Consider the following 57,671-nt stretch of genomic DNA (forward strand, 5'->3'; position numbering starts at 1 on the left):
CACTACGAGCCCGCGGTCCTCGCGGGCATGGCCGCGCACCGCGCGGAGGTCGAGGCCATCGTGACCAACCCGGAGCCGGCGACCGTCGAGAACACTCCGCTACGCGGCCCAGGTTGGCCAGTTCCGCGCGGTGGGCGTCCGTCGAGCCGAGCGACCTCCGGTGCGCGGCCAGGAGCGTCACCTCGGCGAGCTGCGCGGCGGGCAGGCCGATCCGCCGCCACGGGACGGCGACCAGGTCGGCGAGCGTGCCGAGCGCCGGACCCGCGCACTGCGAGACCTGCGCCGGAGGCAGCCCCGCCCAGAGCCCGGTCCCACGCTCCGTCGCGCGGGCCAGCAGCTCCCAGGCCCGTTCGTTCCAGCCGCCCGGACCGACGTCGGCCAGGTCGAGGCCCAGGGCGTCGGCGCCGGCGAGGACCACCGCCGGCACACCGACCCAGGTGCTGCCCAGGTGGACGACGGAGCGCGCGCCGGCGTCCCGCACGGCCGCGAGCACGGGCTCCAGGCCCTCGACGATCTCGGGCCCCGCCACTGCCCGCAGCCGCGAGAACCCGGAGAACGTCGGCAGCACGCCCGCGTGCACCTGGCCGAGCAGCGGCTCCGCGAGCTGCACGGTCACCTCTGCGCCAGGGACCTGGGCGACGATGTCGGCGACGAGCGTGCGCAGGCTCCCGGCGAGCGCGAGACCCAGGTCCACGCGGGCCCCGGTGTCCGCAAGGACGCGATCCCCGCGGGCCGACCAGAGCTGGGCCGCCAGCGTCCACGGCCCCAGCATCTCCACGGTCAGCGGGCCCGTGTGGCCGTGCGCCGCGATGGCGAGGGCTCCGAGGTCCTCGCGCCAGAACGTATCGGCCCGCCGCGCGTCGATCCCTGGCCTGTCGGTGAGCTTCCAGCCGTGCGGCCCCAGCTCGACGGGCATCTCGGCGAGCCGCACCGCCGTCCGCCCGAGGGGGTCGGCGCCCGGGCCACGCTGCTCCAGCTGCGTCAGGAACGGCAGCGCGTCGACGCCGGTCGGCAGCTCGGCGACCTCGCCGAGCGCCGTCTGCTGCGCCTCGAGCACATCGCGCTCGCCTCCGGGCCAGGGCCCGTGTCCGGTCACAGCGGTCATCAGCTCTCCTTGTTCAGATATGCAGGGCTCGCGGCGCCGGCTAGAGCGGGGCGGGAGCCCGCCAGGCTCGGGAGACGGTCGCCTGGCCCAGCACACGCGTGCCGCGGTACACGACCACCGACTGGCCCGGCGCGACACCCCGCAGGGGCGCCCCGGTCAGCTCGATCTCCATCGCCGGGGCCGGGTCCACCCCGTCCGCCGACGCCGGTCTCCCGCCTTCCGCGACGTCGTCACCATAAGCGCCACCGGCCGGGGCGGTTGACCGCACCCGCGCAGGGACGGGCGCGCCGTGCGCGCGGACCTGGACCTCGGCGGTGAACCAGCCGTCCGCGTCCGGGACGACGTCGGCGGGGGTCTCGGCAGCCTCGACCGACGACGCGGCCTCGGCGAGCGGCGCCGGGGCCAGGACGCCCTCGAACCACAGGGCCTTCTCCCCCGCGATCCGGTCCACGCTCAGCAGCTCGGCAGGTCCCACCACCACGGTGTTCGTCGCGGGCTGCACGTCGACGACGTACCGCGCCTTGCCGTCCGCGGCGGGCCGCCCGAGCCCGAGCCCCTTACGCTGCCCGACGGTGAACGAGTAGGCGCCGTCGTGCTCCCCCACGACCTCGCCGTCGGTGTCGACGACGGAGCCCGGACGCGAGCCCAGGCGGGACTGCAGGAAGCCGCGGGTGTCGCCGTCGGCGACGAAGCAGATGTCGTAGGAGTCGGGCTTGGCGGAGACCGACAGGCCGCGCTTCGCGGCCTCGGCGCGCACCTCGTCCTTGGACGCGAAGCCGCCCAGCGGGAACATCGCGCGGGCGAGCCGCTCAGGCCCGGCGACCGCCAGCACGTACGACTGGTCCTTGGCGTCGTTCGGCGAGCGGTGCAGCTCGCGCACGGTGCGCAGCCCGCCGTCGGGCAGGGCGACCTCGCGGGTCACGATCTGCGCGTAGTGGCCCGTCGCGACGGCGTCGAACCCGAGGGCCGTCGCCTTGTCGAGCAGTGCCTCGAACTTGATGTGCTCGTTGCAGCGCACGCACGGGTTGGGGGTGCGGCCGGCCTCGTACTCCGACAGGAAGTCGGCCACGACGGTGTCCTCGAACCGCTCGGACAGGTCCCACACGTAGTACGGGATGCCGAGCACGTCGGCCGCGCGGCGGGCGTCGCCGGCGTCCTCGATGGAGCAGCACCCGCGCGAACCGGTCCGGAACTGGTCCCGGTTCCGGGACAGCGCCATGTGCACGCCCACGACGTCGTGCCCCGCCTCGACCGCGAGCGCCGCGGCGACCGCGGAGTCCACGCCGCCCGACATGGCCGCGAGCACCCTCATCACATGCCTCCGATCGAACGGCCGGACACCAGTCCGGCGGCCTGTGCCCGGGCGACCACGTGGGGCAGCGCGGCGGCGAGCCGGTCGACGTCGGACTCGGTGGACGTGGCGCCGAGCGTGAACCGCAGGGCGCCGCGGGCCTCCGCCTCGGGGACGCCCATGGCGAGCAGCACGTGCGACGGCTGTGGCACTCCCGCCTGGCAGGCCGAACCGGTGGACGCCTGCACCCCTGCCGAGTCCAGCAGGTAGAGCAGGGAGTCGCCCTCGGCGCCGGGGAAGGTGAAGTGCGCGTTGCCGGGCAGCCGGTCGCCCGACGTCGGCTCGGGGCCGCGCAGCACCGCGGAGGGTGCCGCGACGCGGACACGGGCGACGAGGTCGTCGCGCAGGGCGGACAGCCGGGCGGCACGCTGCGGCAGGCACTCGACAGCGTGTCGCGCGGCGACGCCGAAGGCCGCTATCGATGCGGTGTCGAGCGTCCCGGAGCGCACGCCGCGCTCCTGGCCGCCTCCGTGCAGCACCGCGTCGAGGGCCAGGTCGCGCTTCGCGAGCAGCGCCCCGACGCCGACGGGGCCGCCCAGCTTGTGGCCGCTGACGGTCATGGCGTCCACGCCGGAGTCGATGAAGGACACCTCCGCCTGGCCCACGGCCTGAACGGCGTCGGTGTGCACCGGGATGCCGTACGGGCGGGCGGCGCGCACAACGTCGCGGATCGGCTGCAGCGTGCCCACCTCGTTGTTCGCCCACATGACGCTGATCAGTGCCGTCTCCTCGGCGTGGGCGGCGAGCTCGGCGCGCAGGGCGTCGAGGTCGAGCCGGCCCTCGCCGTCGACGGGCAGGAGCACTATCTCGGCGCCGGCGTGGCCGGCCAGCCAGAACGCCGGGTCGAGCACCGCGTGGTGCTCGACGGCGGAGACGAGGATCCGGCAGCGGCGCGTGTCCTGCGCACGGCGTCCCCAGAAGATGCCCTTGATCGCCAGGTTGTCCGACTCGGTGCCGCCCGACGTGAAGATGACCTCGCTCGGCCGGGCGCCCAGGGACTTCGCGAGCGTCTCGCGCGCCTCCTCGACGGCGCGCCGTGCCGTGCGCCCCGCGGAGTGCAGCGACGACGCGTTGCCGGTGCGCTGCGCCTCGGCCACGAACGCCGCGAGCGCCGCTGCCGACATGGGCGTGGTCGCGGCGTGGTCGAGGTATGCGCCGTCCGGCTCACGGGGCGGTTCGCCGTGCGCGCCGCTCGCCGTGAGCGGCGTGCGTGCGGGAACTGGAGGCGGGGTGGTCACGGTCATCAAGTCTACGAACGCCGCAGGGCCCGGATCGCATCCCGAGGTGTGACGCTGTGCGGACTCGTGCCTCGGACCGCCGAGGTAGAGCGTGCGTCCGGACACACGCTCTACCTCGGCGGTCAGGAGTAGGCGGTCAGCGCTTGCGGTAGACCTGGACGACCGTGGGGCGGGGACCGCGGAAGTCGCCGGCCTCCGGCGTGACGCCCTCGGCCACGTAGTCGGGGAAGAACGACTGGGGCGCCGCGTACGTCCCGTCCTCGCCCGGGTGCTGCACGTTGACGTAGACCATGCCGTCCCGCGAGTCGACGAGCGGGCCGCAGGTCTCAGCGCCGCGCGGCACCGAGAGGAACTGCTGCACGTGCCCGCGCTCGCGGCCCGCGACCGGCACCTTGAACAGGCCGTCGCACTTGGCGATGGCGTTGGAGCTCGGCGCACCGTCGGTCGAGATCCAGAGGTTGCCCTCGGCGTCGAACGCGAGGTTGTCCGGGCAGGAGATCGGCGAGACGCGCTCCTTCGGGTAACCCGAGAAGTACGTGCCCTCGACGGCGGGGTCGCCCGCGACGAGCAGCAGGTTCCACGTGAAGCGCGTGGAGGTCTGGTCGCCCGAGGGGATGATCTCGACGACGTGGCCGTCGCGGTTGCCGTTGTTGGTGACGCCGCCGACGACCTTGTGGGTGCGCGGGTTGGCCTCGGTGGCGCCCTCGACCGTGTTGGTCGGGGTGCGGCCGGAGTTGTTGGTGCACGCCACGTAGATGCGGCCCGTGACCGGGCTGATCTCGACGTCCTCCGGGCGGTCCATCTTGGTGGCGCCGACCTTGTCCGCGGCCATGCGCGTGTAGACGAGCACCTCCTCGACGGACATGCCGGGCACCTTGCTCCGGCCGTTCTGCACGAGGGGCAGCCACTCGCCGGTGCCGTCGAAGGCGCCGTCGGACGGGACCGCGCCCGAGCCGTCGATCTCGGCGGCCGGCGAGTCACCGGTGAACTTGGCGACGAACAGGTCGCCCTCCGAGAGCAGCGTCTTGTTGTGCTTGCGGGCCCAGCGGGAGTCGCCCTTGGCCACGCGGTCCTTGGAGACGAACTTGTAGACGTAGTCGAACGCCTGGTCGTCGCCCATGTACGCGACGGCGTGGCCGCGGTAGGACAGGGTGACGTTGGCACCTTCGTGCTTGAACCGGCCCATCGCGGTGTGCTTCACGGGCGCAGCGGACGGGTCGTGCGGGTCGAGCTCGACGATCCACCCGAAGCGGTTGGCCTCGTTCTCGAACCCGGCGCCGCCACCGAAGCGCGGGTCGTCGGCCTCCCAGCCGTAGCTGGTGGTCGAGCCGATGCCGTAGCGGGCGTCGGCGGCCGGGTTGACGCCGGCGGCCTTGAAGTAGCCGTTGAAGTTCTCCTCGCCCGACAGCACGGTGCCCCACGGCGTGGTGCCGCCTGCGCAGTTGTTCATCGTGCCGAGCACGCGCGTGCCCGTCGGGTCCGCGGACGTCTTGAGCAGGTCGGAGCCTGCGGCCGGCCCGTCGACGACGAACTCCGTGTCCAGGTGGATCCGGCGGTTGAACGGGCTGATCCGCTGGTAGGTCCAGGGCTTGCCCGGGGCCTTGCGGCGGACCTCGACGACCGCCATGCCGTGCGCGGCGCGCTCGATGGCACGGGCGTAGGCGTTCTTCGTCGTGGTGACGTTGCCTGCGGCGTCCTTCTCCCAGTACTTCTCCGTCGGCGGGAACATGATCGCCGCGTTGGTGTACTCCTGGTTCGACACGAGCAGGCCGCGGGTTCCGCGGCGCTCGTCGCCGACGTCGAACGGCAGGATGTCGAGGTAGTCGCAGTTGTAGCCGAACTGCTTGGCCTGCTGCTCCGGCGACTGGTTGTTCGGGTCGAACGTGCGCCCGCCCGGGAGGATCGGGTCACCCCAGCGGATGATCGGGTCCCAGGTGTAGCCATCGGGGACGACCAGCGCGTCGACGTCGACGGGCTGCGGGTCGATCGCGCCGAAGGCCAGGCCGCGGCCACCGTGGCCGGGGAAACGCCCCTCCGGGAGGGTCGCGGCGGCCGCGGACGGCGCGCCGACGCCCTGCGCACCGATCACCACGGCACCGGCGGCGACCGCCAGCGTGCCGAGCATCGCGCGGCGGGACAGCACCGAGCTCACGACGTCCTTGAAGTACTCGTTGGCGCTCTCGTTGGGAGCGGGGTGAAGGCACGCGTCGTTGCACTTGAGGCGGCACGTGACGGGGCTGCGCTTGCCGCGCGCGTGCGTCTGCACCGTCAGCAGCGTGCGGTGTTCAGGAGCGATCGTCATCGGAGGTTCTCCGGTCAGAGCTGGGGGGTAGGTCGTCGTCAACCTAGGAGCAGGCGGTGTCTCGCCCACCAAAGGTCCGGTACGTCCAGATGAACGGGACGTGTCCAGCAGGTGGGCTCACTTGAGGATGGCGCGGCTCGTGACGTCGCGCCACCCCTCGGCACGCAGCAGCTGCTCCGCGCCACGTGACCGCAGCCCGCGCTCGCACACCACGACCACCGGCCCGTCGAGGGGATGGTCCAGCAGCTCCGGCGGCAGGTTGCCGGCCGCCAGATCCTCCAGGCGGGCGAACACCGCACCGGGCACCGCACCCGGCCGCAGCCCGACGTCGAGCAGCAGCACCCCGGGCAGCTCGGGCAGCCAAGGGCTGTCGGACGTCGGCCCGGCGGGCTCGTGCTCCGGCTTCGCGGCCGACGTCGGCTCCGCGGACGCGACACCGCTCGGGGACGACGGCGGCGCGGCCAGCTCTATCGTGTCCCACGCCGAGGTGCGCGCGTCGTAGGCCAGCAGCCGGCCCAGCGCCGGATCTCCGGTGCTGGTCAGGACCTTGACGGCCTCGACCGCCATCGTCGAGCCCACCACGCCGCACGCAGGGCTCAGCACGCCCACCGTCGCGCACGACTCCCCCTCGGGCGGCTGCGGACCGAACACGTCGGGGTAGGTGATCGCCCTCCCGTCGGGTGCCGCCGACCAGAAGACGCTCACCTGCCCGTCCCAGCCCAGCACGGTGCCCCAGACGACGGGCAGGCCGAGGCTCGCCGCGGCGTCCGACACGGCGTAGCGCGTCTCGAACGTGTCAGAGCCGTCGACCACCAGGTGGTACCCGCCGAGGATCGTGGCGGCGTTGTCGCGGGTCAGCCGCTCGGAGTGCGCAACGACCTCCGCCGACGGCGCGAGCCCGCGCAGCGCGTCGGCGGCCGACGCCGTCTTGGCGCGTCCGACGTCGGCCACCGAGTGCAGTACCTGCCGCTGCAGGTTGGAGGCCTCGACGACGTCGTCGTCGACGATGCCGATGGTGCCCACCCCGGCCGCAGCGAGGTACTGCAGCACCGGGGACCCCAGTCCGCCGGCGCCCACCACCACCACGCGCGACGCGGCGAGGCGTTCCTGCGCGGCCAGCCCGAACCCGTCGAGCAGGAGGTGCCGCGCGACCCGGCGCCGTTCCGCGGGGGCGAGAGATCCCCTGCCGGGCTCGAGCTGCTCCATCCGCCCATTCCACCACGCCCCGTCGCCAACAACGATCGAGGTTGGGCCCATGGTTGCCCGCCTGCAACGATGAGCCACATGGTGCAGTCACGACGAGCAGAACCACAGCGGGCGCCGGGCGACCCGGCGCCCCGTCCGGTCGTCCGGCCCTTGATCCGGCCGACGGCCAGGCGCAGCCACGTCCCGCCGCTGGGCGTCTACGTCACGCCCGACGGCGGGATCGATGCGGCGGTCCTCGCGTCCCACGCCACCGCCGTCGACCTGTGCCTCATCGACGTGACCGACCCGGACCTGGACGAGCACGACCCCGCCCGGTACACCGAGCGCCGGGTCGAGATGGTGGGCCCGGTGTACGGCGTCTGGCACACGCACGTGCCCGACATCGCCCCCGGCCAGCGCTACGGCTTCCGCGTGTACGGGCCGTGGGAACCCGAGGCGGGGATGCGGCACAACCCGGCCAAGCTGCTCGTCGACCCGTACGCCCGCGGCTTCGCCGGCCGCCTGCGCTACGGTCCCGAGGTGGTGGGCTCCGTGTCCACGGAGCGCGAGCCGGGCTGGTGGCTCGGCGACCGCTACGGCGCGGCGGACGAGCGGGACTCGCTGGCGTACGTGCCGCACTCCGTCGTCGTCGCGCCGCTGCCGCCGCCCGCTCCCCTGTCGCGGCCGCGCGTGCCCTGGGCCGACACGGTGATCTACGAGGCGCACGTGCGTGGCCTGACCATGCTCCGCGAGGACATCCCGGCGGAGCTGCGCGGCACCTACGCGGGGGCCGCGCACCCGGCCGTCGTCGAGCACCTGCTGAGCCTTGGCGTCACGACGCTGGAGCTGCTGCCGATCCACAAGAGCCTCGCCGAGTCGCGTCTGGCGGCCCAGGACCAGCAGAACTACTGGGGCTACAACACCCTCGGCTTCTTCGCGCCCAACGCCGCCTACGCCACGCAGGCGGCGCAGGAACAGGGCGCTGAGGCGGTGCTCGACGAGGTGCGCGGCATGGTGCACCTGCTGCACGAGGCGGGTATCGAGGTGCTGCTCGACGTCGTCTACAACCACACGTGCGAGGGCGGCGACGACGACCTGCACGTGGCCTGGCGCGGCCTCGACAACCCCCTCTACTACCTGCACGACGGCGCCTCGCCCGCCGCCCTCGCCGACGTCACGGGCACAGGCAACTCGCTGGACTTCCGGCGGCCGCGCGTGATCCAGATGGCCCTGGACTCGCTGCGCTACTGGGCCGAGACCGTCGGCGTGGACGGGTACCGGTTCGACCTGGCGGTGACGCTCGGCCGGGGGACCGTAGGTTTCGACCCGGACCACCCGTTCCTGGTCGCCCTGCAGACCGACCCGGTGCTGTCCGGCCTCAAGCTCGTCGCGGAGCCCTGGGACGTCGGCCCCGGCGGCTGGCAGACCGGCTCGTTCCCGCCGCCCATGGCGGAGTGGAACGACCGGTTCCGCGACGCCGCGCGCGCCTTCTGGCTGGACGCGCCCAAGCAGGGCGTACGGGGGCAGGAGATGCTCGGACTGCGCGACCTGGCGACACGGCTGGCCGGGAGCGCCGACCTGTTCGGGCCGAGCGACCCGCCGCTGGTCCGCGGGCCCGTGGCGTCCGTGAACTACGTGACGGCGCACGACGGCTTCACGCTCGCCGACCTGGTGGCCTACAACTACAAGCACAACGAGGCCAACCGCGAGGACAACCGCGACGGCACGGACAACAACCTGTCGTGGAACCACGGGATCGAGGGGCACACGTCCACCGGCGACGACGCCACCACCGAACCGTGGCAGGCCATCGTGCCGCCGCGCCGCAGGTCGCAGCGGAACCTGCTGGGCACGCTCCTGCTCTCCGCCGGCACCCCCATGCTCACGGCCGGTGACGAGTTCGGCCGCAGCCAGGGCGGCAACAACAACGCGTACGTGCAGGACAACGAGGTCTCGTGGCTCCGCTGGGCGATGGACGACGCCGCGACCGACCTGCTCGAGACCACCCGGTACCTGCTACGGCTGCGACGGGAGCACCCTGCGCTGCGAGCCGACTCGTTCTTCCTGGGCTCGCCACGGCCGAACGAGTCCGACCCGGACCTGCTCTGGTTCGCCGCCGACGGTGTGCTGATGGAGCCCGCCACCTGGAACCAGACCTGCCGGCGTGTGCTGCAGATGCTGCGTCCGGGACCGGCGGCCGGTGACGCCGACGTGCTCCTGGTCATCAACGGCCACCTGGACGACGCCCACGTGACGCTGCCCCCGCGGGCCGACAGCGACAGCGCGCCCTGGCAGCTCGTCTGGGACTCCTCGTGGGACTTCCCCTTCGTCCCCGAGGACGAGGCGGGCCCGCGGACCTCGGTGACGCTGGACGCGCTCAGCCTCCAGGTGCTGCTCTCGCGGGGTGCGCCCCGCTAAGGTTCGCTCATGACTGACTCCGTCCACAACAACGACGTTGCCGCCCCGGTCGAGACCGACGTCATCGTCATCGGAGCGGGATTGTCGGGGCTGGTCACGGCGACCGAGCTGACGGCGGCGGGCAAGCGGGTCATCCTGCTCGACCAGGAGCCCGCCGCGTCGCTGGGCGGCCAGGCGTGGTGGTCGTTCGGCGGGCTGTTCCTCGTGGACTCCCCCGAGCAGCGCCGCCTCAAGGTGAAGGACTCGTTCGACCTCGCCTTCGCCGACTGGCTCGGCTCCGCCCAGTTCGCGCCGGGCGCCGAGCGCGGCGAGGGTCCGGACCGCTTCGGCTACAAGTGGGGCAAGGGGTTCGTCGAGTTCGCCGCCGGCGACATGCGGTCGTGGCTGCACGCCAAGGGCGTGCGCTGGTTCCCCGCGGTGCAGTGGGCGGAGCGGGGCGGATACCCTGCGGGCGGCCACGGCAACTCGGTGCCGCGCTTCCACGTCACCTGGGGCACCGGCCCCGCCGTCGTCGCGCCGTTCGTCGTCGCCGCGCGCGAGGCGAACCGGGCCGGGCTGCTGGACCTGCGCTTCCGGCACCGGGTCACGTCGCTGGTCACCACCGACGGCCGGGTCACGGGGGTGCGCGCCGAGATCCTTGCCGACGACGGCGTGGGCCGCGGCGAGCCCTCCAGCCGCACGGTGACCGGCGAGGTGGAGCTGACCGCGCGGGCCGTGGTCGTCGCGAGCGGCGGTATCGGTGCGAACCATGACCTGGCGCGCGCCCACTGGTCGGCGGACGCCGGCCGGCTGCCCACCCGGATGCTGTCGGGCGTCCCGGACTCCACCGACGGGCTCATGCTCGGCGTCGCTGCCGCCTCGGGCGCCACACTGGTGCACGAGGACCGCATGTGGCACTACCCCGAGGGCATAGCGAACCACTCTCCGGTCTGGTCCAAGCACGGCATCCGGATCCTGGCCGGTCCGTCCCCGCTGTGGCTCGACGCCGACGGCGGCCGCCTGCCCAGCCCGCTGTTCCCCGGCTTCGACGCCCTCGGCGCGCTGCAGCACGTGACCAACCGCGGGGACGACCACTCCTGGTTCGTGCTGAACAAGACGATCATGGAGAAGGAGTTCGCGCTGTCGGGCTCCGAGCAGAACCCTGACCTGACCGGCAAGTCCGTACCGCTGCTGCTCGAGCGCGTCCGCGGGAAGTCGGTGCCGGTGCGGACGTTCGCGGAGCAGTCGGAGGAGTTCCTCTGGGCGAGCACACCCGCAGAGCTCGCCGCGAAGATGAACGCCCTCACCGAGGCCACCGAAGGTTCGGCCGGGCACATCGACGCCGAGGAGCTGGCCGCCCTCATCACGGCCCGGGACGCGCAGGTCGCCTCGGGCCTCGGCAAGGACCCGCAGGTCGTGGCGACGTCGGCCGCACGGCACTTCATCGTGGACAAGGCCATCCGCGTGTCCCCGCCGCGGGCCATCACCGACCCCCAGGACGGGCCGCTGCTCGCCGTCCGCCTGACGGTGCTGACCCGCAAGACCCTTGGCGGCATCTGGTGCGACGAGACGGGCCGCGCCCTGACCTCGTCCGGGGACGTGCTGGAGGGGCTGTGGGCGGTCGGCGAGGCCGCGGGCTTCGGCGGCGGCGGCTCGCACGGGCACCGCGCGCTGGAGGGCACGTTCCTGGGCGGCTGCCTCTTCACGGGCCGGACGACGGGCCGGGCCCTGGCGGCGGCACTGTAGAACCCCGCCACCGGCTCCTGCTACTACTGGAGGAGCGCCTTGCCGTCCTCCAGGCGGAGCACCACCGCACCCGCCGCGCACCGCGCCACCAGCTCCGCCGGCCAGTCGCCCGTCAGCGGGACCACCTCGGCGTCCGAACCGACGCCGGTGCGGGGGACCCCGTCACCCGGACGCAGGCCGGTCACGCGCTGCCCGCCCGGGCGGCCGATCAGCTCGCGCACCGGGTCGGGGCGGTCGAAGAACCAGTGCGTCGGCGCGTTGGACTCGAGCTCGTCCGCGAGCCGTTCGAGGTCCCGGGCCGCGAGCCGCAGCACCGGGGCCACCCAGGCGGCGTTCTCGGTGACCATCGCCTCGGTGCGGCGCGGGTCGGTGAACCCGACCCGGGTCCCGTCCCGGAACGAGCCGGCCGCGAGCCCCAGGGCCAGGTCCCGCACCGGGGCGCCGGACACCGCCCCGAGCAGCTGGTTGGCCAGCACGTGCGGAACGTGCGACACGAGGGCGGCCGCCTCGTCGTGCAGGTCGTCGGTGAGCACGGCGGCCGTCCCGCCGAGCGGGCCGGTCACCAGCCGCAGCACCCGTTCCAGCCGGACGGGGTCGGTCGCGGCCACGCCGGCCTCGGCCGCCGCGCACGTCACCGCCCACGGGATGCCCTGCATCAGCTCCACCGAGGAGGCATCAAACCCGCTCCGCTCCGTCCCCGACATTGGGTGCGCGCCGACGTACCGGCCGGCCAGACCGGCGTCCGCCACCGCCTCCCGCACCGGCGCCTTCACCGAGCCGACGTCGGTCACTGTCGGGTCCCAGCCCGGCTCGCCCGCCAGCGCCTCGGCGAGCTCCCCCGCGACCGCGCGCATGGCGCGCAGCGGCGCGGCGAGCACCACGATCTCCGGGCGGTGCAGGGCGAGCCCCGCGACGTCGTCCACCACCGGGAGGCCCGCCGCGCGGGCCTCCTCGTTCGACGCCGGGTCGGTCGCGACGACCGGCACCCCCGCCGCCTGCAGCGCCTTGGCCAGGGAGCCGCCGATCAGTCCCAGGCCGACTATCCCCACCGGGCCGTGCTGAGCCCCGGAGCCGCTCACCACAGCAGCCCACGTTCACGCGCCTGGTCGGAGTCCTTCGCCGAGATCGAGCCGACCGGGACGTGGTCCGGGTCGAGCACGCCGTCGAGCGCCCGGAAGCCGGCGCCCGCCGGGAACAGGCCGAGCGTCTTGAGGGAGTCGCCGGCGGCGAGCAGGTCGCTCACCACCTCGCGGGCGCCCTGGTCCCACGGCGCCTCGTCGAACGTCACGACGAAGACGTACTTGCTCTCCTGTGCCTTGAGCGGCCGCGTGATCAGGCTCGACATGTTCACGCCCCGGTCCCCGAACGCCGCGGTGATCCGCGCGAGCACGCCTGGGCCGGTCACCGCAGGGGTGATGGCCAGCATCGTCTTCCAGGCCGTCGCGCCCGCCGCACGGGATCGCGCCAGGTGCGCGTCGGCCGCGCTACGCCGGGTCAGGACCAAGAACCGGGTGCGGCCGCCGCGGAAGTCCTCGACCGCCTTCGCGTACGTCTCCAGCCCGTAGAGCTCGCCGCAGATCGTGGGCCCGAGCGCGATGGTGCCCGGTCCGGCATCGCGGCATGCCGCCGCGTTGGACGACGCCGGCGCGGTCGCCAGGCCGGTGCTCGTGACGAAGCCGGCGCACTGCGCCAGGCCGTGCGGGTGCGCGGAGACCTCGGTCAGCTCGCCGTGACCAGGGCGCACGAACGCGTCGAACGACACGTCGAGCGCCACCTCGTCCACGGCCACGACGTCCGGGCTGGACAGCAGCGCGTCCAGCGAGGGCACCACGTAGCCCTCGACCGACGACTCGATGGCGACGACGCCGACGTCGGCCCGCCCGTCGGCCACGGCGTCGTGCACGCTCTTGACGGTGGCCAGCGGCTCGACGGTCACGTCGCCCGTCGAACCGCCTGCCGCGGCGTGCAGGCCCGCCCACTCCAGCGCCGCCTGGTGCGTGAACGTGCCCTCAGGGCCCAGGTACGCGGCCCGGGTGCCGCGGTCGGTGCCTGCCACCGTCATGCCCACCGTCATGCCCACCGTGGCGTCAGCGCGTCCGGCCCCGGCACGAACGACTCGCCGGGCAGGACCGCGAGGGTGCGGTGTGCGACGCCCCGCTCGGTGAGCGCGGCGACCAGGTCGCTCAGCACGTCCGACGTCGGGCAGGAGAACGACGTGAAGAACACGTGCGGCCCCGCCGACGACGGCTGGCTGCGCAGGTGGTCCAGGTCGAGGCCGGCGTCGGCGACGAGCGCGAGCGTCGGCTGCAGGGAACCGAGGTGGTCGTCGGCCGGCCCGAACGCGAGCCATACCTGCGCAGGGTCGGTGAACTCAGGCCAGTCGCCACGGGACTCCAGGAGCCCGTACCAGACGGGTCCGCCCTCGGCGAGCGCAGCACTGTCGGGCAGCTCGGCGAAGCCCGCCGGGACCCGGGACCGCTCGATCACCAGCGACCCGCCCTCACCCGCGAGGGCTATCCGCTCCTCGACCGTCGTGCGCGTCGGCACGAGGCGCGGGCTGGCGCCGAGGCTCCGCAGGACGCTCGCGCAGTCCCGCATCCCTGCCTCGTCGACCACCACCTGGCCCACGGTCGAGCCCGCGCCGACCCACACCCACTGGCCGGGCACGGCTACCGCACCCGTCACGATGAGCGACGGCGCACCCTCCAGGAGGGCACGCTCGAGGCCTGGCGCGGGGTGCTCCGGGTGTCCCAGGTGCACCACCGCCGCCAGTGCCTCGATGCCGGCCACCGTGGCGAGCGTGTCCGCCGTGGTGCCGAGGTCCAGCAGTTCGACCGGGTCGTTCCAGCCCGCCATCTGCGCGGCAAGCACCGCGTGCGCGGGAGACTCCCGCTCGCTACGTCCAAGCATGTGCGAAACCTACCGCCGGTGAGCCGTCCAAGCCCTACCGGAGGGCACTACCGGCTGGTCACAGGCGCTAGTCACAGACCACCGGGTTGTCCGGGTTGTACGTGTGGTTGAAGGAGTTCTCCTTGGCCAGCTTGTCGCCCAGGTAGACCTTGCGGGTGATGCCGATCGAGAAGCCGGCCTCGCCGCCCGGGTACGGCTTGCAGTCGGCCGACGAGTCGTGGATCACCGACGTGGGCACGATGTTCGTCTTGCCGGTGCTGCCCGGCTCGACCCGGTAGTGCTTCGTGCTCCAGATCCTGACCCAGAGCTCGCCGCCCGCCACATAGGACTGGAGCACCGCTCCGTAGGGCGTGTCGTTGGTGAACTTCATGTCCTTGGCGCCCACGTAGATCGTGGCCTCGCGCCCCGGTGGGTAGCGGGGGAACCAGAAGGAGTGCGCGTGGTGCTCCACGTCCTCGTAGCCGGCGAAGAACCCGGCGTTGAAGGTCGTCGTCGCCATCTGCGAGAGCCCGCCGCCCACCGCCTCGACGTGCTCGCCGTTCTCGACGACGCCCGCGTCGAAGTAGCCGTTCTCCAGCGTGATCGGCGCCAGGGCGTCGAGCAGGGAGAACGTCTCCCCCGGCTTCACGAGGTTGCCGGTGATCATCTCGGCGCCGCGCACCAGGTTCTGCGTGCGTACGGGTTCGTTCGTCAGCGGCGTGTGGAACTCCGAGATCACTTCCTTGACCCCGAGGGCCTTCAGGGAGTCGACCGTCTCCTTCGGGTCCTGCTCGACCAGCTCGACGGACGTCTCGCGGTCGTCGCTCGTCGCGGCGGTCCGCACGGCCTTGCCCGCGTGGGCGGGATCGAGGGTGGTACCCGTCTTGCCCCCGACGACCGTCGGCTTGCCGCCGGCGAACTCGAAGTGGGCGTCGGACGGGACCTCCAGCAGGTCGTCGGTACCGTCGACGACTGCCGCGACGGTCGCCTCCTGGTCGATGATGGTGACCAGCTTGCCGTCGCGCTGCTCGAACCGGAACAGCCCAGCCAGCACGGCTGGCGACAGGACCGGCGACTGCCCGCCGACGGACACCGTGACCGGCGCCGAGACGACCTTCTGCGCGATGGCGAGGCTCTCGTCGGTCTCCTGCTGCGTGATCGTCGGCTCGACCGGTTCGACCGGCAGGTCGTAGGGGCCCTCCTGGAGGATCCACCGCTCCTGGATGATGCGCGAGGTCTCGCTCGCGACGATCCGCGAGCCCTCCTTCGGATCCGTCTTGACCGCCTGTCCGTCGACGAAAGAGACGGTGCCGTCCACGGGCTCGACGGCGAGCGACTCCTCGAGACCGGCCACCGCGGCGTCGAACTTCTTCTGGTCGATGGCCAGGACGAGCGCCTCGTCCGAGCCGCCGAACATGTGCTCCCACATCCGCACCGGGCTCAGCGAGAACTCGGTGAGCTCGGCCGCCGTCGCCTCCGCGTCGATGGCGAGTCCGCTCGGCTCAGGGGAGAGCTGGGCCTTGCCCTCGCCCGCGGTGAGCTCGATCGGCTCCTTGGCCCGCGGGGCGAGCTGCTCGGTGATCGCGGCTGCGGCCTGGGTCTGCGTCATACCGCCGACGTCGACACCGGCCACCGTGGTCTCGCGCGGCGTCTTGTCGCTCACACCCCACGCAATGAAGGCGTAGACCGCGAACAGCAGGACGACGACCAGCACGGAGATCAGCGCGATCTTCGGGCCGCGGCTCGGGGCACCGTCTCCGGCGAGCCCGAAGAACTCACCCTGACCGGACGCGCCCGGGCCGCCCGGCCCGACAGGACCGAACGGTCCGCCGGGGCCGCCCGGCCCGGCGGGGCCCTGCGGCCCGCCTGGCTCCTGTGCGGAGGCGGACGGCGACGCCGCGTCCGGACGCACCGGTGCCCAGCGGGTGCCGGCCAGCGGACGGGACACGCGCTGGATAGCACCGGTCAGCGGCTTCAGGAAGGAGTTCTGCTCGGGTGCCGCCGGCGGGACCGCGCCAGGCGGAACAGCACCAGGAGGCGGCGCGACCGTCCCCGGCTGCGGGCTGGCCGAACGCGGCGGGAGCGACGGCGGAGCTGCCGCCGTGGCCGGAGCGGTGGCCGCCGGCGTGGCCGGGGTGGCTGCGGGCGGAGCGGCGGCACTCGCGGCTGCGCCGGCAGCGGCTCCTGCGGCAGCAGCAGCGCCTGCTGCTGCTCCGGCGGACGCCGCGCCGGGTGCCGCGGTGTGCGGGGCCTGCTCTGCGGGCGCTGCCTTGCCGGGCGCACCCGTCCTGGGCGCGGCCTCGTCAGCCGTCGCCGGGTCAGGTGTGGCGTCCCGGTCGGCCGAGCGCGCCGCGCCGGCTGACGAGTCCGCCGTGGAGGCGTCCACCGGAGCGGGACCGGTACGGGCGGGGTGTGCGGGAGCAGGAGCCGCGGGTGTCGCGGCAGCCGCGCCGGCGGGAGCCGGCCTGGTCGCCGCGGCGCCGGCCGCGGCCGCCGTCGCTCCTGCTGCGCCCGCCGCGCCGGCTGCGACGCCGAATGCCGCCGCCGCGGGCCGCGGGGCATCGGCGGCCGGTGTAGCGGGGACCGGTCCGACGGTCCCGGTCCTTGCCTCGTTAGATGCCCTGCCCCCGTCTGTCGCCGCGCGAGCCTGGCCCACGGACGCGGCGGGTTCGGCCGGCTCGGCAGGCGTCTGCGGCGGGACGGCCACACTGTCGGCGCTGTTCGCCCCGGGCGCCGTCTTGGGCGGACGGTCGAACGCGAAGACGCGTGGCGTGTAGCCGCTCCGCGGCGTCGCGGCCGCCTTCGTGGGCGGCGTCTCCAGCTTCTCCACGACTGTCTGCAGCACTGCTACCGGCACGGGGTCGACGGCGACCGGCGTGACCGGTGCGCTCTCGGTCGAGGACGCGCTCGAAGCGGATCCGCTCACCGGCGCGGGCTTGCTCGGAACGTCAGGCTTGCTCGGAGCCTTGGGCTCGACGGGTGCCGCGGCGGCAGGCTCGGCCGGAGCCTTGGACGCGCTGGGCGCCGCGACCTCGGGTCCGGTCGGAGTCTTGGGCTCGCTCGGAGTCCTGGGCTCGCTCGAGACCGCGACCTCGGGCTTGCTCGGAGCTGTGGGCTCGCTCGGAGCCGCGGCCTCAGGCTTGCTCGGAGCGTCAGGCTCGCGCGGAACCACACCCGCGGGCTTGTTCGGAGCCACCGGCTCGCTCGGAACGTCACGCGCAGGCGTGCCGGGAGCGACAGGCTCGCTCGCCGGTCCGGACGCGGGCTCACCAGGCTCCGCCGTGTTCGAGGACACGGGCGGGACCGGCGCGTCGGACGCGCCGGGAGCCTCAGGCCCGCTCGGCGTCACGGGCGGGGCGGGCACGTCGGGTCCGCTCGGGGTGCCGGCCGGCACCCCGGCGTCCGCTCCGGGACCCCTGGGGGCGCTCTCGGGTGCCGCAGGCGATGCTGCGGGCGGCACGGCGGGCGGGCGCGGGGCCTCGGGGGCCTCGGACTGCTCCGGAGGGGTCACGGGCTGGGCCTTCTCTGGGGATCTGGGGGCCGGCTGCGCGGTCGATCGACCGGCCGGTACTGAGGTTTGCGCTGCCCCGGGGTCGCTCGGCCGTATGGGGGGCTTGGCAGCCTGCCTCGGCACGCTGCCAGGGCGCGTCCGGGACAAGCGGGGAGGTGTCACCGGGGCGGGTTGCGTCCCGGTGTTCTCGTCTGACGTCGGCTCGAGCGGTTCGTCACGCTCGGTCGGCTGGCCCATCGGCACGCTCCGTGCAACTACCCGGGACGCGGGCTCTCCGCGTCCCTCAAGGGCGCACCTGGCCTGCGGCGAATCCGCTGGACGGGGCCGCCCTGCCGGGCATCCTATCCAGCGGGAATCCCGCCAGAGGCCGCGTACCGGACGCCCCGAGGTGGAGGTTGTGTATCAATCCTGACCACCATCCTGAACCAGCCTGCGAAGGACCGCAGGCGTCAGGCAGCAGGCCGATCCCGGCGTGCCGGAACATCAGCGAACCACGAGGACGGCAGGAACGCGACGACCGCGAGGACCGCCACCCCCGAGTAGGACCAGACCATGCCGAGCACCCCTGCCGGGACCACGACGTCGCCCCCGGAACCCGGAAGTGACAGGGCCTGCACCATGGCGACCCAGCCCACGCCGAATCCCAGCAGTGTGCCGTAACCGGCCCAGGCGCGCGCGAGCACGCCCGCCGCGGCGGTCAGAGCCAGCGCGAGAGCCAGCCCGAGGTACCACGACTCGTCGCCGAACCGGTGCACCACGGTCCCGAGGCCGCCCATGACCACGCCGAGCAGCACGGCGAGCAGGGTGCGCACGATCGTTCGTCCGAGGTGACGTCCGGGTGAGTTCACCCAGCCATTGTCCAGCATTCACCTGGGAGGAGACTGCGAATGTGCGACACTCCGGCGGGTGAATACGCTTCAGGCACAGACTCAGCTCATCGTTCGACAGCGCATCCGGCTCATGGTCAACCAGTACGAGGTGCACGGCGCGCGCCCCGACGGCTCCGAGGGCGAGCTCTACGCGTTCGCGCAGCAGAAGCGCATGGCCTTCCGCGAGCAGGTGACGCTCTACACCGACGACACCAAGCGGGAACCGGTGCTCGGCTTCAAGGCGCGCCAGATGATGGACCTCGGCGCCACCTACGACGTCGTCGACGGCGGCGGCAACCCGGTCGGCTCGTTCCGCAAGGACTTCGCCAAGTCGCTGCTCCGCACCACCTGGCACGTCGAGCAGCCCGGGTTCGGCACGGCCACCGGGTCCGAGCGCAGCATGGCGGTCGCCATCATCCGCCGCCTCGTCGAGGCGGCCTGGCTGCCGTACCACTTCGACTTCCTGGTCGACGGCCGGCCCGCGTTCACCGTGGAGAAGAAGTGGGGTCTGCGTGACCGCTACGTCGTCAGCATCCAGGACCCGAACATCGACCGTCGGCTCGTGACCGCCATGGCGATCGGTCTGGACGCCCTCCAGGAGCGCTGATCTGTCGGCGGTCACCCGGGTGACGAGAAACTGCTGACCAGATAGGTCTCCGTGGTCAGGATCGGTGCGAGCACGTTGTTGGACAGGGCGTACCACCCGGCGACCGGCCCTTCCGGCGGCGCCAGTGCGGTCGCATGCTGCACCTGCGAGGCATGCGCCCGCATGCCCTCGATCACCCGCCCGACCACCGGCCGGACGTCCAGCCGCGCGATCCGGCCCGCGCGAGTGATCGGCAGGACGTCAGGTGTTCGGTACCCCGGGGTGCCGAACACCTGACGTCCCGCCGACCGCGTGTCCAGGCCCTGCTTGGCGTACGGCGGCAGATCCTCGTCCGGGTCCGCGAACGCGAGTCCCTCGGCAGCGGCGAGCGTGATCGCCTCCGGCAGGGCCGCGAGCGTCGCCCGTGCCTCGCGCAGCTCGGCCGCGGGTACGACGGCCTGCCACAGCTCGACGTCCGCCCAGGACTCGTCCCACTGTCCGACGCCGAGGTGCGGCAGGCTCTCTCCCGCCGACGCGCCTCCGCCGTCGGGCCGCCAGGCCGGGTCCGCCGCGAGCTCGAGCGCGCGGACCGTCACCTGGTGCGCGCGTACGTGGTCAGGGTGCCCGTACCCGCCCCCGGGCTCGTAGGTGGCGACGACGGCGGGGCGCCGTGCGCGGACGAGGGCCGCGAGCCGGCCGGCGGACTCGTCGAGCGGGACCCGCGCGAACGCCGTCGGCGGGGAGTCCGGTGCCGGACCAGCGACGCCGGGCGCGACCCAGGTCATGCCGGAGTCCTCGTACCGCACCTCGGCCGGAGGTCCGGATGCGCGGACGTCCCCGGTGGCGGGCAGGCCGGAGAGCGGCAGGGTGTCCAGGAAGGCGTGCTCGACGGCGCCGTCGGCTCCCCCACCCAGCCGCCACAGCGCGGCGGCCAGCTCGGTCTCGCGGTAGGCGCCGAGCGCGGGTCCGTCGCCCTCGAGGCCGGCACGGCCCTCCGACGTCGTACCCGGGAGGGCGATCACCTCACCACGTTCCCCGCGCGTGCAGGTCACCACGCACACGGGCAGCCCGGCCTCCGCGAAGGTGGCGAGCAGGCCGCCGGTGGACAGCGTCTCGTCGTCGGGATGCGCGTGCACGGCCAGCACCCCGCCGGAGGTCGCCCCGCCGGAAAAAACACTGAGTGCTGGAGATCTGCCCTCTGAACGAACGTTCACGGGCGAATCTCCAGCACTCAGCGGGAGAGGTTGGTCAGGCTCGCTTGGCGCGGGCCGTCGCGCGGGCGCGGTCCGTCGCGTTGAGCAGCACCTTGCGGATGCGGACGACCTCAGGCGTCACCTCGACGCACTCGTCCTCCTGCGCGAACTCGAGGGACTCCTCGAGCGTGAGCTTGCGCGGCGGGATGAGGTTCTCGAAGTTGTCGGCGCTGGCGGAGCGCATGTTCGTCAGCTTCTTCTCCTTGGTGATGTTGACGTCCATGTCCTCGTTGCGCGAGTTCTCGCCGACGATCATGCCCTCGTACACCTCCTGCGTGGGCTCCACGAAGAAGGAGCCGCGCTCCTGCAGGTTGATCATGGCGAACGGCGTGACCTTGCCGGCGCGGTCGGAGACGAGCGAGCCGGTCATGCGCGACTCGATCGGACCGTGCCAGGGCTCGTAGCCGTCACCGATCGACGCGGCGATACCGGTACCGCGGGTGTCGGTGAGGAACTGCGTGCGGAAGCCGATGAGGCCACGCGCCGGGACCATGAACTCCATGCGGACCCAGCCGGTGCCGTGGTTCGTCATGGTCTCCATGCGGCCCTTGCGCTGCGCCAGGAGCTGCGTGACGGCGCCGAGGTACTCCTCGGGGACGTCGATGGTCATGCGCTCCATCGGCTCGTGGACCTTGCCGTCGATGATCTTGGTGACGACCTGCGGCTTGCCGACCGTGAGCTCGAAGCCCTCGCGACGCATCTGCTCGACGAGGATGGCCAGGGCCAGCTCGCCACGGCCCTGCACCTCCCAGGCGTCGGGACGCTCGGTCGGGAGGACCTTGAGCGAGACGTTACCGACGAGCTCGGCGTCGAGACGGTCCTTCACCTGGCGGGCGGTGACCTTGTGGCCCTTGCCGCCCTTGCCCGCGAGCGGGCCGGTGTTGATACCGATGGTCATCGAGATCGCCGGGTCGTCGACCGTGATGAGCGGCAGCGGCCGCGGGTCGTCGACGTCCGTCAGGGTCTCGCCGATCATGATGTCCGCGATGCCGGCAACGGCGACGATCTCGCCGGGGCCTGCCTTGTCGGTCGGCACGCGGTCGAGAGCCTTGGTCTCGAGCAGCTCGGTGATCTTCACGGTCTGGAGCGAGCCGTCGTGCCGGGCCCACGCGACGTTCTGGCCCTTGACCAGGGTGCCGTTGTGGATGCGCAGCAGCGCGAGACGGCCGAGGAACGGCGACGCGTCAAGGTTGGTGACGTGCGCCTGCAGCGGCATGTCCTCCTCGTACGTCGGGGCCGGGGTCTTCTCGAGGATGGTCGCGAACAGCGGCTCCAGGTCCTCGCTGGAGGGCAGGCCGCCGTCGGCGGGCTGCTCGGTGGAGGCGCGCCCTGCCTTCGCCGACGCGTACACGACGGGGACGTCGAGGATGGCGTCGAGGTCGAGGTCCTCGACCTCGTCGGACAGGTCGCTGGCCAGGCCGAGCAGCAGGTCGGTGGTCTCGGCGACGACCTCGGTGATGCGTGCGTCCGGGCGGTCGACCTTGTTCACCACGACGATGACGGGCAGCTTCGCGGCCAGCGCCTTGCGCAGGACGAACCGGGTCTGGGGCAGCGGGCCCTCGGACGCGTCGACGAGCAGCACGACGCCGTCGACCATCGACAGGCCGCGCTCGACCTCACCGCCGAAGTCGGCGTGGCCGGGGGTGTCGATCACGTTGATGGTGATGCCGTCGGGCTCACCGTTCGCCGCGGCCGCCGGGCCGGAGTACCGGATGGCGGTGTTCTTGGCGAGGATCGTGATGCCCTTCTCGCGCTCCAGGTCACCCGAGTCCATCACGCGGTCCTCGAGGTGCTGGCGGGCGCCGAAGGATCCGGACTGCCGCAGCATGGCGTCCACGAGCGTGGTCTTGCCATGGTCGACGTGGGCCACGATCGCGACGTTTCGAAGGTCGGAACGGGTCGCACGGACCGAGGTCGGCGCGGTTGCAGGCACGGTCACGAAGCACTCATTTCCAGAAGGGAGGTCAGGGGCGCGGACTCTGGCCCGAAGCGGACCGGTCTCGCAGCACCACCCATCCTACCCGCGAATCGAAATCACCAGGTGTCGACCGTGTCACTGTCCGGTGAATACACGCGCCTGGTCCGCGAAGTAGAGCGCCTGTCCGAGTCGCCCCTGATGTCGCCAGGGAGACTCGGACAGGCGCTCTACTTCGCGGACGTGCTTCGGGTCAGCCGCCGATCTCCAGGCTTGCGCCCGGGATGGCCGCCAGCAGGTCCCGCGTGTACTCCTGCTGCGGGTTGTCGAACACCTCGTCGGTGGTCGCGTGCTCCACGATGCTGCCGTCCTTCATCACAGCGACGAGGTCCGCGATCTGCCGCACGACCGCGAGGTCGTGCGTGATGAACAGGTACGACAGCCCCAGCTCGGCCTGCAGGTCGTTGAGCAGCGTCAGGATCTGCGCCTGGACCAGCACGTCGAGCGCCGAGACCGCCTCGTCGAGCACGAGCACCTCGGGCTTGAGCGCCAGCGCACGCGCGATCGCGATGCGCTGCCGCTGGCCGCCCGAGAGCTCGTTCGGGAACCGGCGCATGGTCGCCTGCGGCAGCGAGACCATGTCCAGCAGCTCGCGGACGCGGGCCTCGCGGGACTTGCGGTCGCCCACCCGGTGCAGAGCGAGCGGCTCCTCGATCGACCGGAACACCGAGTACGTCGGGTCCAGCGACCCGTACGGGTTCTGGAACACCGGCTGCACCCGACGGCGCAGCGCGAACTGCTCCTTCGCCGACATCTTGGCGACGTCCTTGCCGTCGAACATGACGGTGCCCGACGTCGGTTCGAGCAGCCCCAGCACCATGTTGGCCGCCGTGGACTTGCCGGAGCCCGACTCGCCCACCAGCGCGAGCGTGTGCCCCTTCGGCAGCGCGAAGTTGACGCTGTCGACCGCCGTGAAGTCGGTGTGGGAACCCGGCCGGGAACCACGAATGTGGAACACCTTGGTCAGGTCCTTCGCCACGACGACGTCGGGGGCCGATGCCTCCACCTCGTCCGCGTGCTCGGCGAGCAGGTCCTCCGCCTCCGCGCCACGCTCGTGCGCAGACTGGATGCGGCGCGAGGCCAGCGACGGGGCCGAGGCCACGAGCCGCTTGGTGTACTCGTGCTGCGGGTCCTTGAGGATCTGCACCGCGGGGCCGGACTCCACGATCTTGCCCTTGTACATCACGATGAGGTGCTCGGCTCGCTCCGCGGCCAGGCCCAGGTCGTGCGTGATGAACAGGACGGCGGTGCCGAGCTCTGCGGTCAGGCCCTCCAGGTGGTCCAGGATCTTCTTCTGGACCGTGACGTCGAGAGCGGACGTCGGCTCGTCGGCGATGAGCAGCTTCGGCCGTGAGGCGAGGCCGATCGCGATGAGCGCGCGCTGGCGCATGCCGCCGGAGAACTCGTGCGGGAACTGGCGGGCACGCCGAGCGGCGTCGGGCAGGCCTGCCTCGCCGAGCAGCTCTGCGACGCGCGCTGTGCGCTCCGCCTTGCTGCCCTGGAAGCCGTTGGCGACCAGCGCCTCGTCGATCTGCGTACCGATACGCCACACCGGGTTCAGGTTCGACATCGGGTCCTGGGGTACCAGGCCGATCTCACGCCCGCGCAGGTCCTCCGTCTGCTTGCGCTTCAGGCCGACGAGCTCGCGCCCGCCGAACGAGATGGACCCGCCGGTCACCTTGCCGGTGCCGGGCAGCAGGTCGATGATCGCGTGCGCGGTGGTCGACTTGCCGGAGCCCGACTCGCCGACGATCGCCACGGACTGCCCGGGGTAGACCGTGAGGTTCACGCCGCGCACGGCGTCGACGGTACCGGTCGCCGTGGTGAAGGAGATCTGCAGGTCGCGGATCTCCAGCAGCGGGGTGCTGTCGTCACGTTTCTCGGCGGGCACCGGGGCGTCCTCGGTGGATCCGTCGGTGAGGGTGATCGTGGTGGTCATCGCTTCCTCGCCTTCGGGTCGAGGGCGTCGCGCACCACGTCGCCCAGCATGATGAAGCCGAGCACCGTGAAGGCGAGCGCCGCGGCCGGGTAGAACATGATGTCCGGGTTGGTGCGGATCGAGGCACGCCCGTTCGACAGGTCACCGCCCCAGGAGACGGTGGACGGGTCGAGCCCGATACCGAGGAACGTCAGCGTGGCCTCGGCCACGATGAACGTACCGAGTGCGACCGTGGAGTACACGATGATCGGCGCGGCCGAGTTGGGCAGCACGTGCTTCCAGAGGATGGCGCCACGACTCATGCCGAGCGCCTTGGACGCCGTCACGAACTCGTTGTTCTTCACGCTCAGGACCGCGCCACGCGTGATCCGGGCGATGGTGGTCCAGCCGAAGGAGGCCAGCACCAGGGCCACCGCCAACGGGCTGCGGGTCGGCACGATGCTGAGGATCACGATCGCGGCGAGCACGAACGGCACGGCGAAGAAGATGTCCGTGATGCGCGACAGGATCGTGTCGGTCCAGCCGCCGTAGTAGCCGGCGATGGCGCCGATCGCGGTACCGAGGATCACGACGAAGGCCGTGGTGAGCAGGCCCACCAGCACCGACGCGCGAGCCCCGTACAGCGTCCGGGTGTAGATGTCGCAGCCGATCTTGTCGGTGCCGAAGAGGTGCTCGCTCGACGGCGGCAGCAACGAGTCCGCGAGGACGCATCCGGAGCGCGGCAGCAGATTCGTGAACGCACCGGGGGCGATCGAGACCACGACGACCACCAGGATCATCAGGGCAGAGATCCAGAACAGTGGGCGGTGGCTCATGTCCCGCCAGGCGTCGCGCCACATGCTCGACGGCGTCTCGTCGACCGAGACGGCGTCGACGACGCCCACCTTGACGTCCTCGGGTGCGGCCACGAAGTGGCCCTGGCCCGGACGCGGGGCCTTGTCGTAGCGGTTCTCAGGCATAACGGATCCTCGGGTCCAGGACGGCGTACAGCAGGTCCACGAGCAGGTTGGCGACGATATAGACGAGCACGATCACGGTCGACATCGTCACGATCGTGACCGCCTCGCCCTGCGAGATCGCCTTGAAGAGCGTGCCGCCGACACCGTTGATGTTGAAGATGCCCTCGGTGACGATCGAACCCGTCATCAGGTTGCCCAGGTCGACGCCGATGAAGGTGACGACGGGGATGAGCGAGTTGCGCAGCACGTGCCGGGTCGTCACCTTGTCGCGGGGCAGGCCCTTGGCGCGCGCCGTGCGGACGAAGTCGGCGGTGACGTTCTCGATCACCGACGTACGGGTCAGGCGCAGGATCTGGGCGAACGAGGTCGTCGCGAGCACCACGGCAGGCATCAGCAGACTGATGAAGTCGGGATCTCGGCCCGCGGTGACGGGCAGCCAGTCGAGGCGGACGCCGACGACGATCTGCAGGACGAGTCCGGTGACGAACGTCGGCAGCGCGATGAGCAGGAGGCTCAGCACCAGCACGGTGGAGTCGAAGAACTTGCCCTTGCGCATGCCGGCGAAGAGGCCGAAGCCGATGCCGAAGATCGTCTCGATGGCGAGCGCCATGATGGCGAGCTGGAAGGTGATGGGCAGGGCATCCGCGACCACCTCGGCCACCGGACGACCGGTGAAGGTGTTACCGAGGTCGAAGGTGAAGATGCCCTTCAGGTAGTACAGGTACTGCACGATGAACGGCTGGTCGAGGTGGAACTGGGCGCGGATCTGCTGCTGCACGGCTTCGGGCAGCCCACGCTCACCGCCCAGGCCGGCCACGGGGTCACCAGGGCGCAAGAACACCAGCGCGTAGAGCAGCAGGGTGGCGCCGAGAAACACAGGGATCACCTGCAGCAGCCGGCGTCCGAGATACCAGAGCATCGAAATTCTCCTTGAGCGGTTTCAGCGAACCATTGTTCCGGACAGCTCCCCGGACGGTGCGCCGCAGCACAGTGGAAGGCGGGGTACGCGTAGCACGTACCCCGCCTCACCTGGAGCGTAGCGTCACGCCGGAGGTCCGGACGTGATCAGGCTCACTCCGACTTGGTCACCTGGTACAGCAGCGGCTCGCTGTCCCAGCCGAACACGACGTCGTCGACCGCCTCGGACCAGCCACCCGTTGCGTTGTTGTACCACAGCGGGATACCCGGCAGGTCGTTGAAGAGGATCGTCTCGGCCTCCTTGTAGAGCTCGATCGCGGCCTCGGGGTCGGTGGCACCGTTCGCCTCGGTGAGCTTGTTGTCGAACTCCTCGCTCGAGTAGCCCATGTCGTTCGAGCCGGCACCCGTGCCGTAGACCGGGCCGAGGAAGTTGCTCATGGCCGGGTAGTCGGCCTGCCAGCCACCGCGGTAGATGCCCTTGATGTCGTCGTTGTCACGCGCGTCGAGGAACTCGTCGAACGTGGGGTAGGCGTCGAACTCGCAGTCGATGCCGAGCGTGTCGCGGATGCCGTTGCAGACCGGGTCGATCCACGACTGGTGGTCGCTGTCCGCGTTGGACGCGATCAGCAGCGGCTCGTCGCCCCAGGGCTCGATCGCCTCTGCCTCGTCCCAGAGCCGCTTGGCCTCCGCGGCGTCGAAGTCGAGGATCTCGCTGCCCTCGACGTCCTCGCTCCAGCCGTTGATGACCGGTGAGGTGAAGTCGGAGGCGGGGGTACGGGAGCCGCTGAACACGGTCTCCGTGACCTGGTCGCGGTCAATGGCCTTGGAGATCGCCTGGCGACGCAGCAGCCCGGCCTCACCCTGGAAGCCCTCGACGTACTCGGGAACCTGCAGCACCTGGATCACTGCGGCCGGCTGGTTGACGGCGCGGTCACCCAGCTCCTCCTCGAAGGTGCCGAACGCCGACGCCGGGACGTTGGTGACGATGTCCAGGTTGCCGTCGAGCAGGTCGTTGTACGCCGAGTCCTCGTCGGTGTACGCGACCAGGTCCACGCCGCCGTTCTGGGCCTTGCGCTCACCCGCGTACGACTCGTTCGGGCGCAGCTCGATGAGCGCGTTGTGCTCCCAGGTCTCCAGCACGTACGGGCCGTTTCCGATCGGGGCCTCGCCGGCTGCCTCCGGGTCCTCGAAGAAGGACTCGGGCAGCGGGTAGAACGCCGAGTAGCCCAGCCGCAGCGGGAAGTCGGACTCCGGCTGCGAGAGCGTCACGGTGAACTCGGTGTCGCTGACGACCTCGAGGCCGGACAGCTCCTCAGCCGCAGGCACCTCGCCCTCCAGGGGCACACCCTCGGCGTCGAGCTGGTCCTCGGCGAGCTGCAGGTCCTCGAAGCCCTCGATGGGCTCGAAGAAGTAGCTCAGGTTCTGTGCGTTGGGGCCGTAGGCGCCGTAGTTCCAGGCGTCGACGAAGCTCTGCGCCGTCACTGGCGTGCCGTCCGAGAACGTCCACCCGTCCTTGAGCGTGACGTTCCAGACCAGGTTGTCTTCCGACTCGATCGACTCGGCGACCTCGTTGTGCACGACGCCCTCGGCGTCGTAGTAGACGAGCCCGGCGAAGACGCTGCCGACAACCTTGGACCCGAAGGTCTCGTTGGTCATGGTCGGGATGATCGGGTTCTGCGGCTCGCCGTTGCCGACCGTCACGATGCCGGAGCTGGCGCCCTCGGCGGGAGGCTCTTCGCCCCCGCCGCCGCAAGCCGTCAGCACGAGCGCGGATGCGAGCGCGAACGCACTCAGCCCCACAAGTCGCTTTCGAGGTGTCACGTGTCCTCCTGGGTAGCAGTTCACCCCGGTCCGACGGGTTGCCGTCCGGAGCGATGCGGACGCTTCTTTGCGCCCAGTGATAACAGACCTAACGTAGCCGCTCCATACAGATGGCGATGACCACCTCACAGGAAAAGCCACCGAGTTGTGACCATCTCGGTATCCGCGGGTAACACTCGGTAACAGTTCTGACCAGGCGGTTCTCATACCCGTAACAAAGGTGCCGTCAGGCCGCTCACCAGGAAATTCACCCGTTGCCTCGGTCTATCACCCGCCCGTCGTGGAGTTCCACCACCCGGTCCGCACGCGCCATCAGCTCCGGGTCGTGCGTCGAGACGACGGCGGCGACGCCCCTCTCGTGCACCACCCGGGCGAGCAGGTCCATCACCACGGCGGCGGTCCCCGAGTCGAGCTGTCCGGTGGGCTCGTCCGCGAGCAGCAGCTCCGGATCGGCCACGAGCGCGCGGGCGATGCCCACCCGCTGCTGCTGACCACCCGAGAGCTCGTAGGGCCGCTGCTTCGCGTGTCCGGCCAGCCCGACGGCGTCCAGCGCAGCCGCCACCCGTTCCGTGCGCTCGGCGGGAGCCGTGCGCCGCAGGCGCAGCGGCACCTCCACGTTCTCCGCCGCGGACAGCACGGGCACCAGCCCGAATGACTGGAACACGTAGCCGATCCGCTCGCGACGGGCGGTGAGCACCGCCTTCTCCCCCAGCGCCGTCAGCTCGGAGTCGCCCAGCCACACGCTGCCCGACGTCGGACGGTCCAGGCCGCCCAGCAGGTTCAGCAGCGTGGTCTTGCCCGAACCGGACGGACCCCGCACCACGAGCAGCTCGCCCGCCGCGACCTCCAGCGACGCGCTGGTCAGCGCGTGCACCTCGCCTGCCCCCGTACCGAACACCCTGGTGAGGTCCTGGGCACGCAGCACGGTGCGCGCCTTCGTCGTCGTCGTCATCGGTCCTCCTCGGTCTTCCGGTCCACCGCCGGGGCCGGCGCCGCCGGCCAGACGCCGACGTGGTCCGGCTCCAGGGCCAGCCGCACGCGGTCGCGCAGGTCGAGCGCCTGCACGAAGTCCTGCGGCAGCTGCAGGCGGCCCACCCGGTCGAGCACCGCGAACTCCTCCGAGACGTGCCGTGCCTGACCGTGCTCGTCGGTCTCCGTGCGCCGGAGCGTCTCCGTGGAGGTACGGCCGTCGCGGATCTGGACGGTGCGCGCGACGTGCTCGGACACCGTCGGGTCGTGCGTCACGATCAGGGTGGTCACTCCCGTCTCCCGGTTCACGCCGCGCAGGGCCTCGAGCACCTCGACGGAGGTGGCCTCGTCGAGCTCACCGGTGGGCTCGTCAGCCAGCAGCACGCGGGGGCTGTTGGCCACGGCGACGGCGATCGCCGTCCGCTGCTGCTCCCCGCCGGACATCTCGCCCGGCCGCCGCCCGGCCACATGACCGACCTCCAGCAGCTCGAGCAGTGCCTCGACGCGGCGCGCGCGGTCCCGTCTCGACAGGCTCGACCCCCGGGACGCGAGCTCCAGCGGGAGCCGGACGTTCTCGCTCGCCGTGAGGTACGGCAGGAGGTTGCGCGAGGTCTGCTGCCACACGAAGCCGACGGTCGAGCGCTGGTAGCGCACCCGTTCGGCGTGCCCCATGGTCAGCAGGTCGGTGCCCGCCACCACCGCCGACCCACCGGTCGGCGTGTCCAGGCCGGAGAGGATAGTGAGCAGCGTGGACTTCCCGGACCCGGACGCGCCGACGACGGCGACGATCTCCCCCGGGTCGACGCTCAGCGTCAGTCCCTGCAGCGCCTGCACCTCGACGCCGTCCGTGGCGAAGATCCGGACCAGGTCGCCGCACCGGATCTCCCCGCCGTCCGCCGGAACGGTGGACACCGGAGCGCCGCCGTCCGTCAGCTCGATCGTCGTGCTCATCGGGTCTCCTCTCGAACGCCTTGGTCCCGAACGCCTGGGTACGGGGTCGTCGTGTCAGTCATTGCTGCCCATCCGCAGCTGAGCCGCCACCTCGCCGCGGCGGCTCAGCGCCGCCGCGACCCCCACCGCGGCCAGCACCACCACGACGAACCCTGCGGCGGCGACGCCGAGGAGCAGGGGGTCGTACTGCGGTCCGGGTTGCGTGATACCGCCCGTCAGGGCCGTGACGTCGACCGCGGCCAGCACGAGCGACGGCACCGCCACGCCGAGCACCGCGCCCACGACGAGTGCCATCACCGCCCAGGGCCCGATCTCCCAGCCGACGAGCCCGCGACCCTGGCGTGGCGACAGGCCGAGCGTCTGCAGCACGGCGAGCAGCCGGGCACGCGCGGGCGCCGCGAGCATCAACGTCATCACCACTGCCGCCGCGCAGAGCAGGCCCGCGAGCAGCACGGCCAGCACGAACGCGACCAGCAGCCCGCCGGAGACCGGCGCCGCCAGCATCTCGTCGGCCTCCTGGTCCGGGTCCTCGACCACCGCCGACGAGAACAGCCGAACGATCTTGGCGGTCACCACCGAACGGTCGGCGCTGTCAGCCAGGCCGACGAGTGCGAGCCGGGGGTAGCTGCTGCTGTCGCCGGTGCTCGCGGCCAGCCGGCCCGCGTCGACGAGGACAAGAGAGCGGTCGGCCGGCAGGCCGGGCAGTTCGTCGACCACGTCGACGACGCGCACAGGGACGTTGCCCTCCCGCGTCGCGAGCGTGATCCCGGTGCTGCCCGGGCTGACGCCGGGACCTGCTGCCGACCGGGTGAGGATCACCGGCACTGCGTCATCTGCCGCGCCGGCGGCCTGGGCCAGCTCACCGAGCGTCTCGGGCGTTCCGGCCACGTCTGCCTGGGCTGCCGCGAGCGCTGTGATGTCGACGGCGTACACCTCAGCGCGCGGGGAACCCCCCGCACCCTGCAGCACGCCGTCTCCCACCTCGTCGACCGGAACCACGACGTCGACGCCGTCGAGCGCGGCGATCTGCTCGACCGCCGCCTCGTCGAGTACCGGGCCGGAGATCCGGAGGTCGGCGCCGGTCGCGCGCCAGGCCTCGCGGACCACGCCGCCGGAGACCGTGGAGTACAGCACCGCGGACGTCGCGGCGACGGCCACGGCGAGCACGAGCGCTACCGCGGGCACGGGTCCGCCCGCCGGGTCTCGCGTGGCGCGGGCAGCCCCGAGGAACGGCACCAGGTCGCGGCGCGGCGCGAGCGCGCGCTCGGCCGCCAGCGCGATCCAGGGGTAGGCGCGCACCGCGAGCAGGGTGAGCGCGAGAGAGACCAGGAGCGGCGCCGCGGCCACCAGCGGGTCGACGCCGGAGCCCGCACCCGAGCCGGCCACCACCCCGCGGGAGAGCAGCAGCCAGGTCGCGAGTGCCGCGCCCGCGACGACGAGCACCTCGAGCACCCAGCGCACGCGGCTGCGCGAGCGGGGCGCGAGGTCCGCCCGGGTGGTCCGGAGCCCGGCGGGCGACGTGGCGAGCGCGAGAGCGGCCGCCGGGGCGAGCCCCGCCGCCAGGGCGAGCCCTACCTGGCTCACGGTCACCGGCGCGTCCATACCGAGCCCGGTCGAGAGGGCGAGGCCCGCCCCGAACCCGACGGCCGCCGAGCCGAGCCCGACGACAAGCCCTTCGCCGCCCATGAGCAGGCGGAGCTGGCTCCCTGACGCTCCGCGAGCGCGCAGCAGGGCGAGGGCCGAACGGCGTCGGTCCACGACGAGCCGAGCGCCCAGGGCGAGCACGGCGACGGTCGCACCGAGCGGTCCGACGGCGAGGACCGCGACTATCGCGTCGACACCGGTGCGCTGCGCGAGCAGACGCTCCAGGATCTCGCTGAGCCGGCTGTCGGGCCGCAGCTGGATCGGCGTGGGGTCGTCGGGTCCGGCCGCGACGGGGATCACCTTGGTCGAGAGCCCGTTGACCTGGGACAGGAGTTCCGGCACGGCGTCCGCCGTCACGTCGTCGGTGCTGACCGGGTACCAGACACGGGTCTCGGCGTACCCCAAGGTCAGGGGCACGATCATCGCTGGGCTGACATAGACGGAGGCCGTACCGAGCAGGCCGCGGTTGGGGTCGTTGATGACGGAGGCCCGTGCGCCGAGGCCGTTGTGCAGCCAGTAGTCGGCGTCGGGGTCACCGGTCTCGAAGATCCCCGTCACGACCAGGCTGGGGTACCGGTCCGCCAGGGAGACCACGCCAGAGCCGCCCAGCGTGCCGTACCGCCCGCCGAGCTCCCAGCCGTAGACGTCGGCGACGGCGCGCGAGACCGCCACCTCGAACGGGCGGTTGCCGCCCGCCGCTGTTGCCGACGGCCAGCTCCCCTCGACGAGCTCGGCCCGGTCCGCCAGGCCCGGAGCCGCCCGGAGCAGAATCTTGGCCTCGGCCAGCTCCGAGGCCGGCACCGGGTCCGTGTAGGCGAGGTCGGTAGCGCTCACGTGGAAGTCGGGCACGCCCATCGCCGAGCGCAGCGGCTCCGGTATCTCTCCGCGCACGGCGTCGAGGTTGGCGAGGAACGCTGACCAGTCGGGTTCGGCGGGGGTCCCTTCGGCGGGCTCCTCGCCCGGATCGTAGAACATCCCGCCCGGCGGCTCTCCGGGAACCGCCCCGACCACGGAGATCACGTCCCGGGAGAGGCCGGAGGCCGCCGCCGTCTCGTAGGCCACCTGGTCCCCGTGCATGGTGGCGACGGCGCGCGGCGCGGTCGACAGCACCCCGGCCGCGAGGAACGCGACGACGCCGAGCGTCGCCGTGGCACCCCAGGACGTGCGCAGCTGCCGCCGCGCGAGCAGACCCAGTCCGGACAGTGCGCCCATCAGCGGACCTCCTCCCGATACGTGGTGTCGCGGGCCTGCGCGGCGACACGCGCGCCCACCCCTGCAGCCACCAGGACGAGGCCGGCCACCGCGGCGGCCAGCACCAGGCCGGTTCCAGCGGTCTCCAGGACGAACCGGGCCGGCGGTGCCGCGTCGATGCCGGTCAGCGTCGCGGCCGCGAGGCCGCCGACCACGAACCGGGCGACCCACCAGCCGGCGACGGCGCCCACCGCGAGCGCCACCAGTCCGACGGAGATCAGCTCGGCGGACCGTGCCCGGGCCTGCGCCACCGGGCCGAGCCCGACGGCGCGCAGCACGATCACCTCGCCGCGTCGCTGGCGCAGTGTCGCCACCGCGACCGCGAGCACTCCCGCGAGGGCGAGCACTGTCGCTCCCGCGGCGGCGAGCCAGAACGAGACCCGGACCGGTACGGCCGTGGCCGTGGTGCCGTGGCCGGGCGTCGTGACGTCCGGCCGGTCGCGGACTGTCGTACTGGTGGCCTCGGCCTCGGCGGTCACCTGCTGGGCGAGGCGGTTCACGGCGGCGGCGGGTGCGGTCGCGCCGGGCGGGCCAGCGGCCAGCCACACCTCGCTCGTCAGCACCGGTTCGTCGACCTCACGGACCAGCGCGGCGGCGAGCGCACCCCGGTCGATCAGGGCGGCGTACGGCTCGAGCGCGCCGGGCACCGTGCCCGACGACCCGACGGCCACGACCGTCAGACGCGCCCCGCCGAGGGTCAGCTCGAACGGGTCCTCCGGCTCGATGCTCAGCGCCTCCGTCAGCGAGGACGAGACGAGCATCGGGATCGGGGCCGGTTCGGGCGTGGTCAGGAGCCGCAGTCTGCTGGCCGCCCCCGCGCCGTCGCTGAGCGGCATGCTGAGCTCGACCCCTCCGGGCGGCGCGTCGGGGCTCAGCTCCAGGCCGTCCGCGCCGTCGAACGTCTCGGACGGTGTCCACCCGGAGGCCTCCAGGGGTTCCCCACCCGCGGTGAGCCCGACGACGGCCAGCCTCGCGTCGGCGAGCGACCAACCCGGCCGGGTGTCCAGGTCGAGGGCGGCGACGCGCCATGTCTGGCCCGCGGGAGGTGGAGGCACCTCGGCGGACAGCTCATGGGTCGTCGGGTCCGGGCCGAGGGTGCTGCCGGTCCCGTCACCCTCGGCGAGCCGTCCGAGCTCGAGCGTGGCGAGCGTCCCGTCGGACGCGGCGAGCACCATCGACATCTCCAGCTCGTGCAGGGGGGCGGCCGCCGGCGGCGTCACGCCCATGAGCGGGCGGATCCAGCCGCTCACCGTGAGGCGGACGTCGCGGGCGTCGCCGGGCAGGGCGGGCGCCGTCGCGAACGCGTCGCCGGCCAGTTTTCCGGCCACCCGGTCGACGTCGAGCACCTCGGTCGGCGCCCGCATCACAGCGGGCAGCGCGGCGGCGGGCAGCGCGAGCATCGTGACCGGGCGCCCGTCGGAGTAACCCGTGGCGGCCAGCGCGGGCGCCGCGGCGACGGCGTCCGGGCCTGCATCGGTACCCGACGCGCCCAGCAGGTACGGCGCCGGGTCGAGGCGCCCGTTCTCCGGCGCCGTGACCCGCACGTCCGCGCCGTTGGCGAGCACGTCGACGTCGGCCCGCAGCCGCTCGGCGGTTCCGGTGTATCCCCCGGCCAGGGTCGCGGCGCCGCCCGCTAGCACGAGCAGGACCACCGGTACGACGTAGACGACGAGCCGCCGGGCCACCTGCCGGGCCGCCAGCGGCCCCACGACACCGCGCGACCGGCCGGCGAGCGCCGCCCACAGCCGGGTGGCCGGGCCGAGCACCGCCATCGCCGCCACGGCGAGCGCGGCCAGCACGAGGGCCGGCGCCGCGGCCGCCGTGAGGTCGGTGCGCGCACCGCCGGGGGTGGTCAGGAGCGGGGAGCCGTAGCGCAGCAGCTGGGTGACGCTCACCGCGGCGGCCGCCACCGTCAGCACCACCGTGCCCAGCGCGGCCACCTGGCGTACGCGTCCCGAGCGGTCGGTCACCTGGCGCCGCACCGCCGCCTGCGCCTGCAGCGCCGCCACGAGCGTGAGCGTCACGGCCGCCACCGCGGCTACTGCGAGCGCTACCGCCACCGGCGTCGCCGCGGGGGCTGCGGCCCCGCCGTCCGACGCGGCGACGATCCCCAGTGCGGCCCACCCCGCTGTTCCGCCCGCCGCCGCGGCGGTGAGCGACAGCAGCACGCCCTCGACGACGGCCGCCGCCGTCACCGTCCCGGGCGCGGCACCGCGGGAGACGAGCAGAGCTACCTCTCCCTCCCGGGTGGCGGCCAGCAGCCGCGCCACCTGCACCAGTGCGACCAGGCCCACCAGTGCCAGCAGACAGAGCGGCACCAGGGCGACGGCGTCCGCCGTGTCCAGCGCAGCCGCGAGGTCCGCGGTCGTCGTGTCGAGCGTTCCCGCGACGGTCAGGCCGCGGGGCGCGACGGACGTGTCCTCGCCCAGACCGCTCTTGATCTCGGCGGCGAGCGCCGCGAGGGCGGGCAGGTGCGCGGGGGTGAGCGTGGCGCCGTCGGGCACCACCGTCCAGCGGGCGAACGGGTCGGTGTCCAGGTCGGCCAAGGTCTCCCGGCTCACCACCACCGGGCCGGGGTAGGCGCCGTCCGAGCCGGTCAGCATCGCGGGGTCGCCCAGCCAGACCGCGTCGTCGGGGTCGGTGACCCGCCAGGTCGCCGTGATCGTGACCCGCGTGCCGGTGGCGGCGGGGCTGTCGGGGTCGACGCCGAGGCGGATGGTGTCCCCGACGTCCAGGCCCGCGGCCTCCGCGGCGTCGGCCTGCACGGCCGCCTCGTCAGGGGCGGTGGGCCAGGCGCCGTCCGCCAGGGTGACACCCGAGGCGCCCGCGCCGGCCAGCGCCTCCGCGCGCGACGAGGCCGGGAGCAGTGCCACCGACCAGCGGCCCAGGTCCTGTCCCGCGCTGCCCCGCGTGTGCTGCGGCTCGGTCCGCACGTCGTAGGCGACCTGGTGCGGTACGCCGTCGAGCAGGCCGGCGAGCACCTGCTGGACCTTGGCGTCCTGCGCGTCGGCAGCGGAGCCGTCCGCCATCCGGGTGGCGAGCTGCAGTGCGCGGCCGGACGGCTCCGCGGACGCGAGCCCGCCGCGGGCGGCGGCGGTGGCGGCGGCCTGCGTCCAGCCAACCGTCACGCCGAGAGCGCCGGTGAGCACCGCCACCAGCAGCCAGACGAGCGCAAGCAGCCCACGGTGCGCCCTGGACCGGCGGGCAAGGAGAGTGGCTCGGCTCACGGAGCCAAACTAGCCGCGCCCTGTGACACCGACTACAAAACTACCGCCGCCCCGGGCAACGATCCGGTCACGCTGCTCAGCCGCAGCGCCTCGGCGGCGCTCACCTCCGGCGGACGGCGCAGGTGGTGGCGCAGGCTCATCTGCGCGCCTCCCGGCGCACGTTCACCAGGGTGAAGACGCCGCCGAGCACCGGGACGAGCGCCAGGACCCGCGTGCGCGGCAGAAGGCCCTGACCGAGCAGCGCCGTGACGGCCACCGCCAGGTACAGCGCACCGTGCGTCGGACCGAGGGCCGACGCGACGCCCTCGACGTGCACCGTGGCCAGGTTGACGAGCAGGGCGGCCACGCTCAGGAGCTCCAGGACCGAGAGCACCTCGAGCGCGCGCAGCAGCGGCCTCACACCGACCCCGGCTGGACGACCATGAGCACGACGACCGCGGCCCACAGCAGGTTGAAGACGCCGGTCAGCATGCTCAGCCCACGCAGCCGCGCGGCGTCGCCCGGACTCTCCAGCACTGCCCGCTGGCCAGGCGTGATGCGCAGTGCGAGCAGACCGCCCGCGACGGCGGTGAGCACCATCGCCGTGACGATCCAGATCTCGCCCAGGCGCCCCTGGACCGCCGCCAGCACCAGGCCGATCACGGGAACCACGAGGGCCAGCATGCCGTAGACCCGGGTCACGCCGTGCAGCATCCGCGCCACCGACGCACTGCGCTCGGCCCGGGCGGCGGTGTCCGCCGTACCGGCCGCCAGTGGGGCGAAGCGTGGGAACAGGCTGGTGGTCACCGCCACCGGACCGACGAAGAGAATGCCCGCGAGCACGTGCGCGGACAGCAGCAGGTTTTCCATACCTTCAGCCTAACTGAAGGATGGCCATGCTTCAGACTGCCTGAAGGTCAGCGGCTCCGGGACGACAGGTGCTCCTCGATCTGCCGTCGCATGGCCTCGACGAGCACGGGGTACTCCGCGGCGAACTGGGCGTCGAGCACCGCGACCCGCTCGGCCGCCTCCCCCAGCAACCGCTCGCCGGCCGCGGTGACCTGCAGCCGCGACGCCGCGCCGGCGCGCGCCGTAGCGTCCTCGACGAGACCGTCCGCCGCGAACGCGGCCACGGCGGTGTGGGCGCTCTGCACGGTGATGCGCGAGCGGCGGGCCAGCTCGCTGAACGAGACGCCCGGCGTCGCACGGATGTGCCCCAGCAGGCCGTACTTGCGGGTCGTGAGGCCGAGCGGCTTCAGGGCGTCGGCGAGCGCGGCGTCCCAGACCCGGCCGATCGTCAGCAGGGCGACCGTCGGGCTGAACGGCGGTTTCTGGGGCATGGCAGCAGGCTAACCGGACCGGCGTACTACGGCGCCGGAGGTAGCACCACGCCGAGACAGAACTGTGGCGAGATAGAACCGCGGTCCGCTGCGGTTCTATCTCGCCCTGGTCCTACTTCGCCGTGCTTCTACCTCGCCACAGCTCTGTCTCGGCGCAGTTCTGTCTCGGCGGTCAGCGCCGGCCGGCCGGCACGTACGGGCGCTCCGTCGCGCCGGTGTACACCTGGCGCGGGCGGCCGATCTTCGTCTGCGGGTCCTTGATCATCTCGCGCCACTGCGCGATCCAGCCGGGCATGCGGCCCAGCGCGAACAGCGGCGTGAACATGGCGGGCTCGAAGCCCATCGCCTTGTAGATGAGGCCCGTGTAGAAGTCGACGTTCGGGTAGAGCTTGCGCTCCACGAAGTAGTCGTCCGAGAGGGCGATCTCCTCGAGGCCGCGCGCGATGTCGAGCAGCTCGTCCTTGGCGCCGAGCTTGTCGAGCACCTCGTCGGCCGACTTCTTCACGATCGCGGCACGCGGGTCGTAGGACTTGTAGACCCGGTGGCCGAAGCCCATCAGGCGCACGCCGTCCTGCTTGTTCTTGACCTTCTCCATGAAGGTCTCGACGGTCTCGCCACCCGAGCGGATCTTCTCCAGCATGGTCAGCACGGCCTCGTTGGCGCCGCCGTGCGCCGGACCGGACAGGGCGTTCACGCCTGCCGCCACCGAGGCGTAGAGGGTCGCGTTGGACGAGCCGACGACACGCACCGTGGACGTCGAGCAGTTCTGCTCGTGGTCCGCGTGCAGCACGAGCAGCTTCTCCAGGGCGTCCACGATCATCGGGTCGGCCTCGTACGCCTCGTACGGCGTCGCGAACGTCATGCGCAGGAAGTCCTCGACGTACCCGCGTGAGTAGTCCGGGTACAGCAGCGGCTCGCCCACCCGGCGACGGTGCAGGTAGGACGTGATGGTGCGCGTCTTGGCGAGCAGCAGCACGGTGGCCAGGTCGACCTGGTCGTCGTCCCCGGGGTCCAGGGACTCGGGGTAGAACGTGCCCAGGGCGTTCACCGCGGACGCGAGCACCGCCATCGGGTGCGCGTTCCGGGGGAAGGTGCCCATGAACGTGCGGAAGTCCTCGTGCACCAGCGTGTGGCGGTTGACCCGCTCGGTGAACGAGTCCAGCTCCGCGGCACTCGGCAGCTCGCCGTAGATGAGCAGGTACGCCACCTCGAGGAAGCCCGAGCCGGAGGCCAGCTGGTCGATCGGGTACCCGCGGTAGCGCAGGATGCCCGCGTCACCGTCGATGTAGGTGATCGACGACTCGCACGACGCCGTGTTCATGAAGCCGGGATCGACCGTGACCAGGCCCGTGTCCTTGAGCAGCGACGACACGACTATGCCGTCGTTCCCCTCGCTCGCGGCGACGACAGGCAGGGTGTGAGAGGTTCCGTTGACGGCGAGCTCGACGCGGCTCGAGCCGTCCACCGGTGTGGAGGTCATGTCTTCCTTCCTGAATGGCGCACGAGGGACGCTGCTGTGAAACTGCGGTGAAGGAAATTCACGGGCAGCGTCGACCTGGGGCACGACAGTATCGCGCCCTGCTCTTTATTTTCCAATCCGTCGGTCAAGCCTCTGTGAGGCGCGCCACAGCGTCGGTCATCTGCGCGTCAGTGGAGGTCAGCGCCACTCGCGTGTGCTCGTTGTCGCCGTACAGGTGGCCGGGTGCGGTGAGGATGCCGCGATCCGCGAACCATTCCGCGATCTGCAGGCCGGAACGCCCGTCCGGCGCCGCCACCCAGAGGTACAGACCTGCTCCCGATTCCTCCACGACGAGCCCTGCGGCGATGACCGCGGCGGTCAGCGCCCTGCGCCGGGCGCCGTAGACCTCGCGCTGCGCGGCGACGTGCTCGTCGTCGGACAGCGCGGCCGTCATCGCGGCCTGCACCGGAGCAGGCACGATGAGGCCGAGATGCTTGCGGGTCTGCGTGAGGTCGGCGATCAGCGCCGGGTCGCCCGCGAGGAACGCCGCCCGGTAGCCCGCGATGCTCGACTGCTTGGAGAGGGAGTACGCGGCGAGGAGCCCGTCGTGGGAAGCGTCACACACGCGCGGGTCGAGGATCGACGGCACACCCTCGTCGACCCAGGGGGCCTCCCACGCCAGCTCGGCGTAGCACTCGTCGGAGACGACGACGGCGCCGATGGCGCGCGCCGCCTCGACGACGGCACGCAGGGCCGCGACGTCCAGCACCCGGCCCGTCGGGTTCCCGGGCGAGTTGACCCACACCATGCGCACGTCGTCCCGGCCGGCCCAGTCGGCGACGTCGTCGGTCGCGAGCGGCGTGGCGCCCGCCGCGCGGATGCCCGCCACGTACGTCGGATAGGCGACGGCCGGGTGCACGACGACGTCGCCCGGTCCGAGGTGGAGCAGCGAGGGCAGCAGGCCGACGAGCTCCTTGGAACCGATCGTCGGCACGACGGCGGCGGGGTCGAGGCCGGGCACGCCCCGGCGTCTGGCGAACCAGTCGGCGACTGCCTGGCGCAGCGCGGGCGTGCCCGCCGTCATCGGGTAGCCGGGCGCGTTGGACGCCGCCTCGAGCGCGTGCCGCACGACCTCGGGCGTCGGGTCGACGGGCGTGCCCATCGAGAGGTCGACCAGACCGCCCGGGTGAGCCTTGGCGGTCGCCGTGATGCCGGCGATCGAGTCCCAGGGGTACGGCAGGTCGGAGAGGTCGTGCAGACCCATGTCGGCCGTCAGGCCTGGGGCGGGAGGGCCGCGATCATCGGGTCGTCCTTCTCGATGACGCCCATCTTCGCGGCACCACCGGGCGAGCCGAGGTCGTCGAAGAACTCGACGTTCGCGCGGTAGTAGTCCTTCCACTCATCGGGGACGTCGTCCTCGTAGTAGATGGCCTCCACCGGGCAGACCGGCTCGCAGGCACCGCAGTCCACGCACTCGTCGGGGTGGATGTACAGGGAGCGGCTGCCCTCGTAGATGCAGTCCACGGGACACTCCTCGATGCATGCCCGGTCCTTGACGTCGACGCATGGCTGAGCGATCACGTAGGTCACTTCGAGGGTGTCCTTCCACTTCCGGACTTGAGGATCATGCACGATGCGGACCGCGGGACGAGCCCGGCGGCGCGATCCTAGTATCTCCCGGGAGACCCTCAGATCCCCACCGGTCTCACGCAGCGGAAAGGGAACCTACGTGACATTCGCTACACCACCGGCTCCGACGGGCGCCTGGCGCACGCTCGGACCCGGCACGCGGGTGGTCGTGCGGCGCCGGCTCACGCCCGCGGGCCCCGTGGTGTCCGACGGCGGAACGGCCCACCGCTGGACGGATCTGATCGGCTTTGTCGTCGAGGTGTCCGACGCCGGTCTGCGGCTCCGCACCGATCCCGTGCCCGGCCGCGGGGAGCCGGAAGAGGTCTCCGTCGCGGCCGCCGACATCGAGACCGCCAAGCCGATCCCGCCGCGGCCCGTCAGGCGTTCTGGTCCACCCAGATGACGCCCGTCGGGCACATGCTCACTGCCTCCTGCACGGCGAAGTCGAGCTCCGGGCCCGGGCGCTCGTTCAGCAGGATGACGCGGTCGTCGTCATCCTGAGCGAACACCTCGGGAGCGAGCAGCACGCACTGGCCGGCGCCGCAGCAGGCGTCCTGGTCCACGTTGATCTTCATGGGACTACTCTCCCCACCCGACACCCACTTCGCCTAATCGGCGGCCGGGAGACCCGGCACGTCACAGGCGCCGAACGGAGGAGCAGCCGCCCTCTCACTGCCGAGAAGGCGACTGCTCTTCTGTTCGACGAGTCAAGGACAGCCTCAGGCGTTGGCCACCAGGCCCAGCTCCGCGACGCTCGTCAGGTGGGAGTGCTTGGGCACTATCCGCACCGTGTAGCCGAACGGGCCCGACGTGTCCAGCTCCACCTCGCCGCCGAACGCGTGCCGCCCGGCCTCGTAGGACTCGGTGAGTGCGAGCGGCTCGGCGGCGAACTCCTCGATGACGTCGGCGTCGGTGACCCGGCCGTGCACCACCTGGACGTCCACGTCGTCGGGCGAGAGCGGGCCGAGCGAGACGTAGGCGCGCACGGTGAGCCGGTCGCCGACCTGCACCGCCTCGCCGATCCCCGCGGACTCCACGTGGTCCACCCGCACCTGGGACCACGAGTTCCGCACGTGCTCCTTCCAGCCCGCCAGGTCCTTCGCGGCGGCGAACCCGTCGGTGGCGAGCAGCCGGCCCGCCTCGGCGGCCGGGGCGTACAGGCCGTGCACGTACTCGGAGACCATGCGCGTCGCTTGCACCTTCGGGCCGAGCGTGGCCAGCGTGTGCCGCACCATCTCGAGCCAGCGGCCCGGCACCCCGTCGATCCGGTCGTAGAACGCGGGCGCCACCTGGGACTCGACCAGGTCGTACAGCGCTGCGGCCTCCAGGTCGTCCCGGCGGTCAGCGTCCTCGACGCCGTCAGCGGTGGGGATGCCCCAGCCGTTCTCGCCGTCGTACCACTCGGCCCACCAGCCGTCCTCGATCGAGAGGTTCAGGCCGCCGTTGAGCGCGCTCTTCATGCCGGAGGTCCCTGAGGCCTCCAGCGGCCGCAGCGGGTTGTTCAGCCAGACGTCGCAGCCCGGGTACAGCGACTGCGCCATGCCGATGTCGTAGTTCGGCAGGAAGACGATGCGGTGCCGCACCTCGGGGTCGTCGGCGAACCGGACGAGCTGCTGGATGAGCCGCTTGCCGGAGTCGTCGGCCGGGTGCGACTTGCCCGCCACGACGAGCTGAACGGGCCGCTCGGGGTGCAGCAGGAGCGCCTTGAGCCGGTCCTGGTCGCGCAGCATGAGCGTGAGCCGCTTGTAGGTGGGCACGCGGCGGGCGAAGCCGATGGTGAGCACGTCGGGCGACAGGATGTCGTCGACCCAGCCGAGCTCGGCCGGGGACGCCCCGCGCTCGCGCCAGGACTTGCGGACCCGGCGCCGGGCCTCGGCCACGAGCTCGCCGCGCAGCTCGCCGCGCAGGGCCCACAGCTCGGCGTCGGACACTCTGCTCGGGTCGAGCCAGCCGGCCGACGCCTCGGGCGCGGTGATCTGGTCCAGCCCCATCCGCTCCGCCTCCACGGCGGCAAGCCGGGGAGCGACCCAGGTGGGCGAGTGCACACCGTTGGTGACCGACCTGATCGGCACCTCCCGCGCGTCGAACCCTGGCCACAGTCCCTCGAACATCTCCCGCGAGACCTGGCCGTGCAGCAGCGAGACGCCGTTCGCCCGGCCGCCGAGCCGCAGGCCCATCACCGCCATGTTGAACACGGTGGGGTCGCCGCCGTCGTAGTCCTCGGAGCCGAGCGCCAGCACGCTCTCCAGCGGCACGCCGTCCATCGCGTTGTCGCCGCCGAAGTAGGTGCTGACCAGGTCCTTCGGGAACCGGTCGATACCCGCGGGGACGGGCGTGTGCGTGGTGAACACCGTCGCGGCGCGTACCGCCTCGTGCGCCTCGCCGACGCTCAGGCCGGATCCGACGAGCTCGCGGATGCGCTCCACCCCGAGGAAGCCGGCGTGGCCCTCGTTGGTGTGGTAGACCTCCGGGTCCGGCGCCCCGGTCAGGCGCGACCAGGCGCGCAGCGCACGCACGCCGCCCACACCGAGCAGCAGCTCCTGCTGCAGGCGGTGCTCGCCGCCGCCGCCGTAGAGGCGGTCCGTGACCTTGCGGGACGCGTCGTCGTTCTCCGGCACGTTCGAGTCGAGCAGCAGCAGCGGCACCCGGCCGACGGCGGCGACCCAGACGTGCGCGTGCAGCTTGCGGCCGCCGGGCAGGTCGAGCGAGATGAGCGCGGGCGTGCCGTCCTCCTCGCGCAGGACCGCGAGCGGCAGGCCGTCCGGGTCGAGCAACGGGTACGTCTCCACCTGCCACGCGTCACGGGTCAGCGACTGCCGGAAGTAGCCGGCCCCGTACAGCAGGCCAACGCCCACGATGGGCACGCCCATGTCGGAGGCGCTCTTCAGGTGGTCACCCGCCAGGATGCCGAGGCCGCCCGAGTACTGCGGCAGCACCGAGGTGATGCCGAACTCCGGCGAGAAGTAGGCGATGGCGCGCGGCAGCTCGCCGCCCGACGTCGTCGTCTGCCCCTGGTACCACTGCGGGTCCCGCAGGTAGCGGTGGAGGTCGTCCGACGCCGCGCGCACCCGGCCGGTGAACGCTTCGTCGGCGGCGAGCGCCGCCAGGCGTTCGGAGCCGAGCGCGGCGAGCAGCGCCACGGGATCGCCCCGGACGTCGGACCAGAGTTCTGGGTCGATGCTCGCGAACAGCTCGCGCGTCGGCGCGTGCCAGGACCAGCGAAGGTTCTGGGCCAGCTCGTCGAGCGCTGCGAGCTGCTCGGGGAGGACCGTGCGGACGGTGAATCTGCGGATCGCTCTCACTGGACGAAGACTACGCACATGTCCGGGCGAGCACACCCCGCCTGGTGGGATATGGGATCCGGTCCGCACAGCGTCATCATGGCGACGTCACGGCGTCGCTGCGGACCTCCGGCTACGGACCTCCACAAGACAGTTTCGAAACCCGGCGCGCCCGGAAGGCGAGTGCCCCGTATGGGTCGATAGCGTGTTCCGGTGAGCCCGTACACGACTCCCGGCCGGATCGGCCGAATCCCCGTCCTCGAGGTCTCCCCCGTCGTCGAGGCCGGACGGTGGCCGGCGAAAGCCGTGGTCGGAGAGGTGGTCCCGATCGAGGCGACGGTCTTCCGCGAGGGGCACGACGCCGTCGCCGCGACGGCCGTGCTCATCGCCCCGGACGGGTCCGACCACTCGTGGGCCCCGATGGTCGACGTCGCCCCCGGCCTGGACCGCTTCCGCGGTTTTCTGCAGCCCGACGCCGAGGGCGACTGGTCGTTCCGGGTGGAGGGGTGGTCGGACCCGTACGCGACCTGGGTGCACGACGCGGGGATCAAGATCGCCGCGGGCATCGACACCGAGCTGATGCTCGCGGAGGGCGTGCGGCTGTTCGACAGGATCTGCCGCCGGGTGCCGGACGACGCACTGGTCGCCGGGGGCCGCACCACCCGTGCCGCACGGGCCCTGACCGCGGCGCGGCGGGCACTGGGTGACGCCTCCCGTCCGGCGGAGGCCCGGTTCGCGGTGGCGACCTCGCCCGAGGTCACCGAGGCCCTGCGGCGTGCACCCCTGCGTGAGCTGGTCTCGGCGTCGGACAGCTACCCGCTGCGGGTGTCCCGGCCGCTGGCGCTGGCCGGGGCCTGGTACGAGATGTTCCCCCGGTCGGAGGGGGCGTACCAGAAGAAGGACGGCACGTGGGTGTCCGGCACGTTCAGGACTGCTGCCAAGCGGCTGCCGGCCATCGCGGCGATGGGGTTCGACGTCGTCTACCTGACGCCCATCTCCCCCATCGGCACCACGTTCCGCAAGGGCCGCAACAACTCGCTGGAGGCCCTGCCGGGTGATCCGGGCAGCCCCTACGCGATCGGGTCGGCGGACGGCGGGCACGACGCCATCCACCCGGACCTGGGTACGGAGAAGGACTTCAAGGCCTTCGTCTCGGCGGCCCGTGAGCAGGGTATGGAGGTGGCGCTCGACATCGCCCTCAACGCGTCGCCCGAGCACCCCTGGATCACCGAGCACCCCGAGTGGTTCGTCATCCGTGCCGACGGGTCCATCGCCTACGCGGAGAACCCGCCCAAGAAGTACCAGGACATCTACCCGCTCAGCTTCGACACGGATCCCGAGGGTCTGTACGCGGCGATGCTGGACGTCTTCCGCACGTGGATCGACCGGGGCGTCACCCTGTTCCGGATCGACAACCCGCACACCAAGCCGGTCAACTTCTGGGAGTGGCTCCTCGCGGAGGTGCACGCGACGAACCCCGAGGTCATCTTCCTGTCGGAGGCGTTCACCAAGCCGGCGATGATGCAGACGCTGGCGCGGGTCGGCTTCCACCAGTCGTACACCTACTTCACCTGGCGCAACACGAAGGAGGAGATCGAGGAGTACCTGGCCGAGGTCAGCGGGCCGCAGGGCTCTGTGCTGCGTCCGTCCTTCTGGCCCACCACCCACGACATCCTGCCGCCCTACCTGAGCGACGGCGGCGTCGCGGCGTTCGCCGTACGCGCGGTGCTGGCCGCGACGGGCTCGCCCACCTGGGGCATCTACTCGGGCTACGAGCTCGTGGAGAACGTCCCGCGACCCGGCGCCGAGGAGCAGATCGACAACGAGAAGTACGAGTACCGGCCGCGGGACTGGGAGCGCGCCGACGAGTACGGGATCGCGCTGCTGCTGGGCAAGCTCAACGAGATCCGCCGGGCGCACCCGGCGCTCCAGCAGCTCCGGAACCTGACGATCCATCCCACGACGAACAGCAACGTGGTCGCGTTCTCGCGGCGGATCCCCGCTGATCGTCTCCCGCGCGCGACAGCGAAGCCGCAGGGCCGCACCATGAGTGCAGGGGGCAACGATCGGCGTGCCCCGCGGCACGACGACGTGGTCGTGGTCGTGCTGAACCTGGACCCCCGGAACGCACAGGAGTCTGTAGTGGACCTGAACCTTTCCGCCCTCGGCCTCAGTGCTCCCGAGGGCGACGACAGTGCCCCGTTCTTCGTGGCACACGACCTGTTGTCCGGCGAGACCTACGGCTGGGGGGCCCATCCCTGGGTCCGGCTGGACCCGCAGGTCCGCGTGGCACACGTCCTCCAGGTGGGTCGGGCATGACGACCTTCGGACCGGGTGGCCCCGCCGTCGGGCCGCCAGAGGGTTATCCACTGGGGGCCGAGGGCGCACAGCCCGAACGGCCCAGCATGCCGAACCCGCCGTCGGTGCCCGTGCCCGTCCAGGCGCTGCCGCCGCGGCGGCAGCCGCGCCTGGACGCCCGGCGCAAGGGCCTGACGCACGATCCCGAGTGGTACAAGAAGGCCGTCTTCTACGAGGTGATGATCCGGTCGTTCTCCGACTCGGGCGACAACGGCGCGGGCGACCTGCGCGGCCTCGTGGAGCGACTCGACTACCTGGAGTGGCTGGGCATCGACTGCCTGTGGCTGCCGCCGTTCTTCCCCTCGCCGCTGCGCGACGGCGGGTACGACGTCGCGGACTTCACGGCGGTCTCGCCGCAGTTCGGCACCATCTCGGACTTCAGCGACCTGGTGGCCGCCGCGCACGAGCGGGGCATCCGCGTGGTGATCGACCTGGTCATGAACCACACCAGCGACGCCCACCCGTGGTTCCAGGCCTCGCGCGCCGACCCGGAGGGCCCGTACGGCGACTTCTACGTGTGGAGCGACGACCCCACGCGGTACGAGGGCGCGCGCATCATCTTCGTGGACACCGAGACGTCGAACTGGACGTTCGACCCGGTGCGGCGGCAGTACTTCTGGCACCGGTTCTTCAGCCACCAGCCCGACCTGAACTTCGAGAACCCGCGCGTGGTCGAGGCGATGCTCGACGTCGCGCGGTTCTGGCTGCAGCTGGGCGTGGACGGCTTCCGGCTGGACGCCGTGCCGTACCTGTTCGAGGCAGAGGGCACCAACTGCGAGAACCTGCCCGAGACCCATGACTTCCTGCGCAAGGTGCGGCGCATGGTCGACACGGAGTTCCCGGGCCGCATCCTGCTGGCCGAGGCGAACCAGTGGCCGGCGGACGTCGTCGAGTACTTCGGCACGGACGACGAGCCCGAGTGCCACATGTGCTTCCACTTCCCCGTGATGCCGCGGATCTTCTACGCGATCCGTGACCAGCGGGCCCGCCAGCTGCTGGAGATCCTCGCGGACACCCCGGCCATCCCGGCGAGCGGGCAGTGGAGCACGTTCCTGCGCAACCACGACGAGCTCACCCTGGAGATGGTGTCCACGGAGGAGCGCGCCAGCATGTACGGCTGGTACGCCCCCGACCCGCGCATGCGGGCCAACGTGGGGATCCGACGGCGGCTCGCACCGCTGCTGGACAACGCCCGCAAGGAGATCGAGCTGGCCAACGCGCTCCTGCTCTCGCTGCCCGGCACCCCGTGCCTGTACTACGGCGACGAGATCGGCATGGGCGACAACATCTGGCTGCCCGACCGCGACGCGGTACGCACCCCCATGCAGTGGACGCCCGACCGCAATGCCGGCTTCTCCACCGCCGACCCGGGCAAGCTCTACCTGCCGCTCGTCCAGTCGCTCGTGCACCACTACCAGCACACGAACGTCGAGGCCCAGCTCGCGCAGCCGACGTCGCTGCTGCACTGGATGCACAACATGCTGGCGTTCCGGCGCCTGCACCCGACGTTCGGGACCGGCGACTTCACGGCGCTCGACTGCAACGACGAGTCGGTCATCGCGTTCACCAGGTCCTCCGCCGAGGAGACCATCCTGGTGGCCGCCAACCTGTCCGCCACGGCGCGCTCGTCGACCATCAAGCTGCCCGGATACGCCGGCTGGACGCTCACCGACGTGTTCGGCGGGGCCGGGTTCCCGAGCGTCGGCGACGACGGGATCCTGACGATGACGTGGGGTGCGCGCGACTTCTACTGGCTGGTGCTGGCCCCACCGACAAGGTCCGGTGCCGACGACACGGCGGGGCAGGCGCGAGAGGCGTGAGCCCCGCGCGACTCGTCCACGTCTCCCCGGGGGCCGCGCACCTCCCCCCGGAGGTGCTGCGGCTGCTGGACACGTGGCTGCCCCAGCAGCGCTGGTACCCGGTGCCCGCCGAGGGGGTGACGCACGAGCCCTGGCTCACCGTCACCGTCCCGGGGGTCGCCGACGTCGTCGTCGCCCTCCTGCGGCTGGCCGGCCCCGGCCTCGCCGCGGGCTCCGACTCGCTGGTGATCCAGGTGCCGCTGGTGCTGACCCCCACCGCCGAGCCGGAGGCCGACACCGTCGAGACCGAGGCCGCGGGCCTGATCGGCACGGTGACGACGGCGTCGGGCACCGCGACGGTGCACGACGGCGGGGTCCACCCCGCCGCCTGGCACGCCTACCTCACCACCGCCCTGCCGGAGGCGTGCGAGCCGGAGGACTGCGCCGAGCTGGCCGGTGCGCGACGCATCTCCGGCGAGCAGTCGAACACGTCGGTGATGCTTCCCGCCCTGTCCGCGCACGGGGGCCGGGGCGGGATGCTCAAGATCCTGCGGACCGTCGCGCTGGGCCCACACCCCGACGTCGTGATCCCGGAGGCCCTGACCCGGGCCGGCTGGGACGGTGTGCCGCGGTTCCTCGGCGCCGTCCCGCTGCCGGTACCCGACGACCTCGACGCGGCGCCGCTCGCCCATCTCGCCGTGCTCTCCGAGCTGGTCACCGACGCCACCGACGGGTTCGAGCTCGCCTGCGCGTACGCGTCGCGCGACGAGGACTTCGGGGAGCGGGCCGCGGAGCTCGGGGCCGTCGTCGCACAGCTGCACGCCGTGCTGCTCGAGGCGCTCGGCCCGGGCCCCGGCCTCGAGCCCGCGAGCTTCATGGGGGTGCTGCGGCGGCGCGCCGCCGAGGCGTTCGCCGACGTCCCCGACCTGGCCCCGCACCGCGCGGGCGTCACCGCGCTGTTCGACGCCGTGAGCGAGCGGCTGTCCGCCGTCGTCGAACGCACCGGCGGGCTCGTGCCCCTGCAGTCCATCCACGGGGACCTGCACCTCGGCCAGGCGCTCTACTCGCCGGACGGCTGGAAGGTGCTCGACTTCGAGGGTGAGCCGCAGCGCCCCGTGTCCGAACGCGTCGCGCCCGACCTGCCGCTGCGCGACGTCGCCGGACTGCTCCGCTCGCTCGACTACGCGGCCGCCGTCGGGCAGGCGACCGACCCGCACTGGGCCGGGCACGCCCAGATCAGCTTTCTCGAGGGGTACCGCGAAGCGCACGCCGGAGCGGTGCCCGCGGCGTCGGGCGGCGAGCTCTCCGTCGCCACCGCCGAGCTGCTGCTGCGCGCGCTCGTCCTGGACAAGGCGCTGTACGAGGTGGTCTACGAGTTCCGGCACCGGCCCGCGTGGATGCACATCCCGCTGACGGCCGTCGAACGTGTGCTCGCTTCGTGACCCCTACCAGCCCGGACGTGTCGCACGTCACCTGCTCCCCATGGAAAGGTGAACCCATGGCAGACCTGCCCGACGTCGACCTCGAGGTCCTGACCGCTATCGCGTCCGGAACCCACCACGATCCGCACACCGTGCTCGGCCCCCACCTGCTCGACGGGCCCCGCGCGGTGGTACGCGCCCTACGGCCGCTCGCCGACGAGGTGGTGGTGACCACCTCCGGCCCGGACGGTGACACGGAGGTGGCCGCCACGCACCAGGGTGCGGGGGTGTGGGCCGCCGTCGTGCCCACGACAGAGGGACCGGACGGGACCAGACATGCTCCCGACTACCGCGTCCGCACCCGGTCGGGCACGGACACCTGGACGTCCGACGACCCGTACCGGTTCCTGCCCACCCTCGGCGAGGTGGACCTGCACCTGATCGGCGAGGGCCGGCACGAGCAGCTCTGGCAGGTGCTCGGCGCCAACCTGCACCGGTACCCGAGCGCGACGGGCGACATCGCAGGCGTCGCCTTCGCCGTGTGGGCCCCGAACGCCCGCGGCGTGCGGCTCGTGGGCGACCACAACGGCTGGGGCGGCACGCACCCCATGCGGTCGCTCGGTTCCACGGGCGTCTGGGAGCTCTTCGTCCCCGACGTCGGCCCGGGCCTGCGCTACAAGTACGAGATCCTGGGGGCCGACGGCGTCTGGCGCGCCAAGGCGGACCCGCTCGCCAAGGCGACGGAGCAGCCGCCCGCGACGGCGAGCGTCGTGACCGCCTCGAGCCACGAGTGGCACGACGACGCGTGGATCGCCGCACGGACCGCGACCGACCCGCACTCCGCGCCGCTGAGCGTGTACGAGGTGCACCTGGGCTCGTGGCGGCCCGGCCTCGGCTACCGCGAGCTCGCGGAGCAGCTGACCGCCTACGTCAGCGAGCAGGGGTTCACGCACGTCGAGCTGCTGCCCGTCGCGGAGCACCCGTACGGGGGGTCGTGGGGCTACCAGGTCACCAGCTACTACGCGCCGACCTCGCGGTTCGGCTCGCCCGACGACTTCCGCCACCTCGTGGACCGGCTCCACCAGGCGGGGATCGGCATCATCCTCGACTGGGTGCCCGCGCACTTCCCGCGCGACGAGTTCGCCCTCGCCCGCTTCGACGGCGCGCCCCTGTACGAGCACCCCGACCCCCGGCGCGGCGAGCAGCAGGACTGGGGCACGCTGATCTTCGACTTCGGCCGGCGGGAGGTACGCAACTTCCTGGTCGCGAACGCGACCTACTGGTTCGAGGAGTTCCACGTCGACGCGCTGCGCGTGGACGCCGTCGCCTCCATGCTCTACCTCGACTACTCCCGCAAGGAGGGCGAGTGGGCCCCCAACGTGCACGGCGGGCGGGAGAACCTGGAGGCGATCGCGTTCCTGCAGGAGACCAACGCGACGGCCTACCGGCGCACGCCCGGTGTCATGATGATCGCCGAGGAGTCGACGGCGTTCCCCCAGGTCACCGGCCCGACCTCCAGCGGAGGGCTGGGCTTCGGCCTGAAGTGGAACATGGGCTGGATGAACGACACCCTCCGCTACCTGGCCGAGGACCCGTACAACCGGCGCTACCACCACGGCGAGCTGACGTTCTCCCTGGTGTACGCGTTCACCGAGCAGTTCGTGCTCCCGATCAGCCACGACGAGGTGGTGCACGGCAAGGGGTCGCTGCTGGGGAAGATGCCGGGCGACCGGTGGCAGCAGCTCGCGGGCGTGCGGTCCTTCCTCGCCTACCAGTGGACCCACCCGGGCAAGCAGCTGCTGTTCATGGGGTGCGAGTTCGCGCAGGAGTCCGAGTGGTCCGAGTCGGACGGGCTGCCGTGGCACCTGCTCGGCGATGCCGGGCACGCGGGCGTGCAGCACCTGGTCCGGGACCTGAACGCGCTCTACCGCGCGACGCCGGCGCTGTGGGAGCTGGACTTCGACCACACCGGGTTCGAGTGGCTCGAGGGTGACGACGCCGACCACAACGTGCTGGCCTACGTGCGCCGGTCGCGCTCGGGCGACCCCGTGGTGGTGGTCGTGAACTTCGCCGGCGTGCCCCACGAGGGTTACCGGCTGCCGCTGCCGACGCTGCCGCTGGCCTCGCGGGCCGAGACCTCGTTGGCCGAGCCCTCGCGGGTCGAGACCGTCGAGACCACGACCGCCGCCGAGCCGACAGCCGCCTCCGTGTGGCGCGAGGCGCTGAACACCGACGCGACCGTCTACGGCGGTTCGGGCGTGGGGAACATGGGCCGCGTGCAGGCCGAACCGGTGCCCCACCACGGCCGCGCGTGGTCGGCAGTGGTCCGGGTCCCCCCGCTGGGCGCCCTGGTCCTCGTCCCGGAGCCCCCGACGGCCGGGTGACGGCGGCCGACGCCCCAACCTCTTCGAGGCCTAGGTTTCTCGCGCTCCAGCCGTCTCGGAGCGAAGAGACCTAGGCCTCGAAAGGGTGCTCGGGCCGGAGATCAGTAGAGGCTGATCGCCAGGCGCTTGCGCGCCTTGCTCACCCGTGGGTCCCCCGTGCCGGCGAGCTCGAAGAGCTCCAGCAGCCGTACGCGGAGCTTCTCCTTGTCGTCGGCATCGGCCCCGGGCAGCAGGTCGAGGAGGCGAGCGAACGCGTCGTCCACCTTGCCGCCCAGCATGTCCAGGTCGGCGACGGCGAGCGCCGCCTCGACGTCGGCCGGCGCGTCCGCCGCGGCCTTGCGCGCCGCGGCGAGGTCGGCGTCCCGGGTGCGCTGCATGAGGCGTACCTGCGCGAGGCCCGCCGTCGCGTCCGAGTCCTTGGGGTCCTGCCGGAGGGCCTTCTCGTAGGCAGCCACGGCGGCGTCCAGGTCGTCGCGCTCGATCGCGTCGTACGCCTCCTGGTGGAGCGGCGGCAGCGGCGGCAGCTGCTCGGTCTCGACCTCGTCCGCCGCGGGCGCGGCGCCCGGGGCGCGGCCGTTGACGCCGTTCTGCTCGGCGGCCGCCAGCACCTGGTCCAGCACACCGCGGATCTGCTGCTCCTCCGCGGCGCCCTGGAACAGCGGCAGGGGCTGGCCCTGCAGCACCGCCACCACCGTGGGCACACCCTGCACCTGGAACGCGGCGGCGACCTGCGGGTAGGTCTGCGCGTCGACGCGGCCGAGGAGGAACCGCCCGCCGTACTCGTCGGCGAGGCGGCCCAGCGTGACGCCGAGCTCTGCGTTCGCCTGGTCGGTCGGGATCCAGATCAGCATCACCACCGGATAGGTGGACGAGTCACGAACCAGCTGCTCGAAGTTCGCCTCGCTGACGTCCACGACGAAGCCACCGGCTTCGGGGGCGCCGCCGGGTTCACCGGGCGGCGGTGCCTGGGGTCGGTTGAGAGCGGACAGGTCGACGGCGCCGCGCACCGCGAACTCGGGCTGGGCGCTCCGGGCGGGCCCGGGCTGAGGGGACGGACTGCTCATGAGGGCAATCCTAATGACCGCGCGGGCGCTCACCCGCCGACTCCGCTCTCAGCGAGAATCGGCGGGCAGCCGCCCCGGCGAGGCCTCCGACGTCGTCAGTCGTTCGAGACGATGTGGGGCACCCGGTGGTACCCGACCAGCGTGATCGGGGCGCTCGCCCCGGCGGGTGGCACGTACAGGGCCACCATGTCGCGATACACGATCCGCACCACGTTGGTCTGCTCGGCGTCGCCCCAGAGCGCCCTGGCCGACGGCGTGGGCGGGCCGAGCTGCCAGTTCTCCTCCGCCCGGACCGTCTCCTGGCTGGCCAGCACTCCGAGCACGAGGGCGCCGCCGTCGACGGTACGGACCGCCTTGACCGGATCCTCCGTTGGCTCGTACGCGATCTTGAAGGAGCCCCTGCCGTCCTTCTCCTCGATCGCGTCGACCTGGAGCTTGCCGTACTCACGGTGGAACCGGCGCAGGTCGTCGTCGGCGAAGCCGTCGGCGTACTGCGAGCGCCCGTCGACGCTCAGCACCGACGCGTACTGCTCGATGACCGTCGCCGGCGCCACCTTGAGGCTCGTGTCGTCCGCCGAGACCGCCGGGCTGCCCAGGGCGGCCTCCGCGAACCGCGGCATGGTCACGCTCGGCAACAGCTGGACGTAGCCCCACAGCTTGTACTGCTCCCGCGCGGACGCCTGCTCGAAGGCCACGAGCACCGGCGTGCCCCTGCCCTGCGGCTGGACCCCCATGCCGTAGCTGCTGCGCGGCCAGCCCTGGTCCGACGGCAGAACCACCTGCTGCATCTGGGGCGTCAGGTCGGTCAGCGCCTCGCTGTCCCCGCGGGCGGCGGCGAGCTTCAGCTCGGCCTCGCGCATGGTGAGCGCCGGCCCGGACAGCCGCGCGGCCAGCGACCGCACCTCGTCGACCTGGTCCGCCTCCGCGACGACGGTGGAGACCCGGTCCAGGATCTTCAGCTCCTGGGTCTCGCTGACCACCGCCGCGACCACCGGCGCGTCGGCCTCGGGGACCGGCGGCTCTGCCGTGCAGCCGGCGAGCAGCATCGCGACGGCGCCGGCCGTGGCCAGGTGGGCCGTGCCCCGCCGTCGGGCGATCTCCCGACAGGTCGTGGAAAGAGCTTCGGAAAGCGGCAAGGGTGGCCTCCGTAGGTTCACGGAGGCCACCCTAGCGGCGGCGGCTGACCGGTTCGCCGGCCTGATCAGCCGTTCGAGACCGAGCTCGGGACGTGCTCGTAGCCGACCAGGCTGACCTGGTCGTCGGACTCCTTGGGCGGCACGTACATCGCCACGATGTCCTTGTAGTTGACCTCGACCACGTTGGTCACCTTGGTGTTGCCCCATAGTGCCTGGGTCGTCTCGGTCGGCGGGCCGATCTCGCAGCCCTCCTCCTTGGCGGTGATCGTCTCCTGGCTGATCATCGCAGCCATCACGAGAGCACCGCCGTCTGCCGTACGGACCGCCTTGACCGGATCCTTCGTGGGCTCGTACTCCACCTTGAAGGCGCCGCCGCAGTCCTCCTTGTTGATCGCGTCGACCTGGAGCTTGCCGTAGTCCCGGAAGAACTGCCGCAGGTCGTCGTCGCTGAAGGTGTCGGCGTACTTCGAGTCCTTGTCGACCGTGAGCACCGACGCGTACTGCTTGATCGCGTCGGCCGGTGTCACCTTGAGGCTCGCGTCGTCCGGCAGGACGGCCGGGCTGCCAAGGGTGGCCTCCGCGAACCGCGGCATGGTCACGCCCGGAAGCAGGCGCACCCAGCCCCACAGCTTGTACTGGTCGCGTGCCGTGGCCTGCTCGAAGGACATCAGCACAGGGGTCGTGAGGTCCTTCGGCTGCACCGTGATGGCGAAGCTGCTGCGCGGCCACTCCTGGTCCGACGGCAGGATGACCTGCTGCATCTCCATGTTCAGGTCGGTCAGCGGCTCGGTGTCGCGGCGGGCGGCGGCGACCTTGAGCTGCGTCTCGCGGATGTCGAGCGCCGGCCCGGACAGGCGCGAACCGAGAGACTTCGCGTCGCTGGCCTTGGTCACCTTGCCGACGACGCTCGCCACGTCGTCCAGGATCTTGCCCTCCTGGGCCTCCGTGACGACCGCCTCGGCGACCGGCGCTTCCGGCGTCGGGGTCGGTAGCTCCTCGGCACAGCCGGTGAGCAGACCCGTGGCGAGCACGGTTGCTACCACGGCCGTGACGCGGGTCGTGGAGCGTCTCATTGGTTACCTCCGTCGTTCCCGGTGACGCCCCAGGTCTGACGCCACGCGGCAGCCCGGCTGCTCGGTGTCTCCGGCTCGGGCTCTGGTTCGGGTTCGGACGCGGGCACGGTGGGCATGGCGCCCGTCGCGGCCCTGAGCTGCGCCTGCTCGCGCAAGCGCATCTCACGTCGGGTCAGTGGCTTGCCTGACGCGGCGGGAGCGGCCGGCTCGGCCCGTGCGGCGGCCGGCGCCTGGGGCGACGCCGGTGCCTGGTCGGGTGCGGCGCCGCCGAACGGCGTCCGCTCTGCCGAGGGCTGCCCGGTGGGAGCGGGTGCGGCTCCGGGTGCCTGGCCCCGGCGCCGGCGGATCCCGCGGACGGACGCCGCAGGGGCGGCGACCGGTTCGGGCGCCTGCTCGGGAACCGGGGGCGGGGTGATAGGAGCCGCTCCGCCGAACGGGGCCGGCGCTCCCCAGGTGCGGGTGTGGTCCTGCTCGGGGTCGGGCAGACCACGTTCCGGCGGCCGTACGGGTTCGTGCTCGGGCCGCCCACGCTCGGGCCTGCCACGTTCCGGCCTACCACGCTCCGGCCTGTCGCGGCCCGGCAGCTCCCGGCCGGCCGCGGCCGGCGGGTAGACCGCCGTACCTCCGTCGGCGGGGTCGCCCAGCGCGGGCGGGAAGCCTGCGGCCGGCTCGTGCGCGGCCGGGCTCGACCGGTCGCCGTCCACCTCGAAGACCGTGTCCCGACGCGACGGGTCGGAGTCCGCTTTCCGGGTACGGCCGGCGGACGACGAGCGTCCCTTGCCGGAGCCGCGGTTCTTACGACGTGCGCCGATGGCCAGGAAGATGCCGAGGATCAGGAGGAAGCCACCGCCCAGCACGCCCGGCCACAGTAACGGGGTGTTCACGGGACGAGGCCAGGTGAACTCCAGCGTGGGCGCCTGGGCGCCCTCACCGACGCCCGCGGCCAGCAGGACCGTGCGGCCGGGCTGCTCGGTCCAGCGCATCTGGACTCTGGTCTCGCCAGTCACCTCGGAGATCCACATGTCGGATCCGGCGGGATCAGGACCGGTGCCCGGCTGCCCGGCCGGTTCCTCCGCCGCTTCGCCCTCTGTCGCTTCGCCCTCGGGAGCGGCACCCGGGACGACGCTCAGCGTCTCCCAGGAGGACAGGCCGGTCACCGAGTCGTAGGGGTCCTGGCCGACCCAGCCGAGCACGTCGACGTCGGACCCGAGCGCGAGCGTGACCTTCTGCCCCTCCGGGACAGTGGCCCGCACGGTCACCTGGTCGTCGACCAGGCCGAGCACACCGGGCTCGGTCACGACCATTGTTCCGTCGCCGCTGGGGGTCGCGGTCGCGACAACTGTGTCGGACTCGCGCAGGACGGTTGCCGTCGCAACCCCGTAACCGATCCCGCCGAGTCCGGCAAGGATCAGGAGGATTGCCAGAAAGCGTTGCACCACCGATTCCCTTCGAATTTTGGGCGCGCGGCCCGTCGATCAGGTGGATGTTCCAGCATAGGGACCGAACGCGGAGCCCTGTCCAATGACGGGCGTGCTTGTGCGGTTCGGTCGGGATTCTCACCCTTCCTTCACTGAGGTGTGCCTGAACCGCCACCAGGCCGCGCGGGCCGTCTCGCGCAGGTCAGGTCGCGCGGGCCAGCGAGAGTATTCCATGCAATACGTACATTGCATCCGCTAGCGGGAGTATCCACATCCGCACAAGGCACGTATCCTGGGCGCCGGACGGCCGGTATAAGCCGCGTCCCAGGGGGGAGCCTGACCCGCGCCTCACCAAGTTCCGACACTGGAGGTCTGCACCGTGTCCGACGAGCGCTCGCTCTTTCCGACTGCAATGCGCGGATACGACCGCGATCAGGTGCATGCGCACCTGGACCGGTTGAACCACGCCCTCGAAGAGGCACGGCGCCAGGTCGAGGCCTCAGACAGCCGCGCCATGCAGCTCACGCAGGACCTCACCGACGCCAAGCGCAATCTGCGCGAGACCGAGAAGCCTTCGTACGCCGGCCTCGGCTCCCGCATCGAGCTGCTGCTGCGTTCGGCCGAGGACCAGTCGACCGACATCATCAACCAGGCCAACCAGCAGGCCGCTGACATCATGGCCCGGGCGAAGCTGTCCGCAGGGCAGGTGCGCTCGCGCGCCGAGTCCGAGGTCGCCGAGATGCTCGCCAGCGCCCGCCGCGAGGCCGAGGAGATCCGCACCACCATGGCGGCCGAGGCCGAGGGTCACCTGCTGGCCGCGCAGCGCCGCGCCGAGGAGCTCGTGGGTTCCGCCGAGCGCGAGTCCGCGCAGATCGCCAGCGCCATCAACGCCGAGGAGAGCGAGCGCCGGGCCAGCCTCGAGCGCGAGCTCGGCACCCTGCGCTCGACCGTCGAGCGCGAGACCACCGAGCTGCGCGTCAAGACCGAGGCGGACGCCGCCAAGCTCCGCTCCGAGGTCGCCGCCCAGACGAGCGAGCAGCGCGAGTCCGCCGAGCGCGACTCCTCCGCGATGCTGTCCAGCGCCCGGGCCGAGTCCGAGCAGATCCTCTCGGAGGCACGCCGCCAGGCGGCCGAGGCGGCCAACGCCGTCACCACCGAGATGGAGGAGCTGCGCGAGCAGGCCCGTGCGGCGCTCGCCCAGGCAGAGCTCGACATCGCCACCCGCAAGGAGAGCGTCGAGAAGG

41 protein-coding genes (1 of these 41 running past the window's edge) are annotated in these 57,671 nt (G+C 72.3%); 9 read left to right on the forward strand and 32 right to left on the reverse strand.

All coding sequences use genetic code 11. The features are described 5' to 3' along the window. The 5 genes from AB0I32_RS21490 to AB0I32_RS21510 form a co-directional block, all read right to left on the reverse strand. The coding region (locus tag AB0I32_RS21490) for a hypothetical protein (protein WP_357509714.1) at positions 1 to 1,105 on the reverse strand (1,105 nt) is incomplete at its 3' end. A gap of 40 nt (positions 1,106 to 1,145) precedes the next feature. Then, positions 1,146 to 2,417, reverse strand: coding sequence for a tRNA 2-thiouridine(34) synthase MnmA (gene mnmA / locus AB0I32_RS21495; protein WP_357509716.1), 1,272 nt, complete (start codon positions 2,415 to 2,417; stop codon positions 1,146 to 1,148). Beyond that, positions 2,417 to 3,700 carry a cysteine desulfurase family protein gene (locus AB0I32_RS21500; protein ID WP_357509718.1) on the reverse strand — a complete coding sequence of 428 codons (1,284 nt, stop codon included), beginning with the start codon at positions 3,698 to 3,700 and terminating at the stop codon, positions 2,417 to 2,419. Before AB0I32_RS21500 ends, mnmA begins: the two co-directional genes overlap by 1 nt. Positions 3,701 to 3,830: 130 nt before the next feature. Then, positions 3,831 to 5,996, reverse strand: a complete 2,166-nt coding sequence (locus AB0I32_RS21505) for a PhoX family phosphatase (RefSeq protein WP_357509720.1) — start codon at positions 5,994 to 5,996, stop codon at positions 3,831 to 3,833. A 117-nt stretch (positions 5,997 to 6,113) separates the two neighbouring features. Then, a complete protein-coding gene (locus tag AB0I32_RS21510; RefSeq protein WP_357509722.1) occupies positions 6,114 to 7,202 on the reverse strand; it encodes a HesA/MoeB/ThiF family protein in 1,089 nt (362 codons plus the stop codon). A 78-nt stretch (positions 7,203 to 7,280) separates the two neighbouring features. Here AB0I32_RS21510 and glgX point away from each other — a divergent pair, with 78 nt between their 5' ends. Both glgX and AB0I32_RS21520 read left to right on the forward strand, forming a co-directional pair. Beyond that, positions 7,281 to 9,599 (forward strand): glycogen debranching protein GlgX, encoded by a 2,319-nt coding sequence (glgX, locus tag AB0I32_RS21515; protein WP_357509724.1) that lies wholly within the window; start codon positions 7,281 to 7,283, stop codon positions 9,597 to 9,599. A 9-nt stretch (positions 9,600 to 9,608) separates the two neighbouring features. Then, positions 9,609 to 11,324: an FAD-binding dehydrogenase gene (locus AB0I32_RS21520; RefSeq protein ID WP_357509726.1), complete on the forward strand. Its 1,716-nt coding sequence runs from the start codon at positions 9,609 to 9,611 to the stop codon at positions 11,322 to 11,324. 23 nt (positions 11,325 to 11,347) lie between these two features. Here AB0I32_RS21520 and AB0I32_RS21525 read toward each other — a convergent pair whose 3' ends face one another. The 5 genes from AB0I32_RS21525 to AB0I32_RS21545 form a co-directional block, all read right to left on the reverse strand. Continuing rightward, the gene (locus tag AB0I32_RS21525; RefSeq protein WP_357509728.1) at positions 11,348 to 12,403 is read right to left on the reverse strand and encodes a prephenate dehydrogenase/arogenate dehydrogenase family protein; all 1,056 of its coding nucleotides are present in this window, start codon (positions 12,401 to 12,403) and stop codon (positions 11,348 to 11,350) included. After that, on the reverse strand, positions 12,400 to 13,398 hold the full coding sequence (locus tag AB0I32_RS21530) for a prephenate dehydratase domain-containing protein (RefSeq protein ID WP_357509730.1): 999 nt from the start codon (positions 13,396 to 13,398) through the stop codon (positions 12,400 to 12,402). The genes AB0I32_RS21525 and AB0I32_RS21530 overlap by 4 nt, the downstream gene beginning before the upstream one ends. Further along, on the reverse strand, positions 13,395 to 14,234 hold the full coding sequence (locus AB0I32_RS21535; protein WP_357509732.1) for a hypothetical protein: 840 nt from the start codon (positions 14,232 to 14,234) through the stop codon (positions 13,395 to 13,397). The genes AB0I32_RS21530 and AB0I32_RS21535 overlap by 4 nt, the downstream gene beginning before the upstream one ends. A 67-nt stretch (positions 14,235 to 14,301) precedes the next feature. Continuing rightward, positions 14,302 to 17,724: a VanW family protein gene (locus AB0I32_RS21540; protein WP_357509734.1), complete on the reverse strand. Its 3,423-nt coding sequence runs from the start codon at positions 17,722 to 17,724 to the stop codon at positions 14,302 to 14,304. 449 nt (positions 17,725 to 18,173) lie between these two features. Beyond that, a complete protein-coding gene (locus AB0I32_RS21545; protein ID WP_357509735.1) occupies positions 18,174 to 18,572 on the reverse strand; it encodes a hypothetical protein in 399 nt (132 codons plus the stop codon). A 58-nt stretch (positions 18,573 to 18,630) separates the two neighbouring features. Between AB0I32_RS21545 and AB0I32_RS21550 the strand changes: the two genes are divergently transcribed. Continuing rightward, positions 18,631 to 19,200, forward strand: a complete 570-nt coding sequence (locus tag AB0I32_RS21550) for a hypothetical protein (protein WP_357509737.1) — start codon at positions 18,631 to 18,633, stop codon at positions 19,198 to 19,200. Positions 19,201 to 19,211: 11 nt separating this feature from the next. On the opposite strand, the gene AB0I32_RS21555 is transcribed toward AB0I32_RS21550, so the two are convergent. The 16 genes from AB0I32_RS21555 to fdxA form a co-directional block, all read right to left on the reverse strand. Further along, on the reverse strand, positions 19,212 to 20,393 hold the full coding sequence (locus tag AB0I32_RS21555) for a PIG-L family deacetylase (protein ID WP_357509739.1): 1,182 nt from the start codon (positions 20,391 to 20,393) through the stop codon (positions 19,212 to 19,214). A gap of 34 nt (positions 20,394 to 20,427) precedes the next feature. After that, on the reverse strand, positions 20,428 to 22,365 hold the full coding sequence (gene typA, locus AB0I32_RS21560) for a translational GTPase TypA (protein ID WP_357509790.1): 1,938 nt from the start codon (positions 22,363 to 22,365) through the stop codon (positions 20,428 to 20,430). Between the two features lie 235 nt (positions 22,366 to 22,600). After that, the gene (locus tag AB0I32_RS21565) at positions 22,601 to 24,346 is read right to left on the reverse strand and encodes an ABC transporter ATP-binding protein (protein ID WP_357509741.1); all 1,746 of its coding nucleotides are present in this window, start codon (positions 24,344 to 24,346) and stop codon (positions 22,601 to 22,603) included. Then, positions 24,343 to 25,305 carry an ABC transporter permease gene (locus AB0I32_RS21570; protein WP_357509743.1) on the reverse strand — a complete coding sequence of 321 codons (963 nt, stop codon included), beginning with the start codon at positions 25,303 to 25,305 and terminating at the stop codon, positions 24,343 to 24,345. Before AB0I32_RS21570 ends, AB0I32_RS21565 begins: the two co-directional genes overlap by 4 nt. Further along, positions 25,298 to 26,224 (reverse strand): ABC transporter permease, encoded by a 927-nt coding sequence (locus AB0I32_RS21575; RefSeq protein ID WP_357509745.1) that lies wholly within the window; start codon positions 26,222 to 26,224, stop codon positions 25,298 to 25,300. The genes AB0I32_RS21570 and AB0I32_RS21575 overlap by 8 nt, the downstream gene beginning before the upstream one ends. A gap of 152 nt (positions 26,225 to 26,376) precedes the next feature. Continuing rightward, positions 26,377 to 28,044, reverse strand: coding sequence for an ABC transporter substrate-binding protein (locus AB0I32_RS21580; protein ID WP_357509747.1), 1,668 nt, complete (start codon positions 28,042 to 28,044; stop codon positions 26,377 to 26,379). Between the two features lie 247 nt (positions 28,045 to 28,291). After that, a complete protein-coding gene (locus AB0I32_RS21585; protein WP_357509749.1) occupies positions 28,292 to 28,996 on the reverse strand; it encodes an ABC transporter ATP-binding protein in 705 nt (234 codons plus the stop codon). Next, entirely contained in the window at positions 28,993 to 29,964 is a 972-nt protein-coding gene (locus AB0I32_RS21590) for an ABC transporter ATP-binding protein (RefSeq protein ID WP_357509751.1), read from the reverse strand. The genes AB0I32_RS21585 and AB0I32_RS21590 overlap by 4 nt, the downstream gene beginning before the upstream one ends. Positions 29,965 to 30,018: 54 nt before the next feature. Then, complete coding sequence (locus AB0I32_RS21595; RefSeq protein ID WP_357509753.1) at positions 30,019 to 32,820, reverse strand: FtsX-like permease family protein; 2,802 nt, start codon at positions 32,818 to 32,820, stop codon at positions 30,019 to 30,021. Beyond that, the gene (locus AB0I32_RS21600) at positions 32,820 to 36,086 is read right to left on the reverse strand and encodes an FtsX-like permease family protein (protein ID WP_357509755.1); all 3,267 of its coding nucleotides are present in this window, start codon (positions 36,084 to 36,086) and stop codon (positions 32,820 to 32,822) included. The genes AB0I32_RS21595 and AB0I32_RS21600 overlap by 1 nt, the downstream gene beginning before the upstream one ends. Before the next feature lie 136 nt (positions 36,087 to 36,222). Next, positions 36,223 to 36,486 carry a hypothetical protein gene (locus tag AB0I32_RS21605; RefSeq protein WP_357509756.1) on the reverse strand — a complete coding sequence of 88 codons (264 nt, stop codon included), beginning with the start codon at positions 36,484 to 36,486 and terminating at the stop codon, positions 36,223 to 36,225. Further along, positions 36,483 to 36,935: a hypothetical protein gene (locus AB0I32_RS21610; RefSeq protein WP_357509758.1), complete on the reverse strand. Its 453-nt coding sequence runs from the start codon at positions 36,933 to 36,935 to the stop codon at positions 36,483 to 36,485. The genes AB0I32_RS21605 and AB0I32_RS21610 overlap by 4 nt, the downstream gene beginning before the upstream one ends. A 47-nt stretch (positions 36,936 to 36,982) precedes the next feature. Further along, the gene (locus AB0I32_RS21615) at positions 36,983 to 37,405 is read right to left on the reverse strand and encodes a MarR family transcriptional regulator (protein ID WP_357509760.1); all 423 of its coding nucleotides are present in this window, start codon (positions 37,403 to 37,405) and stop codon (positions 36,983 to 36,985) included. 172 nt (positions 37,406 to 37,577) lie between these two features. Further along, complete coding sequence (locus AB0I32_RS21620) at positions 37,578 to 38,885, reverse strand: citrate synthase (protein ID WP_357509762.1); 1,308 nt, start codon at positions 38,883 to 38,885, stop codon at positions 37,578 to 37,580. Between the two features lie 124 nt (positions 38,886 to 39,009). After that, complete coding sequence (dapC, locus tag AB0I32_RS21625) at positions 39,010 to 40,128, reverse strand: succinyldiaminopimelate transaminase (protein ID WP_357509764.1); 1,119 nt, start codon at positions 40,126 to 40,128, stop codon at positions 39,010 to 39,012. Between the two features lie 8 nt (positions 40,129 to 40,136). Beyond that, positions 40,137 to 40,454 carry a ferredoxin gene (fdxA, locus tag AB0I32_RS21630; protein ID WP_020017584.1) on the reverse strand — a complete coding sequence of 106 codons (318 nt, stop codon included), beginning with the start codon at positions 40,452 to 40,454 and terminating at the stop codon, positions 40,137 to 40,139. A gap of 139 nt (positions 40,455 to 40,593) precedes the next feature. Here fdxA and AB0I32_RS21635 point away from each other — a divergent pair, with 139 nt between their 5' ends. Further along, the gene (locus tag AB0I32_RS21635) at positions 40,594 to 40,896 is read left to right on the forward strand and encodes a DUF6725 family protein (RefSeq protein WP_357509766.1); all 303 of its coding nucleotides are present in this window, start codon (positions 40,594 to 40,596) and stop codon (positions 40,894 to 40,896) included. Here the strand turns inward: AB0I32_RS21635 and AB0I32_RS21640 are convergent. Both AB0I32_RS21640 and glgP read right to left on the reverse strand, forming a co-directional pair. Further along, positions 40,871 to 41,068 carry a ferredoxin gene (locus AB0I32_RS21640; protein WP_357509768.1) on the reverse strand — a complete coding sequence of 66 codons (198 nt, stop codon included), beginning with the start codon at positions 41,066 to 41,068 and terminating at the stop codon, positions 40,871 to 40,873. The two genes, AB0I32_RS21635 and AB0I32_RS21640, sit on opposite strands and share 26 nt — an antisense overlap. A gap of 144 nt (positions 41,069 to 41,212) precedes the next feature. Continuing rightward, on the reverse strand, positions 41,213 to 43,795 hold the full coding sequence (gene glgP / locus AB0I32_RS21645; protein WP_357509770.1) for an alpha-glucan family phosphorylase: 2,583 nt from the start codon (positions 43,793 to 43,795) through the stop codon (positions 41,213 to 41,215). Positions 43,796 to 43,987: 192 nt separating this feature from the next. Between glgP and AB0I32_RS21650 the strand changes: the two genes are divergently transcribed. The 4 genes from AB0I32_RS21650 to glgB are packed head-to-tail and all read left to right on the forward strand — an operon-like array spanning position 43,988 to position 51,736. Continuing rightward, positions 43,988 to 46,093, forward strand: coding sequence for an alpha-1,4-glucan--maltose-1-phosphate maltosyltransferase (locus AB0I32_RS21650; protein ID WP_357509772.1), 2,106 nt, complete (start codon positions 43,988 to 43,990; stop codon positions 46,091 to 46,093). Then, positions 46,090 to 47,952, forward strand: a complete 1,863-nt coding sequence (treS, locus tag AB0I32_RS21655; RefSeq protein ID WP_357509774.1) for a maltose alpha-D-glucosyltransferase — start codon at positions 46,090 to 46,092, stop codon at positions 47,950 to 47,952. The genes AB0I32_RS21650 and treS overlap by 4 nt, the downstream gene beginning before the upstream one ends. Continuing rightward, positions 47,949 to 49,373, forward strand: coding sequence for an aminoglycoside phosphotransferase (locus AB0I32_RS21660; RefSeq protein WP_357509776.1), 1,425 nt, complete (start codon positions 47,949 to 47,951; stop codon positions 49,371 to 49,373). Before treS ends, AB0I32_RS21660 begins: the two co-directional genes overlap by 4 nt. A 56-nt stretch (positions 49,374 to 49,429) precedes the next feature. Next, positions 49,430 to 51,736: a 1,4-alpha-glucan branching protein GlgB gene (glgB, locus tag AB0I32_RS21665; protein WP_357509778.1), complete on the forward strand. Its 2,307-nt coding sequence runs from the start codon at positions 49,430 to 49,432 to the stop codon at positions 51,734 to 51,736. Between the two features lie 101 nt (positions 51,737 to 51,837). Here glgB and AB0I32_RS21670 read toward each other — a convergent pair whose 3' ends face one another. The 4 genes from AB0I32_RS21670 to AB0I32_RS21685 all read right to left on the reverse strand — a co-directional run bounded on the left by AB0I32_RS21670 (position 51,838) and on the right by AB0I32_RS21685 (position 56,445). Then, complete coding sequence (locus AB0I32_RS21670; protein WP_357509780.1) at positions 51,838 to 52,800, reverse strand: tetratricopeptide repeat protein; 963 nt, start codon at positions 52,798 to 52,800, stop codon at positions 51,838 to 51,840. A 95-nt stretch (positions 52,801 to 52,895) separates the two neighbouring features. Continuing rightward, positions 52,896 to 53,936: a hypothetical protein gene (locus AB0I32_RS21675; RefSeq protein ID WP_357509782.1), complete on the reverse strand. Its 1,041-nt coding sequence runs from the start codon at positions 53,934 to 53,936 to the stop codon at positions 52,896 to 52,898. Between the two features lie 65 nt (positions 53,937 to 54,001). Then, the gene (locus AB0I32_RS21680; protein ID WP_357509784.1) at positions 54,002 to 55,009 is read right to left on the reverse strand and encodes a hypothetical protein; all 1,008 of its coding nucleotides are present in this window, start codon (positions 55,007 to 55,009) and stop codon (positions 54,002 to 54,004) included. Then, positions 55,006 to 56,445, reverse strand: a complete 1,440-nt coding sequence (locus tag AB0I32_RS21685; RefSeq protein WP_357509786.1) for a hypothetical protein — start codon at positions 56,443 to 56,445, stop codon at positions 55,006 to 55,008. Before AB0I32_RS21685 ends, AB0I32_RS21680 begins: the two co-directional genes overlap by 4 nt. A 361-nt stretch (positions 56,446 to 56,806) precedes the next feature. Between AB0I32_RS21685 and AB0I32_RS21690 the strand changes: the two genes are divergently transcribed. Then, positions 56,807 to 57,671, forward strand: partial view of a DivIVA domain-containing protein gene (locus AB0I32_RS21690; RefSeq protein ID WP_357509788.1) — the 5' portion only. It continues 665 nt past the right edge of the window; the window shows 865 of its 1,530 coding nt (coding positions 1-865); the start codon lies at positions 56,807 to 56,809; its stop codon lies beyond the right edge, outside the window.

It is taken from the genome of Promicromonospora sp. NPDC050249, from assembly GCF_040656015.1.
Taxonomy (GTDB): domain Bacteria; phylum Actinomycetota; class Actinomycetes; order Actinomycetales; family Cellulomonadaceae; genus Promicromonospora.

Coding starts and splice junctions, on each gene's coding strand:
- AB0I32_RS21570 (WP_357509743.1), bottom strand. CDS start 25,305: ATGCCTGAGAACCGCTACGACAAGGCCCCGCGTCCGGGCCAGGGCCAC.
- AB0I32_RS21535 (WP_357509732.1), bottom strand. CDS start 14,234: ATGCTTGGACGTAGCGAGCGGGAGTCTCCCGCGCACGCGGTGCTTGCC.
- AB0I32_RS21500 (WP_357509718.1), bottom strand. CDS start 3,700: ATGACCGTGACCACCCCGCCTCCAGTTCCCGCACGCACGCCGCTCACG.
- glgX (WP_357509724.1), top strand. CDS start 7,281: ATGGTGCAGTCACGACGAGCAGAACCACAGCGGGCGCCGGGCGACCCG.
- AB0I32_RS21620 (WP_357509762.1), bottom strand. CDS start 38,885: ATGACCTCCACACCGGTGGACGGCTCGAGCCGCGTCGAGCTCGCCGTC.
- AB0I32_RS21615 (WP_357509760.1), bottom strand. CDS start 37,405: ATGCCCCAGAAACCGCCGTTCAGCCCGACGGTCGCCCTGCTGACGATC.
- AB0I32_RS21670 (WP_357509780.1), bottom strand. CDS start 52,800: ATGAGCAGTCCGTCCCCTCAGCCCGGGCCCGCCCGGAGCGCCCAGCCC.
- AB0I32_RS21595 (WP_357509753.1), bottom strand. CDS start 32,820: ATGGGCGCACTGTCCGGACTGGGTCTGCTCGCGCGGCGGCAGCTGCGC.
- glgB (WP_357509778.1), top strand. CDS start 49,430: ATGGCAGACCTGCCCGACGTCGACCTCGAGGTCCTGACCGCTATCGCG.
- treS (WP_357509774.1), top strand. CDS start 46,090: ATGACGACCTTCGGACCGGGTGGCCCCGCCGTCGGGCCGCCAGAGGGT.
- AB0I32_RS21575 (WP_357509745.1), bottom strand. CDS start 26,224: ATGCTCTGGTATCTCGGACGCCGGCTGCTGCAGGTGATCCCTGTGTTT.
- AB0I32_RS21585 (WP_357509749.1), bottom strand. CDS start 28,996: ATGACGACGACGACGAAGGCGCGCACCGTGCTGCGTGCCCAGGACCTC.
- AB0I32_RS21505 (WP_357509720.1), bottom strand. CDS start 5,996: ATGACGATCGCTCCTGAACACCGCACGCTGCTGACGGTGCAGACGCAC.
- AB0I32_RS21610 (WP_357509758.1), bottom strand. CDS start 36,935: ATGGAAAACCTGCTGCTGTCCGCGCACGTGCTCGCGGGCATTCTCTTC.
- AB0I32_RS21530 (WP_357509730.1), bottom strand. CDS start 13,398: ATGACGGTGGGCATGACGGTGGCAGGCACCGACCGCGGCACCCGGGCC.
- AB0I32_RS21565 (WP_357509741.1), bottom strand. CDS start 24,346: ATGACCACCACGATCACCCTCACCGACGGATCCACCGAGGACGCCCCG.
- AB0I32_RS21590 (WP_357509751.1), bottom strand. CDS start 29,964: ATGAGCACGACGATCGAGCTGACGGACGGCGGCGCTCCGGTGTCCACC.
- AB0I32_RS21520 (WP_357509726.1), top strand. CDS start 9,609: ATGACTGACTCCGTCCACAACAACGACGTTGCCGCCCCGGTCGAGACC.
- AB0I32_RS21680 (WP_357509784.1), bottom strand. CDS start 55,009: ATGAGACGCTCCACGACCCGCGTCACGGCCGTGGTAGCAACCGTGCTC.
- AB0I32_RS21640 (WP_357509768.1), bottom strand. CDS start 41,068: ATGAAGATCAACGTGGACCAGGACGCCTGCTGCGGCGCCGGCCAGTGC.
- AB0I32_RS21510 (WP_357509722.1), bottom strand. CDS start 7,202: ATGGAGCAGCTCGAGCCCGGCAGGGGATCTCTCGCCCCCGCGGAACGG.
- mnmA (WP_357509716.1), bottom strand. CDS start 2,417: ATGAGGGTGCTCGCGGCCATGTCGGGCGGCGTGGACTCCGCGGTCGCC.
- dapC (WP_357509764.1), bottom strand. CDS start 40,128: ATGGGTCTGCACGACCTCTCCGACCTGCCGTACCCCTGGGACTCGATC.